This is a genomic window from Campylobacter sp. BCW_6467, from assembly GCF_001762855.1.
Lineage (GTDB): Bacteria > Campylobacterota > Campylobacteria > Campylobacterales > Campylobacteraceae > Campylobacter_D > Campylobacter_D jejuni.
Map to the genome: position 1 here is coordinate 56813 of NZ_MJXP01000020.1, position 51747 is coordinate 108559.

Here is a 51747-nt window from a genome sequence, read left to right on the forward strand (position 1 = left end):
TATGGTAGAAATCATTCAAAACATAAAAACTACAAATGATTTAAAAGAAAAACTTTATACCATGGTAAAAAAATGGCTTTTAGAACATATACTTTATGAAGATATGAAAGTAGAACAATGGAGAATAGGGGCTTTAAGCTCTGAAGATGGAGCTGATATAAGCTTTGAAGAAATAAAAGATGGAGATGAAGATGAAGCAGTTATTTATTTTTATACTTGTGATTGTATAGGACAAATGCATGATGTACCTTTTGGAATTCATAAAAAAATTCAGAGCGATAATGCCAAATTTAAGTGTAAAAAATGCAAAAATCCTATAAAATTTTTTAAAAAAGGATATTAATTTTAAAAATTAAATTATATAAGGATATTAAATGTTAGCTTTTTTTAAAGGTTTAGGCGTGGGTTTTTTATGTTTATTACTTTTTGTTGCGGGAGTAGTTTTTAATGTAGAATTTTTAGGCAAAAAAGACTCTAATCATGATTTATATTTTTCAAGAAATATAGAAGTAAGCAATACGCTAAAACCCGATATTTTATATGCGAATATTAATTTTTGGGCAAATGAAAATTTAAGTTCAAAAATCACATTAGATAATAGCGAAAAAGCCGAAATCGCAAATACTTTCAATCAAATTTTAGAACGCTCAAAAAAAGAAAATTTTTGTAGCGGAGGAAGTTTTTCTTTAGAACCTAATTTTTCCTATAAAGATGGTATACAAACTCCAAAAGGTCAAAGATTTGATGCGAATTTAGAATGTGAATTTAAAGAAAACCAACTTGCAGATTTTAACAAGCTTTTAAATGACATCAATTCTATCATAGCTAAAAATAATTTCATCAGCGTTTCAACACCAGCCATACAAACAAAATTTTCAAAAGATACACTAAACAACAACAAAGAAAATCTCTACAAAGAGCTTTTAAAAACATCATACGAATATGAAAAAACTTACTCTTTAGATCTTAATAAAACTTGTGTATTGAAAAATTTACAAGTAAATGCCAATGCCAATATCGCACCTAGAATGCTAAATGCAAAATCTGATAATATAGAACTTTCATCTCCAATTATCGGCGAAAAAGAACAAATTTTAAGTGCAAAAGCTTTATTTATTTGCAAATAACTTAAGGCAAAATAAACTCCTTTTAAGTTTATTTTGCTATACTTTTATCTTCAATTCTTTCAGAAATTTATGCGGGAATAGCTCAGGGGTAGAGCACAACCTTGCCAAGGTTGGGGTCGCGAGTTCGAATCTCGTTTCCCGCTCCATAATCACCCGCCCGGGTGGTGGAATTGGTAGACACAAGGGACTTAAAATCCCTCGGAATTTTTCTTCCGTGCCGGTTCAAGTCCGGCCTCGGGCACCACTTTTTCAACATTATCAGGGCGACATAGCCAAGCGGTAAGGCATGGGCCTGCAAAGCCTTGATCTCCGGTTCGAATCCGGATGTCGCCTCCAAAAAGGCAAAACTTTACTTTATCGGGAGATGGCTGAGTGGTCGAAAGCGGCGGTCTTGAAAACCGTTGAGGGTCACACCTCCAGGGGTTCGAATCCCTTTCTCCCGGCCACCAAAACTTTCTAGTTTATCAAGCTTATGTCATTCCTAAAATTATAAAGGATGCTACAGATGAAAAATAATTTCGGTCTTACTATTTTTGTTATATCCTAAAAAACTTAGAAAAACTATGGTTAATATAACTAAAAATAAGAAATACAAATGGAAAATTTAGAATTTATTATCTTAAAACAAAAATATAAAATTTTAAAAATATGTCAAATTTTAAAATACAAGGTAGCCAAATGAAAAAATTTTATATGAATTTAGCTTTAAATGAGGCTTGGAAATATCAGTTTTTAACCTATCCGAATCCGGCTGTAGGCTGTGTAATCTTAGATAAAAATGAAAAAATTTTAGCCATAAAAGCTCATGAAAAAGCTGGATTGGCTCATGCAGAACTTAATGCCATAGCTCATGCTTTTAAAAGTTTAAGACCTGAAATTTCATTGCCTAAAGAAGCAAACGCTTTACATGAGTTTATTTGCAAAAACCATCAAGGTGTATTTAAAGATAGTATAGCTTTTGTAACACTTGAACCTTGCTCTCATCAAGGAAAAACGCCTCCTTGCGCAAAACTCTTTAGCGAGCTAGGTTTTAAAAAAATTTTCATCAGCGTTAAAGATGAAAATAAAATCGCAAGTGGTGGGGCTGAATTTTTAAAAAAACAAGGCATAGAGGTTGAATTTGACATACTTAAAGAAGAAGGAAAAAAACTTTTAAAACCTTTTTTAAAATGGCAAAAAGGGCAATTTAAACTTTTTAAATTAGCCCTTTCTATGAATGGCTCACCTTTTGGCAAAATCGTAAGCAATGATCTAAGTCGCACTTATACACATAAAATTAGAGCGGTGATTGATTTGCTTGTAGTCGGTGGAGAAACCATAAGAAAAGATCACCCTATACTAGATGCTAGGCTTTGCAAAGCAAAAGCGCCTAATCTTTGTATCTTAAGCCGTCAAAATATAGATAATTTTGATAAAAATATCCCTTTATTTAAAGTTCCAAACCGCCAAATTTATACCCAAATTCCAAGTGAAGCTAAATTTTTAATGTATGAGGGTGGAGAAAATTTTCTCAAAATCTTTAAAGATGAAATAGATATGTTTTTGATTTTCCAAAGTTCAAGTTTAAATGATGAAAAAAATGTTACAATACCTTTAAATTTCAAGCCACTTTATAGGAATTTTTTAGGGAGTGATACTTATGGCATTTATGAACTTTAGTGGATTTTTTTATGCAAGAAATGATTTAAGATTATTTAAAATAGAAAAGAAAAATGAATTAAAATCCTTTTTTTACAAAGACTACACCTTATCAAGCTATAAAGATGCTTTAAATTTAAACAATGAAATCTTTTTTTATCAAAGTTTAAAAGAAGGCTTATTTAAAGAAAATGATGAAATTTTAGTTTCAAATTTGGGTAAAAAGATCATACTTTTTAGAAATTTCACTCAAAATTGCGATAATTTTAATGAAGCAAAATTAAAACAAATATTGCTTTTATTTTTTTTATTATTAGCGAGTGTATTTTTTGCAAGTTTGGCTATGATTAATGAATTTGGAGCCATAGATCTTGTTTTTTTAATGATTTGCTTATTGCTTTTAGTGATGGGAGTAATTAATCTTGGCTTGCTTTTTAAGCAAATTCGTATTCTTAAAAGTTTTTCCAAAGAAGAAATGAAAGAATTTTTAAGTCAAAGAATGAAAAAATACACTAAAGTGTAAAAACACTTTAGCATACTGTTTTTAAATTTGTAGCAAGACCACCTAAAGAAGTTTCTTTGTATTTATAATTCATATCTTTTCCTGTTTCATACATGGTTTCTATAACCTCATCAAGGCTTACCATAGGAGTAGATTTACGTGTCATTGCCATTCTAGCAGCACTTATAGCCTTAATAGCTCCAAAGGCATTTCTTTCTATGCAAGGAATTTGCACAAGCCCTGCAACTGGATCGCAAGTTAAACCTAGATGATGTTCCATTGCCATTTCAGCAGCGTTGCATGCTTTAAAAGCATTAGCCCCTAAAACTGTTGCCATAGCCGCAGCTGCCATCGAACTAGCACTACCAATTTCTGCTTGACAGCCTGCTTCTGCTCCGCTAATACTTGCATTTTTCTTATAAAAAGAACCTATAAGCATTGCTGTTAATAAAAACTCTATAGCCTTTTCATCGCTAAAACCTATAGTATGATTTTTAAGATAAAGCATAACAGCAGGGATAACAGCACATGCTCCATTTGTTGGCGCGGTTACAACTTTTGCTCCGCTAGCATTTTCTTCAGCAATCGCAATAGCATATAAAGAAATAAAATCTATAATGCCCATAGGATCAGCTGTCATCGCCACTCTTTCTTTAAGTCCTTTGGCTCTACGCTTTAAATGAAGTTTTCCAGGCAAATAATCTTCATTTGGATGCGTACCATTATAATACACTTCTTGCATTACTTCCCAAATTTCAAGACAATAAGCACGAATTTCCTCTTTAGTGTGAAATTGCAATTCATAACGATAAGAAAGCTCTGCTAAATCCCAATCTCTTTTATCGCAAAGCTCTAAAGCTTCTTTTGCATTGTTAAGCTCTATATCTAGTTTTTTCTTTTTATTTTGGTTGGAATTTTTACCTTTTTTTTCTAATTGTGCAGCTGTTAAAACAAAGCCTCCACCTACAGAATAATAAGTTTCTTCATCAACTAACCCACCTTTACAATCATAAGCTTTAATCTTCATACCATTCTCATGTAAAGGTAAAAAATCTTTGGAAAATATCAAATCTTTTTCATAATTAAAACAAAGTTTTTTCTCACCACAAAAATCAATTTGAGCATTTTCAATAGCATTTTTATTTACTTCATCTTGTATTGCTGCGCTTAAATTTTTAGCTTCTAGGCCATTTAACCCCCAAATTACAGCCTTATCACTCAAGTGTCCTTTACCTGTTAATGACAAAGAACCATAAAGAGTAACCTCAACTCTATCAATTTCATCAAGCTTTTTAGCAACTTTTTTACAAAATAAATTTCCGGCAAGCATAGGCCCTAAAGTATGAGAAGAAGAAGGACCGACACCTATTTTAAAAATGCTTAAATTACTCATTTTTTATCCTTAATTTATAAAAGATTGTGAATTGCAGCAGAAATTGCAACTATTCCCATTACCAAAATAAAAAGATCTAAAAATTTATTACGAAATCTTGCCAAAATATCAAAACGATAAATACAATAAAGCGGCATCAAGAAAAGCAAAATAGCCAAAACAGGACCACCAATAGCCTCAATAATTCCTATAACACTTGGATTTTTATACGCAACAAGCCAAGCGATAACAAAGGTAATGATCGCTGTTAAAGTTTGAGCGAATTTACCTTGAATTTTACCATTACTTGCTTTATATAAAATACCGTTTAAGCCTTCTTGAGAACCAAGATAATGTCCTAAGAAACTTTTACTAATGGCCACAAGTGCAACAATAGGCCCAACATAAGTCAGCAAAGAAACTTCAGGAAATTTATTTGCTATAAAGGTAAGAATATTGATATTTTGATCTTTTGCTGATGCAAAATCTTCTGGTGTAAAAGTTAAAGCGCAAGAAAAAACAAAAAACATTACAACAAAAACCATAAGAATAATTGCCAAAGAAATAATTTTTCTAGCGCGAGGTTCAGCATAATCACCATATTCTTTTTTACAATAACAAGCAAGTGAAGAAATAATAGGAGAGTGATTAAAACTAAATACCATCACAGGAATAACAAGCCATAAAGTAACCCAAAAATTACTTGTTGAAATTACGGAAAAATCAACATTTGTAAATAATGATGAATTCCATTGTGGAATTAAAAGCAATGAAAAAATAAATAAAAATATAATAAAAGGAAAAACAAGAAAACTCATTGCTTTTGTTACAACATTTTCACCAAGAATAGAAATCAAAACCAAAACTCCAACAATCAAAAAACTCACCCACCAACGAGCAGCATGAGTAAGATCTGCATTGAAATTAAACTGATTGATTAAGAACTCAAGCAAAGTTGTTGTAAGATTAGCACTATAAACCAATAAAATAGGTAAAATAGCAAAAAAATACAAAAGTGTAATTAAAAATCCACCGCCCTTGCCAAAATAACTTTCTGCAACAAAAGTAATATCATCTTTTGGATTAGAACTTGAAAGCACAAAGCGACATAAATTTCTATGAGCTAAGTAAGTCATAGGAAAAGCTAAAACAAGTATAACTAACAAAGGTATCAATCCACCAAGCCCAGCACTAATAGGTAACAAAAGTACACCGGCTCCAATAGCTGTTCCAAAAAGAGATAAAACCCACCTTGTATCGTGACTAGTCCATTTAGGAGTATTCATTATTCTTCCTTAAATTTAAGATTACATCTCTTTTATTTTAGCAAAATATTTATAAATAATTATTTTTTAAAAAAAATATTTTAAATCTTATGTAACATTTTGTAAATTTAATTTTATAAAAAAACAATCACTTGTATCAATAAAGTATTATTTTAAAACTAAATATATTTTGGGTTTTGCAATCAAAAAAGAAAAAATTTGGAAGACTATGCTTCCAAATTTTTGCATCAAATTTTCTAAGGGAGTTAAATTTTCAAAAATTAATCTAATTTTTGACCTAGGACATTTCCTTGCATATCCGTATAAACTTTCATGTTATTATTAAACTTAAATTTATAACCATTAATTTCTTTATCTATTTCAAGAATTTGAGCATTTGGTTGAGTTGCGCTTACTTTTTTCATAACACTAGGTAAAATAGTATGTGGTAAAGCCTTATATTTTCCATCAACTTCTTTCCAATCTCCATTGATCATAAAATCAATTTCAGTTCCATCATTTAAAATTACATCATAAGAATCTATATCTTTTTTCACCAAACCAATTTGAGCGGTTTTAAAATTTTTAGAAATAAATTCTTTGGCATTATTTGGAAGTTCGCTAGCAGGAACAACCATATCTTTAGCTAAAAGCACTGTAGCACCCAACAAAGCAAGTAAAGTTAATTTTGCTTTCATAGTTTCTCCTTTTTTGTCTTGGTTGGCGAAAGTTTAACTCAAAACTGTGAAGTGAATGTGAAACTTAAAAAATAATTTTCAAGCTTTCGTTCTCAACACTTATACCTTGACTTTTTATAAATTTTATTTCTTTTCCATCTTCAAATTTTAAAATATCTTTATCTTTTAGATTAATATCATAAGTTAAAATATGTAAAACAATATCATAAATACAAAAGAAAAGTTCTTTTTCTTCTATGTTTAAATCACAAACTTCAAGTTCTAATTTATCAAAATTTCTAAGCCCATAAGTATAAGCATTAACTCCATTTTCACTAGGATAAACACTAACATATATCCAATTATATACCGGTAAGCGATTATTATCTAACATTTTTGCATTTTCTATATAAAAACTGGGCTCTAGAACAACTGCACCTGTATAAAAACCTAAAGCATGTTTATTATCCAAACATAAAGCTGCAATTTTCGTAAACATTTTAGCTTGTTCTAATTTGCTTTGATCTTGACTTAGCACCGCTATAAGAAGGTGAGCTTTATGTTTTTTAGTTTGCTCTAAGGCATCTTTCCATATAAAATTAAAATTTGCATAGTATTCTGCTTCGTGATTAGGTATAGGATTTTTAATCAAATTTAGAGTAACCAACATATTTTCATGTGAAAAAATCACTCCCTCTTTGGTAAAATTTTCATCAGCTATTTTTATATTAAATTTATCTTCTAAAATGCTTTTTAACTCCGAAAAATTAAAATCAACTTCATCAAGAAGAACAAAAGAGGTAAAATTGTGATTTAAATCTATAGTCATATTAAACCCTATTAAATTTTTATAAATTATAACCTAATAAAAATAAAAACTATAAACAAGAATTTCTTAAAAATTATGATAATTGATATTAATTATAAATTTATTTTTTATATAGTATAATCTTTTAAAATTTAGTAAGTATATTTTTGGAGAAAAATGTGGCATTTCTAAAAGATTACATCGATTTAATTATCTTTTTAATTCTAGGAATTATGGCATTTATAGCTTTTTGGTGTGTTGTAGAAAGAATGCTATTTTTTAGAAAAATTAACTTTAAAAATTATGAGAATCAAGAGCAATTTGATGATGCGATTAGTGAAAATTTAACCACTATATATATCATCTATTCCAATGCCCCTTATATAGGACTTTTAGGCACTGTAATAGGCATCATGGTTACATTTTACGAAATGGGCTTAACGGGCAATATAGATGTCAAATCTATAGTTGTGGGACTTTCTTTAGCTCTTAAAGCTACAGCCTTAGGACTTTTGGTTGCTATTCCTGCTTTAATGGCTTATAATACCTTACTTAGAAAAGTTTCCCTCTTAAGTAATGCTTATAAGGCAAATAAAAATGCTTAAACTACCAAAAAATGAAGGTTTAAATATAGTTCCATTTATAGACATTATGCTTGTTTTGCTTGCTATAGTACTTAGTATTTCAACCTTTATTGCGCATGGAAAAATTCAAATCTCACTTCCTTCAAGTGAAAATGCTACCAATATAAGCAATAATGAAAAAAAACTTCTTATAACCATAGACGAAAAAAATACTTTTTATTTAAATGATAAATTAGCTGATTTAAATGAAGTTCAAAATGCTATTTTTTCACTTGATAAAAAAACCATAGTAGAACTAAAAAGCGATAAAAATGCTAAATTTGAAAGCTTTGTAAAAATTATAGATTTTTTAAAAGCCAAAGAACATGAAAATTTTCAAATTCTTACTGAGAAAAACAAATGAAAACTTTATTTTTAAATCATAAATACCAAGCTTCTTATATAACTTTTATAGTCTTTATACCTTTGCTTTTTGTCATTTTTCACTCAAATGACTTTTTTAAAATGGAAATTAAAAATGAAGATTCTTTTTCTTTAGCAATAAAACAGTTTACCCAAACTAATCCAACAAATGAGACTAAACCAACAGAATCCATTATAGAACCTATCAAACCAAAACCTCAGCCAAAAGTTATTAAAAAAACTCCTGAAAAAATGCAAAAAAAGATAAAAAAAACACCTTCACATCCAATACCAAATAAAATCCCAATAGCACCAACTCAAGAAGTTAAAACTTTTACAAAAACAACTGATACAAATGTCAAACCTAAAATCACCCAATTAACACAAGGAAAAGATAATCACCCTGTATTAAAAGAAATCCAAAAAGCTATACAACAAGCACAATTTTATCCAAGGCAAGCAAAAAAAATGCGTATGCAAGGAACTGTAAAAGTAGAATTTTTATGGAAAGAAAATAAAACTTTAACAGATTTAAAAATCATAGAAAGCTCAGGATATGATTTGTTAGATAAAAGTGCTTTAGAAAGCATAAAAAAAGCTTCTTTAAATTTTCCACACTATAACGGGGATTTAAGAATTACACTACCTATTATATATGATTTTAAAATCTTAAGAGGGTAAAATTATAATTTGCTACACTCTCTTATCTACAATTTGTGTTTCTTGATTTTCAATTTTATTTTGAAAATCTTTACTTAAATTCTGACTTAATTCTTGCAAAGATTTTTGCTTCAGTTTTTCAAATTCTTCAGGATTGCTAGCCTCAAGCTTTGCCTGCTCATCAGCACTTAAAGCACTTAAACCTTTTTCTTGGGCTTTTTGAAGTAAATCTTCGTCTTCTTTTTCTTTGATATTATTTTCCTTATCATCTTTTTTATTGATTTTTTGCGGATCTATGGTTTTCATAGCATTAGCTCCACCACCTGATGCTTCTTTAATGTCGCTTAAAATTTCTCTCATGCTAGGCTCTTTAACATCACTATCATCAACTTTACCATCTTTATTTACATCTTTATCAATAAAAAAATTTAATTTTTCTTCTATATTTGCATCATCAGATATTTTTTCATCGCTTGTTTTAAAGCCTAAATTTTGCATACTTTGTTGAAGGGTGCTTGTATTAAAATTTAATTTTACACTTTGTTGTTTATTATTTAAATTTGAATTTAAAGAACCAAAATTATCTTTTACACTTTCAAACCAATTTGAAACAAATTGGTTTGCTTCGCCATTAAGCCTTATACTACCATCATTTCTAGCAACATAATTCGTATAAGAACTGAAATTTTTTTGTAAACTACTATAATTTTCATCGCTTAAATTTAAAGCTATAAGTTCACCTTGCTTATTTTCAAAAACAACCTTAACACCATCGCTATTTAAACTCGAAAGATCTTGCACGGGAATTTTATCTTGATCTTCTTTTTTTAATACGCTAAGCTCTTTTTTATCAACATTATTAGTTAAAGAATGAGTTAAACTAGTAGAAGTATCGATTTTCATTATTTATCCTTTTTTACATTTTGCAAATAAACCTAAACGACACATTTTTCTCTCATGTGAATTTTTTAAAGAATTACACTTTTTAAGTTCTTGCTCGTAGTTAGCACAAGAATTTGCAAAAGCAAAAGAACTCAAAATGCTTAAAACCAAAATTATTTTTAACATTTTCCAATCCTTATTTTAAAGATTTTTTAGTTAAAATTATACCTTTTATAATCGACAAAATCTTAAAAAATTTTATAATCTCAGAAAGGAATCAATGAAAGCATTAGCTCTTTTTAGCGGTGGGCTTGATAGTATGCTTGCAATGAAACTCATCACTGCACAAGGCATAGAAGTTAAAGCTCTAAATATCAACATAGGTTTTGGAAGCACAAGTGATAAAAGCGAAATCATGAAAAAGCGTGCGGCAATGGTAGGTGCAGATTTTGAAATGATAGATGTAAGAAATTCCTATCTTCAAGAAGTGCTTTTTAATCCACAATATGGCTATGGCAAACATTTTAATCCTTGTATAGATTGTCATGCTTTTATGTTTAAAACTGCTCTTGCTATGTTAAAAGAAGAAAATGCAAGCTTTATCATCACAGGAGAAGTTTTAGGACAACGCCCTATGAGTCAAAGAAGTGATGCGATGGCAAAGGTTAAAAAACTTGCTCTTGATGAAGAAGATTTAATCTTACGTCCTATGTGTGCAAAAAACCTACCTCTAACCAAACCTGAAAGAGAAGGTTGGGTAGATAGAGAAAAACTCGAAGGTATTAGTGGAAGAAGTCGTAAAAGACAACTTGAACTTGCAGCTAAATTTGGCTTAGAAGACTTTGAAAGCCCAGGTGGAGGTTGTTTGCTAACTCTTGATAGTTTTGCTAAAAAAATTCGAGATTTCATAGAATTTGACAAAGATATGCAGGTTAATGACGCACAACTTTTAAAATATGGTCGTCATTTAAGATTACCCAATGGAGCTAAAATGATCATAGGTAGAAATGAACTTGAAAATACTCTTTTAAAAGGTTTAAAAACTCCTAAATATGAAGTAATAGAACTTGGAGATTTAATCGGAGCTTACTCTTTGGTAGATGAAAAAATTTCAGAAAAAGACTTAGAACTTGCCTTAAAAATAGCCCTTACCTATACTAAACACGAAGTAGGAAAAAGCCATGAACTTAAATTTAAAAATCAAGCTTATACAAGTATAGCTTTTGAAAATAAGGCTGATATTAATCAATTTTTTATTAGTTAAAGTATAAAGTATTTAGCAAAACAAGCGATATAGTATTTGAATCTTTTCAAAATATTGCAATCAAGCCCATGAAAATGGGCTTTTTTATTTTAATCCATAAGCATTTTTTAAATTGTTTAAATTCGCACTCGCATTCAAAAGCAAACAATCAGCCAAAACCAAACGCACCATAGCACTAGCTACAACACTTCCTCTAACACCTACACAAGGATCATGCCTACCTTTGAGTTCAAATTCCAAATTATTGCCAAATTTATCTATACTTTCTTGCTTGGCAAAAATAGAAGGAGTAGGTTTAAAATAAGTTTTTAAAATAAGATTTTCTCCATTTGAAATTCCTCCTAAAATTCCTCCACTATGATTGCTTAAAAACTTGCCATCTTTTAAAGCATCATTATTACACGATCCGCGCATTTTGCTTGCATTAATACCTTCGCCTATTTCAACTGCTTTAACAGCATTAATTCCCATTAAAGCATGAGCTAATTTAGAGTCTAACTTATCATAAAGAACTTCTCCAAGTCCCACAAGCATACCACTAACTTTTGTAAAAACAGCAGCGCCTACACTATCTTTTGAATTTCTAGCATTTAAAATTTCATTTTTAAAGTCACTTTCTAGTTTTGGATCAAGGCAAAAAATTTCACTTTTCTTAGCAAATTCAAAATCAAATTCTTCTTCTTTCAAATTTGATACAAAAGTTCCTATTCCAAAAACACCACTTTGAACACAAATGCCAAATTCACACAAAAGCATCGCTGCAACTGCACCACCAGCCACTCTAGCAACACTTTCTCTAGCGCTTGATCTACCTCCACCCCTATGATCTCTTATGCCATATTTATAAAAATAAGCAAAATCCGCATGAGCAGGACGAAATAGATCTTTTAAATTATCATAATCCTTAGAATGAGCATTTTCATTAAAAACTACTATAGCTATAGGATGACCCGTTGTATATCCTTCAAAAACTCCACTTAAAACCTGAGCTTTATCGCTTTCTTTTCTTGGTGTTGCAAATTTACTTCCGCCTTTGCGTTTATCAAGCTCATTTTGTAAAAATTCTTCATCAAATTTAACTCCAGCAGGCACTCCATCAATAATACATCCAACAGCCACACCATGAGACTCACCAAAACTTGTAAATTTCAATCTCGTACCAAAGGTATTCACTATAAAGCTCCTAATTTCTCAAGTGCAATTTTTGCTGCCATTTGTTGTGCTTCTTTTTTGCTTCCCGCAATAGCTCTTGCAAGTTCTTTACCATCAAGCATTAAAGCGATTTCAAATTGCTTTAAATGATCAGGACCAAAAGCACGCACTGTTTCATACTGCGGAGTTTGTCCGATTTTTCCTTGTGTAATCTCTTGTAATTTTGTTTTATAATCTTTTATAAGAATTTTTGCATCAATTTGAGGGAAATTTTTTTCTATAAGCCTTAAAGCAATAGTTTTTGCAAACTCAAACCCAGCTTCTAAATGTATAGCACCTATAATGGCTTCTAACGCATCTGAAAGTATAGAAGGCTTTTCTTTTCCTCCATTGTTTTCCTCAGCAACACTCATAAAAATAAAATCGCCCAAATTTAAACTATTTGCAATTTTTGCAAAAGACTTTTCATTCACTAAAGCCGCTCTAAGCTTAGATAAATCTCCTTCGGCATCTTTGGCGAATTTATGAAAAAGGTATTCACCCACAACTAAATCAAGCACGGCATCACCTAAAAATTCCAGGCGTTCGTTGTTGTAAGATTTTTTAAAACTTTTATGGGTTAAAGCATGTATAAGAAGATTTTTATCTTTAAATTCATAAGTTAAACTCTGCTCTAGTTTTTCAATGTTTTTCATCATTTTCCCTTGCAATTTTCAAAGCAGCTTCACGCGCCAATGTATCACATCTTTCATTTTCCAAATGTCCATTATGTGCTTTTACCCAAAAAGCCTTAATCTTATGAGATTTTGCCACTTTAATATATTCCTTCCATAAATCTATATTTTTTTTACCTTTAAAATCCTTTTTTATCCATCCTTCTAGCCATTCATTAATACTTTGAACCATTAGGTTAGAATCTGTAAAAAGCGAAATTTCACAAGGCTCTTTTAAAGCCTTCAAAGATTCAATAATTGCCATTAGCTCCATTCTATTGTTAGTGGTATTAGCCTCAGCTCCAAAACCTTCCTTTTGATACTCCTTATAACGCAAAATATAAGCCCATCCGCCAAAACCTGGATTATTAAGACATGAACCGTCTGTATAAATTTCAATGTGTTTCATTGTTTTTCACTTCATAAATAATTTTACAAGTATTAAACTCATAACAAACAGGACAGTGATAAAAAAATAAAGGCATAACATTTTTACACTCAGAACAACGATATGAAAATTCTAACCCCGCATTAAAAGAATTATCTTTTAAAATTTTTAACATTTTAAAATTAGAATTTTTAAAAACAAACTGATGCGTATCATCATGCTTTGAAATTTTACCCAAAGCATAAAAGAATTCTAAAAAATCTTGATTTTCTAAATTAAACGCTTCATTTTCTCTATAAAGCAAATCACAAATATCAAAAAAATTTTGCCCTAAAAACATATGATATTTTTCAAAAACTAAACGCCCTAACATAGGATTATCTTCTATTTTAAATTCTAAAAGTTTTTTCTTTTTTTCTTCATCAGTGATATTAAAAGTACAAAGTTCTAAAGCTTTGATAAAATCATACTCTTTTTGTACATCTTCATTAAGCTCAAAAAGACATTCTAAAAGTTCTAAATTTTCTTTATAAGAACGAAGTTTTAAATAAACAATTTTTAAAAGTTTTAAGGCTTGTATATTTCTTGGACGCAGTTTTAAAACTTGTAATAAAACTTCTTTTGCACGCTCTAAAAATCCTGCTTTAAAATAAACTTTTGCCAAAGAAAGGAAAATAAATTCTCTTTCTTGTTTATCTTTACATTTTTCAAGAGCAATCAAATAAATTTGAGTTGCTTTTTCAAATTCTCCGCTTTTAGTAAAAATTTCGGCCAAAAAACTTAAATTTCCAAAACTCAAGCTACTATTTCTTAACAACTCTTTATGAACGTTATTCATTTCAAATTTTTTTATAAATTTTTCAAGCTTTTGTTCTTCATCTTTGCTAGCAAATATTTTCCAAATATAATTTGCAACAGCTACAACAAATACTAAAATGGTTAAAATTATAAGCCCTACTAAAGGGTCTCTGTATTCTACAAAGAAAAAATCCATAGTCTCGCTCTAAAAATTTTATGCCAAATTATAGCCAAATCTTTGTATAATTTTAACAAGGTTTGTAAAATGATAACTAAAGAAAGTATAGAAAATTTATCCCAAAGACTTAATATTGTTGATATTATAGAAAATTATATTGAAGTAAAAAAACAAGGCTCTAGTTTTGTATGTATCTGTCCTTTTCATGCAGATAAAAACCCGTCTATGCATATCAATCCTACCAAAGGTTTTTATCATTGTTTTGCCTGCAAGGCTGGTGGAGATGCTTTTAAATTTGTAATGGATTATGAAAAATTAAGTTTTGCCGATGCAGTTGAAAAAGTTGCAAGCCTTAGTAATTTTACTTTGAGTTATACAAAAGAAAAACAAGAAAATAAAAAAGAGCTAAAGTCTATACTACCAAGCTTAAATGCGTATTTTAAAGATAATCTCAAACACCACAAAGAAGTTTTAACCTATCTTTACCAAAGAGCTTTAAATGACAAAGATATAGCCAAATTCGAATTAGGTTTTGCAGGAGCAAGTGAAGATAGTATAAGATTATTGCAAAATCAAAAAATTCCTTTAGAAGATGCTATGAGTGTTGGAGCTTTAAAAAAAGATGAAAATAATGAATTTTACGCAAGTTTTATATGGCGTATCACCTTTCCAATCTACGATCATAAAGACTTATTAGTAGGGTTTGGAGGGCGTACTTTAAATCCCAATGTACCGGCAAAGTATGTAAATTCACCCCAAAATATACTTTTTGATAAAAGTAGAATTTTTTATGCTTTTAACATCGCTAAAGAAAATATAGCCAAAAAAAAAGAAATAATAGTATGTGAAGGCTACATGGATGCAATAGCTTTTCACAAAGCAGGGTTTAACAATGCTGTAGCAGTTCTTGGAACAGCATTAACCGAACATCATCTACCCTTAATCCGCCGTTATGATGCAAAAGTGATTTTATGTTTTGACAATGATGAAGCAGGATTAAAAGCTGCGACACGATCTGCATTTTTATTAAGCACAAGCAAAATAGACGGTAAAGTGGCAATTTTGCAAGGCGGAAAAGATCCTGCTGAGCTCGTAGCAAAAAATGAAAGTACAAAACTTCATAATATACTCGATGAAGGAATAGAGCTTGGTGAATTTTATATCAGACGCTTAATATCCACTCATTCCATAATTTCTGCTCTTGATAAACAAAAAGCTTTAGAAACTATACAAAAATTCACCTTTAATCTTGAACCTTTAGTGGCAAATTCTTACACTAATCTAGTTTCAAATTTATTAAAAGTGGATGAAAAATTTATTGTCTTATCACAAAATTCAAAAAAAACCATACAAACCCCTTTAATTTCTCAAAATAAATACAATTTTCCTAAAGAAAAAATTCACATTGCAGAATTAGAACTTATAGCTTTTTTAAAACAGCATCCAGATATATGTAACGATTTTAAGCAAATTAGTGATAGCGTTTGTTTTAAGCATAAGATTTTATTGGATAAAATTTTAGAAAAAAAAGGTTATGAAGATAGTGATATTAGAGAATTTGAAAGTAAAAATATTCGAAAAAATTTAAACTATAGCGAATTCTTGTTAGGTATTTGCAAGGTTAATTTAGCTTTTTTAAACAATGTAAAAATTAAAAATTCTACACTCGCATTAAAAAAACAACTTTTTACGCTTATTGATAAAAATTTAAATCTTTTAATTAAAAATTTAAATACCGAAGAATTAAATAATTTTTTAAAAGAATATTTAAGCTTCTTAAAATATGAAAAAAACGAAGAAATTCTGCAACAATCATTTAGAAACTTAAATGGAATTTTTAGTAACAAAAACTTTACAGCTTATGATTTAGGATTTAGTATACAAAATAATGACGAACCTTTTTAATTTATTTAAATTTCAAGCCTTAATTTACCTTTTTTTAAACACAATCACGCTAAAGTATATAAAAATTTTTAAGGATAAATTATGATGCCTTTTAGCGATGAAGAGCTTATAAATCCTGTTAAAGCGAGTTTAGAAAAGAGCTTGCCTATGCTTGAACGTGATGGCGGAGGGCTTGAATTTTTAGGAATTAAAAATGGGATTGTTTATGTCCATTTAATAGGAGCTTGTAAAGGCTGTGCATCGAGTGGAACAACGCTAAAATACGGTCTTGAAAGGCAACTTAAGATTGATATTCATCCAGAAATCACTATAATCAATTTAAACGGCGGAGCAGACGAATTTGCAAAATTATAAAAAACTTGGAATTGAACATTTTTACAAGAAAGATTTTAAAACTGCAAAAATGTATTTTTCTATGGCTTATGAAAAACGCAAAAATAAACGCTTGCTAAATTTTATCTGCCTTTGTGATCTTGCTTTAAAATCTCCTAAAGAAGCTTCTTTACTTTTTGATTTTTATATAGAACATTACAAAATCTCTAGTATTGATAAAGACTTAGAAGAAATTTTAAGTACAATTGAATTTAAAAAACAAGAAAACAAACAAGAAAACGAATTTGAAGATGGGCATGCGTTAAATTATCAAGATTTTTTAAAAAGCGAAGAAGAACTTGGTTTTCAAAAAAGTTTTGAAAATATCATTAATAGCACTAAGTTAGTTATTGATAATCGTGATGATTTTTTAGATTTTTTGGAAAAATTACTTGATAATGGCTATAAAGATATGACTTTAAATTATATAGAAAATGTTATGCCTCATTTTTGGGCAAATGATAGATTTATCAAACTCCAAGAAAAACTCATAGGATTTAAAAGTGAAATTAAAACTTGAAAATTCATTCATTACAGATAATACCTTAGAGTGTGAAAAAGAATGCTTTTTTTTGCAAACCACACAAAATGCTAAATTTCACGCTCAAGCCTTAGAAAAAGGTGCAAAAATCATTGATGTAAATGAATGTAAAAAACTTTTAAAAATCGATGAAAAGATTCAAATCATAGGAATCACAGGAACCAATGGTAAAACCACAACCGCAGCAGCGATTTATTCTATCTTATTGGATTTAGGTTATAAATGCGGGCTTTGCGGGACAAGAGGAGCTTTTATCAACGATGAACAAATTGATGAAAAATCCTTAACCACCTCCCCTATTCTTAAAACCTTAGAGTACCTACAAATAGCCACTCAAAAAAAATGTGATTTTTTCATCATGGAAGTAAGCTCACACGCACTCGTTCAAAACCGTATCGAAGGCTTAAATTTTGCTGCTAAAATTTTTACCAATATCACTCAAGATCATTTAGATTTTCACGGTACTTTTGAAAATTACAAAGAAGCAAAAGAACTTTTTTTTACAGATGAGAGTTTAAAATTTATCAACAAAGATGCTTTGGCTATTAAATTTAATGTGCGTAACGCTTTTACTTACGGCATAGAAAATCCTGCTTTATATCAAATCAAAGCCTATTCTTTAGAAGAAGGCATTAGTGCTATTGTAACAAATAAAAATCAAACTTTTCACATAGACTCGCCCTTACTAGGACTTTTTAATCTTTACAATCTTCTAGTTGCTAGTGCTTGTGTGAATGAACTTGTAAAGCCTGATTTAAAAGATTTGGAAAAAGCTATCAGTGGATTTGGCGGAGTTTGTGGCAGGGTAGAACAAGTAGCAAAAGGTGTGATTGTGGATTTTGCTCATACGCCTGATGGCATTGAAAAAGTGCTTGACACTCTTAAAAATAAAAAACTCATCGTTGTTTTTGGAGCAGGTGGAGATAGAGATAAAACCAAACGCCCTTTAATGGGAAAAATCGTCGAACATTTTGCAAAAATTGCTATCATTACAAGTGATAATCCACGCAGCGAAGAACCAAAAACCATCATGGAAGAAATTTTATCAGGCTTTGCTAAAAAAGAAAAAGTTTTAACAATAGAAGATAGAAAAGAAGCCATAAAAAAAGCTTTAGAACTAAAAGAAAATGACGATTTAGTCGTTATTTTAGGCAAAGGTGATGAAACTACTCAAGAAATTAAAGGGATAAAATATCCTTTTAGTGATAAAGTAGTTGTTAATGAAATTTTAAAAAATCAAGGATAATCAATGTTTGAAAATATGGATTTTTCTAAAATGGGTGAACTTTTAAATCAAGTTCAAGAAAAAGCAAAAAATATAGAACTAGAACTTGCAAATCGTGAATTTAGCGCCAAAAGTGGAGCAGGACTTGTTAAAGTAAGCGCTAATGGAAAAGGCGAGATTATCGATGTTAGCATTGATGATTCTTTACTTGAAGATAAAGAGTCCTTGCAAATTTTACTTATTTCTGCGATTAATGATGTTTTAGCCATGGTTGCGCAAAATCGCTCAAGTATGGCGAATGATGTTTTAGGCGGTTTTGGAGGTATGAAATTATGAAAAAAATTTTAATTATTTGCATGCTTTTTACTTTGTCTTTTGGTATAGAAAGACCTAAATTTGAAGATTTTTTAGCAGGTTATGAAAGAAATAAGGCAAGCATGCTCAACTATGAAGGAATGCCAGCTTTTGCACTCAGTGAAAATTTACTTGCTGTGTTAAAACAGCCTAATACTAAGCTTAACAAATATGTAAAATATGATCCATTTTTAAATTTATATCTTGTAAGAACTGACTTTAGCCTAATCCCTACTCCTATGGGTGATGAAGAAAAACTTACTCGTAATGATTGGGTTGGAATTTGGGATCCTAATAAACCTTATATAGGGCATATTAAGTATTTAGCTCAAAATATTGATGAAAAAGATCAACTTGATTTTAATTCTAAAATAGGACTTTTAGGGACTCCATGCTGTGAAATGATGGGGATTGCTTTAAATAATAGCTCTTTTATAGGCAATCGCTATTTAAAACATTTTATGAAATATAACGATGTTTATTGGGGGGATATTGGCGTTGATTTTGTTGTTCGAGAAAATAAAATTTATGTTAACAATGTAAGAAAAAATCCACAATTTTTAATCAACGATCAAGTTATAAGTGTTGATGGCTTACCCGCCAATGATTTAAGAAAACTCAATGAAAAAATTCTTTTTGCAGATCGCGGAAGCACTCTTTATTTTCAAGTATTGCGTGATAATATGGATTTAAATATTTCTACTGAAGTTTTTGCAAAAGATTTGAGCAAATTTAACCTTCCTGATTCTAAACCAAAACCAAAAATTACAAATTTCACAAGCAATCTTGGTTTAACGGTTAATACTAGTCTTGTTGTAACCAAAATAGATCCAAAATCAAAAGCATCAAATGCAGGATTTATGGTAGGAGATAAAATTTTACGCGTTAATAATATTATTTTAAATAATTTTAAAGAATTACAAAATATTTTAAGTGCTGGTAATGACTTTAGCATCTTAATTGAACGCAAAAGTACTAAATTACCTTTATCAAATTTCAACAATGAACTAGGCGGAAATGCCAACTCAGGTGGCGATGGTAAATTTCAATTTTTCATAAGGCTTACTAAGTGAATTTAAAAGAACTTTTTATCCATCACTTAGAAAAAAATCTACCTAAAGTTGAAAGCTTTCATCCTTTTTTTAATGAAGCTTTAGCCCTTATGCTAAAAGCGGGAGGAAAGCATTTTCGCGCACAATTGCTTTTAAGCGTAGTACAAAGCAATAAACCTGAACTTTTAAATCAAGCTTTAGATGTGGCTTTAGCTTTGGAATTTATCCATACTTATTCACTCATACACGATGATTTACCTGCTATGGATAATGCGGACTTTAGACGAGGAATTCCAACCTTACACAAAAGCTACGATGAACCTACAGCCATCTTAGTGGGTGATGCTTTAAATACTGAAGCTTTTTTAGTTCTAAGTCATGCTCATTTAAAAGATGAAATCAAAATCAAACTCATCAAAACTCTTGCCTTTAATGCAGGGCTTAATGGAATGGTCATAGGACAAGCTATTGATTGTTTTTTTGAAGACAAAAGACTGAGTTTAAATGAACTTGAGTTTTTGCACACACATAAAACCGCAAGATTAATCGCTGCAGCTTTAAAAATGGGTTGTGAAATTTGCGAACTTAACAACGAAGAAAACAATCAAATTTACAAACTTGGTTTAAAACTAGGACTGATTTTTCAAATCAATGATGATATTATCGATGTAACTACAAGCCAAGAACAAAGTGGAAAGCCTACTAACAACGATACTCATAAAAATTCTTTTGTCAATTTGCTTGGACTTGAACAAGCCATAAAAACAAAAGAAAATCTTCTTAGTGAATGCGAACAAGACTTAGAAAAACTCAATGAAAAACTCGCGCAAATGATACAAAATTTAATAATTCAATACTTATAAAGGCAAAAAATGGACATTCAAATTTTACAAGAACAGGCAAATACTCTAAGATTTTTAAGTGCTGATATGGTGCAAAAAGCAAACTCAGGACACCCAGGTGCACCTTTGGGTTTGGCAGATATTTTAAGTGTTTTAAGTTATCATTTAAAACACAATCCTAAAAATCCCACTTGGCTAAACCGTGATAGACTTGTATTTTCAGGCGGACATGCAAGTACTTTGCTTTATAGTTTTTTACATTTAAGTGGCTATGATTTAAGCTTAGAAGATCTTAAAAATTTCCGCCAACTTCATTCTAAAACCCCTGGACACCCTGAAATTTCAACTCTTGGAGTAGAAATCGCTACAGGCCCTTTAGGACAAGGCGTTGCAAATGCTGTAGGCTTTGCTATGGCAGCAAAAAAAGCGCAAAATTTGCTAGGCAGTGATTTAATCGATCATAAAATTTATTGTCTTTGCGGAGATGGGGATTTACAAGAAGGCATTTCTTATGAAGCTTGTTCTTTAGCAGGACTTCACAGGCTTGATAATTTCATACTTATTTACGATAGCAACAATATCTCCATAGAAGGCGATGTAGGTTTAGCCTTTAACGAAAATGTAAAAATGCGTTTTGAAGCACAAGGATTTGAAGTTTTAAGTATAAATGGACACAATTACGAAGAAATCAATAAAGCCTTAGAACAAGCTAAAAAATCCACAAAACCTTGTCTTATCATCGCAAAAACAACTATAGCAAAGGGTGCAGGAGAGCTTGAAGGCAGTCATAAAAGCCATGGTGCACCTTTGGGCGAAGAAGTGATTAAAAAAGCCAAAGCACAAGCAGGTTTTGATCCAAATATCAGTTTTCATATCCCACAAGCAAGCAAAATCCGCTTTGAAAGTGCTGTAGAACTTGGGGATTTAGAAGAAGCAAAATGGAAAGATAAGCTTGAAAAAAGTGGTAAAAAAGAACTTTTAGAAAGGTTATTAAATCCTGATTTTAGCAAGATAGCTTATCCTGATTTTAAAGGAAAAGATCTTGCTACAAGAGATAGCAATGGTGAAATTTTAAATGTTTTAGCTAAAAATTTAGAAGGATTTTTAGGTGGAAGTGCGGATTTAGGCCCTTCAAATAAAACAGAACTTCACGGCATGGGAGACTTTGTAGAAGGTAAAAATATCCATTTTGGTATCAGAGAACACGCTATGGCAGCGATTAACAATGCTTTTGCAAGATATGGAATTTTCTTACCATTTTCGGCAACTTTTTTCATCTTTAGCGAGTACTTAAAACCTGCTGCAAGAATAGCGGCTCTAATGAAAATCAAACATTTTTTCATTTTCACACACGATAGCATAGGTGTGGGCGAAGATGGACCAACACACCAACCTATAGAACAACTTAGCACTTTTAGGGCTATGCCAAATTTTTTAACCTTTAGACCTGCTGATGGAGTGGAAAATGTCAAAGCTTGGCAAATAGCCCTAAATGCAGGTATTCCAAGTGCTTTTGTGCTTTCACGCCAAAAACTCAAAGCTCTAAATGAACCCGTTTTTGGAGATGTAAAAAACGGAGCATATTTACTTGAAGAAAGCAAAGATGCTAAATTTACACTTTTAGCGAGCGGAAGCGAAGTTTGGCTTTGTCTAGAAAGTGCAAACGAACTTGAAAAACAAGGTTTTGCTTGTAATGTTGTTTCCATGCCTTGTTTTGAACTTTTTGAAAAACAAGATAAAGCTTATCAAGAAAGATTGTTAAAAGGTGAAGTTATAGGTGTTGAAGCAGCACATTCTAATGAACTTTATAAATTTTGCCATAAAGTGTATGGCATAGAAAGTTTTGGAGAAAGTGGCAAAGACAAAGATGTGTTTGAACACTTTGGCTTTAGCGTTTCAAAGCTTGTAAATTTTATCCTTAGCAAATAAAATGAATACAAATTTCAAATTTCAAAATAACACTCTTTTTATCTTTGGAATTTGGGATAAAACAAGTATTTATAAGTTAAAAATAAAAGATTTTTTAGCTTTGATTCAAAGCAAGGAAGTGATTTTTGATTTTAAAGATCTAAAAGCAATCGATACCGCTGGAGTGAGATTTTTCCTTGCTTTGGAAAATGACCTTAAAGATAAAAATATTAAAATCACCAAAGAAGGCTTAAATTCACGCTTTCAAACCCTTTTTGAACTTTGTGAAAAAAACTACCAAAGACTAAGCAAAACAAAAAAATCACATAAAAATTTCAGTGAATACTTTATCGATCTTGGAAAATTAAGTTTAGAACTTTTAAAAATTTTAAGAAAATTCATCAATTTCACAGGAGCTTTTTTCACAAGTCTTTTTTTATGCCTTAAAAATCCTAAAAATTTTCGCTTTATTGCTTTTTTATATCATATAGAAAATTCTGCTTTTAAAGCCTTGCCTATAGTTATTTTAACTGCTCTTTTAGTAGGAGTGGTTTTAGCCTATCAGGCCGCTTATCAACTCGCACAATTTGGAGTCAATATTTTCATAGTGGATTTGATGGGAATTTCAGCCACTAGAGAACTTGCACCTTTAATCGCTGCCATAGTGATCGCAGGAAGAAGTGCAAGCTCTTATACCGCACAAATTGGAGTGATGAAAATCACTGATGAAATTGCAGCTATGAATACTATGGGTTTTCGTTCTTTTGAATTTATTATTATTCCACGTGTTATGGCTTTGGTAGTGGCTATGCCTTTAATCGTTGCCATTAGCGATGCAATCAGTATTATAGGTGGAATGATGGTTGCAAAATTAAATCTTGATATTTCTTTTGCCGAATTTTTAAGACGCTTTAGAGAAGCTGTAGATATAAAACATATCTTTATAGGACTTGTAAAAGCACCTATTTTTGGATTTTTAATAGGGCTTATTGCTTGTTTTCGTGGTTTTGAGGTAAAAAACACTACACAAAGCATAGGAATTTATACCACAAAAAGCGTTGTAAATGCTATTTTTTGGGTGATAGCTTTTGATGCTTTATTCTCTGTTATTCTAACTTCTGCAGGAATTTAAATGGTTATTAAAGCACAAAATATCATTACAAAATTTGGAGAAAAAATCGTCCATGATGGCGTAAGTTTTGAAATCAAAAAAAACGAAATTTTTGGTATTTTAGGAGGTAGTGGAAGTGGAAAATCCGTCCTTTTAAAACAAATGCTTATGCTTGAACATTTTGATGGTGGAGAATATGAAATTTTAGGCTATAAACTTAAAAATATCAACGAAGAAGATGCACTTGCTTTGCGTAAAAAATGGGGTGTGGTTTTTCAGTTTGCTGCACTTTTTAGCTTTTTTAATGTTTATGAAAATATAGCCATTCCTTTAAAAGAATACACTCATTTAGATGAAAATAGCATACAAGAACTGGTTTTAATGAAGCTAAAAATGGTAGGTTTAAACGAAAGTGTTTTAAAACAATTTCCAAGCGAACTTAGTGGTGGTATGCAAAAAAGAGTGGCAATTGCTAGAGCTTTAGCACTTGATAGTAAGTTACTTTTTTTAGATGAACCTACCTCAGGACTTGACCCTCATAGTAGTCGCGAATTTGACGATTTGGTTTTAGAATTAAAAAAAAGTTTTGATTTAAATATCATTTTGGTTACACATGATAAAGAAAGTATGAAAAATTTACTCGATCGCTTTATCATTTTAGAAAATAAAAAAGTTGGATTTTGCGGTACTTATGAAGAATTACGCCTGCAAAATGAACGACTTTTTAAAAGATTTATGGAGTAAAAGTGGAAAATAGAGCAAATTATTTTTTTGTAGGACTTTTTGTTTTTGGAGTGTTTTTTGCAAGTCTTGGTTTCATACTTTGGCTTGGTGGATACTCTAAAGAAGAAAGTTTTAAGTATTATGAAATTCACACGCAAGAATCCGTTGCAGGACTTGGCATAAAAGCACCCGTAAGGCTTTTGGGCGTGGAAGTAGGTAGCGTAGAAGAAATCAGCATTTACAATCAAGATGAACTCGGCGTTAACATACGCATTAAGGTCAAAAACAATACCCCTATAAAAGAAGACACCTTTGCTACTTTGCAACTTCAAGGTATCACAGGACTTAAATTTGTCCAACTTCAAGGCGGAAGCAAAAATAGCAAAGATTTAGTATCTATACAGGGAAAACTTCCAGTCATTCCTTTTAAAGAAAGTTTTTTAGCAACCATAGACAGACAAAGTGAACATATTTTTTCTTTGGTTAAAACGGCCGATGATAAATCAAAAGAACTTTTAAGCGAAAAAAATCTTAAAAATCTAGAAATCTTTTTGCAAAATCTAGCAGAATTAAGTGCAAATTTAAATGCTAATTCTAAAAATTTAAGCCTTAATCTTTCAAACACAAGTTTAAAAATAGGAAAAATGGCTGATAATATAAGCCTTAGTGCGCAAAATTTCAACTCCAGTCTTAAAGACATAAAAGAAAGCACGATGATTTTAAAAAATTTCATAAAAAAAGCTGATGAAAAATTAAACACTTATGATGATATTAAAGCATCTTTGATGCAAAATTTAGAGCTTTTTAAACGAATTTTAATTGAAAGCAATATTCTAATAGAAAATTTACAAAACAGCCCTGCTGATTTGATTTTTAAAGAAACTAAACCTAAACTAGGACCAGGAGAAAAATAATGCTAAAGCAATTATTCTATATTTTGACTTTTATTTTTATATTATGCGGATGCTCTTTAAGACACGAAACCATCAACAAAAATGAAAATATCATATTAAAAGATGAAGGAATAGACTCAAATATTTTTTTTAAAAAAACCGGTAAAATTCTTAAAATTCGCAATGCAAATGCACCTTGGTATTTAAACTCGCGAGCTATTGTTTATATAGATAATGGTTTTAGCAACAAATACGCACATTATTTCTGGGGAGACTTACCAAGCAATCTTTATTCTTTTTTAATTTTATCAAAATTTGAACAAAGCAATATTTTTACAACCTTACTTTCTTCAACAAGCTCTTTAAATGCGGATTATGCCCTTGAAAGCAGGATTAACTCTTTTGAACAAATTCTTAACAACAATGAAAACTACGCTCAAATTTCTATAAGCGTAAATTTCATAAATCTTGAAAACAATCAAATAATAGCTCATAAAATTTTCAATACTAAAGAAAAAATAGAAAAAAAAGATATCCGCTCTACTTATAATGCTTTTCAAAAAGCCTTAAATAAAATTGGAAATGAGATTGTTTTTTGGGTAAATTCTAATTTATCCTAATTTAGGAACACTTTTTGCTTTTTAAATATTTAGCAATATTTTTGAAAGGTAAACAATGAAAAGTGATTTAGATATATTTAAAAAACACTTAGGCGAAATTCAAAGCGTGAATGAATTTAAAGCAAATCAAATTTGCTCTCAAATCAATGATGCAAATGATTTTATAGGAGCACTTCAAGTACTTGATATGTCTTTAAAAAAAATAGAAAAAAGCATTCTAGAAAGAATAGATGAAAATTCAGATGATATGCAAAAAAGAACTCTTGATGCCACAGCATCACAACTTATACAAAACTGCTCTTTCATGGGAACAGCCCTTTTTGGAAATATTTTCAATGTTTATGTTGGTAAAAAACTTTTTGAATTTGAAATTGCTAATCCACTTTTAATTCTTCAAACAAGTAATTACGAAGGTGTATTGGCCTATATACAAGATAAAAGAGATGAAATAAAAATCATTCTATCAGAGTTAGCAACTGCAATCACCATGGGCGAAACTATGGATAATGCTGGAATTTATAACTCTACAATGGATTTTAAAAATTTATTTAAATAAGAATAGTAATCATTTGTTCTCTTTAAGCGAATATAATATATTTTAGCTTAAAGAGATTTTCCAAACTCTAAAAGAGAGTTAGGCTACGAATAAAAAGGGGGAGGGAAATAGCCTAACCCAAACGAGATCTTAAAAGATCTCTTTAAACTAAAATAAATATTTAGATAATTTAACAATTTTTATTAAATTATCTAAACCATATTTATGTTTTAGTTTAATACGATGTGACACTTTATTCTAATAACACTTAATATATGATAAAAATATTATTTAGTAACTTAAATTATTAAAGAATATTACTACAATATTATTTAAAAAATTTTAAATTTTTAGGATTTTAAGAAAAAAATATTATTTTTATAATTTAATATCATATCATAGAAAGAATTTCAGCACGCCCATTAATCACAGCAACACAATGTTCATAATGAGCCGCATTAAGCCCATCAATACTTCCAGCATCCCATTTTCCATTATAATGTTTTGGTGTTCCATCTTTTTGGCATATCATAGGCTCTATGCAAAACACCATTCCATTTTTAATTTTAGGGCCACTTTTTGCACTCGCACCTTTTTCTAAATAGTTTAAAATTTCAGGCTCTCCATGGGGCTTTCGTCCTATACCATGTCCACAATATCCACGAAGCGGGACAAAACCTCTTGCATGGATAAATTCGCCTAAAGCAGCTGAAAGTTCCTTAAAACGCATTCCATCATGAATAATATCTATAGCATGATATAACGCGTCTTTAGCACAAGAGATTAAAGCTTTATCAGTGGATGAAACTTCTCCTATAGCAATAGTTCTTGCTGCATCCCCATAATACCCATCAATCAAACTTCCCACATCAAGACCTAAAATATCACCCTCTTTGATAATTTTATCATCTGGAATTCCATGGATACAAACTTGATTTAAAGATGTACAAATGGCACCTGGAAAACCATAAAGCCCCTTAAATGATGGCTTGGCACCAAGGCTTAAAATATAATCTTCTGCCATTTTATCAATTTGTTTTAAACTCATTCCTATTTTAATTTCATTCTCTAAAAAATTTAAAGTTTTTGCTACAATTTGATTTGCTATTCTTAATTTTTCTATTTCATCTGGTTTTTTCAATTCTATCATTTTATTTCCTTATAAATTTAGCCAAATTTTAGCAGTATTTTTTAAAGATTCAACATCGCTTGAAGCATAAAAATGCAATCTTGCTTTATGATTTTTCAAATCTATATTTTCTCTTTCTTTAAGAAATTCAACTATAGCATCTCCTGAATGAATTAATTTTGTTTTATCGCCAAAATACTTACTTAAAGAACGACCTAGTAAAGGGAAATGAGTACAAGCGAGTATCAAAGCATCTGGAGTTGTGATATTTTTAAAATAATACTCCATAGCACTTTGCAAAAAATCTCCTTCAAAAATACCTTCTTCAACCATAGGCACAAAAAGCCCTGTAGCTAAAGCATTTATATTTGTATATCCTTGAGATAATAAACGCTTTTGGTATTCTTCTGATTTAATGGTTGCTTTTGTTGCAATGACTAAAATTTCTTTATTTTTATCATGTAAAGCTTTTATCGTTGCTTCAACCCCTGCATCAATTACGCCATATACTGGAAAATGTGCTTTTGCTTTTAAAGCATCTAAAGCATAAGCACTAGCAGTATTACATGCAATGATAAGCATATCAATTTGAAATTGTTCAAAAAATTCCAATGCTTCAAGACAGAACTTGATAATAGTATCTTTATCTTTTACCCCGTAAGGAACTCTTGCGGTATCTCCATAATAGATAATTTCATCAAAAAGTCTAGCTTCATAAAGAGATTTTAAAACACTAAGCCCCCCTACTCCGCTATCAAATACACCTATTTTCACTTTAATACCTTCTTGCTCCTATATAACGAGCCTTCCAATAAGAACTATTTAACTCGACTTCTTTTACTCCACCTTTAGTAGATAAATGTATAAATTTTCCCTTGCTCGTATAAATACCAACATGCATACCATTTGGCCCTCTACCTGTCTTAAAAAATACCAAATCTCCTGTTTGCAATTTTGATTTAGAAACTTTTCTCCCAGAACCTAATTGAGTTTTTGTAGTGCGAGGTATGCGTATATTAAGCTGAGCTAATGCACTCTGCGTAAATCCTGAACAATCAGCACCTTTTTTAGTAGTTCCACCTAAAACATAAGGAGTTTTTTTCCATTCATTTGCTATAGTCTTAAGTTTTGTTTCTTTATTTGTATTATAAATCGGGCGAGTATAGTTTAAATTCTGATAAAAACTACATCCACTTATAAAGAATACAATCGCGATGATGAAAAAAATATGTCTCATCAGTCCCCTTAAGATCGAGTAGCAAAGAATTTAAGATAAATAAAACCCCAAATCCCAGAACAAAATGAAGCTATGAGAATAGCTAAATTATCTGCATAATTAAAAATATCACTGACTTCATACGCCAAACCATCGATAAACAAACTCATTGTAAAACCGATACCTGTAAGTATACAAACCCCATAAAGTTGTTTCAAATTTGAACCTTGGGGCAAGGCTGCAAATTTAAAGCGGATTGCCAAATAAGAAAACAAAAATACACCCACTTGTTTACCCACAAAAAGCCCCAAAAAAATACCTATACTTACACCTGAAAAAATTGCTCCCATATCGATATTGGATAAATTTACCCCAGCGTTAGCAAAAGCAAATAAAGGCAAGATAACAAAAGCGAGCCAAAATTTTAGACTTTCATAGATTTCTTCTAAAAATGCTTCTCCATTTTTAGTTTGCATCGGTATAAAAAATGCTGTTATGATTCCAGCTAAAGTTGCATGCACACCACTTTTTAAAACACTAATCCAAAGAATAACTGAGCAAATAAAATAAAAAGACTTTCTTGTTATTCCTAAAATATTTAAAACAAGCATTACCAAAATAGCAATTCCTGCAACGACAAAAGCAACTATTGATAATTTTGTCGTATAAAAAATAGCTATAATTAAAATAGCACCCACATCATCAAAAATAGCCAAAGAAAGTAAGAAAATTTTTAAACTTGATGGAATATGCTTACCACACATCATTAAAATCGCTAAGGCAAACGCTGTATCTGTAGCTGTAGGTATAGCCCAACCTTTTAAGGTATAAGCATCTCCTATATTCACCAAAGCAAACAACATTGCTGGTATGAGTATACCCCCTAAAGCAGCCATAAAAGGTAAAACAATATTTTTAGGATTTTTAAAATCCCCATGCAAAAATTCCTTCTTAAGCTCAAGCCCTATAGCAAAGAAAAATATAGATATAAGCCCATCATTTATCCAAAGCAAAAAAGGTTTATTAAGCTCAAATTCACCTACACTAAATCCGACTTTTAAATTTAGAAATTCTCGATAATGTTCGCTAAAAGATCCATTTTGCACAAGCAAAGCAAGCAAAGTACAAACTATAAGTAAAACACCACCAAAAGCCTCATTTAAAACTAAAGTTTTTAATTTATGTACTATATTATTCATTTAACAATCTTAAGATAAATAAAACCAACAATGGCACTTAAAAAACTAGCTATTAAAATAGCAAGTTTATCCGCATGTTCAAAAATATCACTATTTTTATAGGCCAAACCATCAATAAATAAGCTCATCGTAAAACCAATGCCTGTTAAAATACATATACCATAAAATTTTCCATATTTAATATTTTCAGGTAGTTTTGCAAGCTTAAGTTTGATAGCAATAAAACAAAAAGTAAAAACACCTAGTTGCTTTCCTAAAAATAATCCTAGAATAATTCCAAGGCTTACAGGTGAAAATACTGAACCAAGATGCATATCTCTGATATCAATCCCAGCATTAGCAAAAGCAAATAAAGGCAAGATAAAATAAACCACCCAAGGATTTAAATCCTTAAGAACTTCATGCAAATAAGGTTTTTTATTTTTTGTATCAAGCGGTATAAATAAAGAAATAATCACACCAGCCAAAGTCGCATGTACTCCACTTTTAAGCATAGCTATCCACAATACAACACCTACTAACACATACAAAGAAAGATGGGTGATGTGATAATAATTTAACAAAAGCAGAGCAAATATACAAAACAAACAAATAATAATCGCCAAAGCTGAAAGCTGATCTGTATAAAATAAAGCAATAATAACAATAGCGCCCAAATCATCAAAAATAGCTAAAGAAAGTAAAAAAAGCTTTAAACTTGTAGGAATTTTATTTCCTAAAAGCATCAAAATGCCTACTGCAAAAGCTATATCAGTTGCTGTAGGTATTGCCCAACCTTTCATAGCAAAATCATGGGAATAATTAATAGTAGCAAAAATTAAAGCAGGAGTAATCATACCCCCAAAAGCTCCAAATATAGGTAAAGACACAGCTCTTATATTTTTAAGCTGTCCGCGTAAAATTTCATATTTTAACTCAAGCCCTATACATAGAAAAAATATAGCTATCAAACCATCATTTATCCATAAATCCAACGACTTTGAAATTTGAAAATGATCAAATCCTACTGTAAAATTAGCATGAAAAAAATCTGTATAAATAACACTTAAAGAAGAATTTTTACATAATAAGGCTAAAAATGTAAAAAATATAAGCAAAATACCAGGGAAAGTTTCACTTAAAACCATCTTCTTTATCATTTGCATCCTTGCTCCTAAATAAATATTATAAAAATTTAATACGATAAATAAAATGGCAAAATTATAACGAAAAAATACTAAAGAAATAATTATTTAAAAAAACAAGCTCAAGATACCAACAAGTTCTTAAGCTTGTTCTTAAGATATTTAAGCGTAAATATCCAAACCACTAGAGCTAGAAACTTGTGGAGCGGAGGCTTGAGAGACACCTTCCATACCTTCGATGAGTTCATTCATCAATGCCTCGTTTGTGTCCATAGATTTTTTCAAAACTGAAGTATTAACAGCAGTCATTAAATTAGCATTACCCATAGAAACATCTGAAACCATATCATCCTCCTTTTAGATTGAGTCTTAAGACTTTATTTAAATCGGATGATATTTTTAAAACTTAATATTTTTTACTAAACTTTTTAAAATTTTTCAAGGAAACCAATATCTGAAATTAAAAATCATAAATTTTTTAAGATAAAATCCTATTTTAAAAATTTTTACACTATGAAACAATAAGCAAAATATAAATGGTTGGTACTTTTAAAAGTGAATTAAATGGATAAAAATTTATTTCAATAAATTTAAGTTTTATCTTATTTTATACGATTTATAATATAATCAAAAATTACAACTTAAGAAAAAAATGAAAAAAATATCTTAAGTTTAGTAAACATTGTAAACTAAGAGGTTAATGAAATGATACTGGTAACACCTTGTGGCGTTATGGATACCACAAATTTTGGCAAAAGTGAAGTAAATAGGCAAACTATAGATTTTTCTTTAAAATCTCAAGAAAAAAAAGAGAAAGTAGAAGCTGAAGCTGAGAAAGAAGAAGTAAATAAAGACAATAGCGATTCTACAAACACAGATACCAACAAAAAAGATAAACTTTTGGATATATCTGCTTAGTCTAAAATATACTATAGCTATATCTCCTTAAAGAATACGCAATAAATGATTTTTTGATTTTTATTAAGCTTTTAAAACACTAAAAAATGAAAAATTAAAAATACAAAAACAATATCCCAAAGTGCATAGCTTAGAAGAAAGCCTTGCGATACTTAAAAACAACCCATATTAAATCACAAAAATAAGATATATTTAAAAATTTATTAAAATATATCTTAAATATAATTAATAAAAAATATTATCGATACAAAAGCTTATTTTTTAGTTCTATTTAAGATTTTTAATATTATACTAGCCATTATTTATTTTGATAATAAATATTATTTTTATCAAAAACCAAGGGTAATGATAATGAAAATTTTTAAAATTATATTTTTAATTGTAAGTATTTTTTTATCAAGCTCAGCTTTTGCTAGAGTAGATGATTATATTAATGAAGCAAATCTTATCAAAGATATGCTAAAACAAAGCATAGAAACTTACAAAAAGGGTGATAATCTAGGTGCTAAAAAGCTTAGCGAAGATGCGTATTTTCAACATTTTGAAAATATGGAAGGCCCTATAGGAAGAAACATAGGAAGAAAAGCCATCACCATGGAGCGTAAATTTGTAAATTTGCGTCGCATGTATAAAGATGAAGCTCCTTTAACACAAATTAATGCTTTAATTGATAGTCTTTATTATGATCTTGATGAAGTAGCCCCAATCTTACAAAATGGATATCGTTTAAAAGCAGAAGCAAGCGATACAAACTATGATAAGGCTAAAGCTGAAAAATCAAGCCTAGAAGCCAATGCCAAACGCGAAGCTGATGCAGAAGCTTTAATCGCACAAATGATGGGCGTGGATAAAAAAGATTTAGCACAAAGCTCTTTAACCACCCAAGTTCCTACACCTACAAACAACGATGCGAGCAAACTTACAGATGATAATGCAAGCGCTGATTTACAAGCTGCTGCTGCAATGGACGCAAGATTGCAATTTATACTAGATAATATCTCTACCAAATTTTCACAGGCAGCTAATGCTTTTAAAGAAAAAAACTACCAAGCTAGTAAAGATTTTTTAAATGATGCCTTATTTAGTGATTATCGCAATACCAAAGTAGAAATTTTAGTAAATAAATTTACCAAAGCAGGAAACGATCAAAAAATTCAACAAGCCATACGCACCCTTATACGCCAAATCAACGATGCAAAAATAGATGAAAAAGACTTAAGAAATGGCTTAGATAACATAGAAGAACAAATTTTTGATGTTTTCTTACAAATTCCAAATTCAGAACTTTCAAGTTTGCAAATTTCAGGCTTTAATGATGAAACAAAAGGCAAAGATTATGCCAAAGTTTCTAATGATATCAAACTTGCCTTAGATGGAATTTTGAAACATTATGATGGCTTTAGCGCTTCTATAGTAGATGATTTGCAAGGAATTTATCTAGATACTTTTGAAGCAAGCGGTATGGAAAATAAAATCGGTGCTGTAGATAGCGGCTTAAAACTTAAAATAGAAAGTTTATTTTCCAAAGGCGTAGCACTGATTAAAGCAAGTGCAGATAAAAAAGAGCTTGAAGCTACTTTTAATGACTTAGAACAACTCATAGCAAACAGTGTAGATAAAATTCAAGATTCCACCCCTTATTCGTTGTTTATATGGGCTTTAGGCATTATTTTGCGTGAAGGCTTGGAAGCTTTGATTATCGTTGTAGCCATTGTTTCTTATCTTGTGCAAAGTGGCAACAAAAATCGTCTAAATATCGCCTATAGTGCTCTTTTTACAGGAGTGATTTTAAGTTTTATTACCGCTTTTGGAGTTTCTTGGCTATTCAAAGAAAATGCAGGACAAAGTAGAGAGCTTATAGAGGGTATTACCATGCTTATAGCCGTATTACTACTCTTTTATGTGGGCTTTTGGCTACTTTCAAACGCACAAAATAAAAAATGGACAAGCTTTATCAAACAAGGTGCTATAGATGCTATATCAAACAATAGTGCAAAAACCCTTTGGATCACCGTATTTTTAGCTGTTTATAGAGAAGGTGCAGAAACTGTGCTTTTTTATCAAGCCTTGCTTTTTGATGCTAAAACAAGCACTGATTTTAGTGCTGTTTTTGGTGGGCTTGGACTTGGAATTTTAATACTTATTGTTTTATATTTTCTTTTAAAAGCAGGAGCCATTCGCATACCTGTAAAACAATTTTTCTATATCACTTCTTACATTATTTTTTACATGGTTTTTGTTTTTACAGGCAAAGGCATAGCTGAACTCATAGAAGGAAAAGTCATCATTCCTAGTCTTATACCTATGAATTTTGAACCGATTTTATGGCTTGGAATTTATCCTTACTATGAAACCTTAATCCCTCAATTTATAGTTTTGATCATGCTAATTATTGGCATTTTAATAACAAAACAAATTTCAAAAAAAGGAGTAGAATCATGATAAAAAAAGTTTTATCAGTAGTTGCTGCAGCTGCGGTTATTAGTACAAATTTATTTGCAGGCGAAGTGCCGATCGGCGATCCAAAAGAACTTAATGGCATGGAAATAGCCGCTGTTTATTTACAACCTATTGAAATGGAGCCAAGAGGTATTGATTTAGCTGCATCTTTAGCAGATATTCACCTAGAAGCTGACATTCACGCACTTAAAAACAATCCAAATGGTTTTCCAGAAGGTTTTTGGATGCCTTATTTAACTATAGCTTATGAACTTAAAAATACCGACACAGGTGCAATTAAACGTGGAACTTTGATGCCTATGGTGGCTGATGATGGTCCTCACTATGGTGCAAATATTGCTATGGAAAAAGATAAAAAAGGTGGCTTTGGCGTAGGAAATTATGAACTTACTTTTTATATCTCAAATCCAGAAAAACAAGGTTTTGGACGCCATGTTGATGAAGAAACAGGCGTGGGCAAGTGGTTTGAGCCTTTTAAAGTAGATTATAAATTCAAATACACAGGCACGCCAAAATAATTTTACGCTCGGATTTTCCGAGTGTTTAAATATTTTTATTTTTATTTGAAAAAATTAAAATAACAATGTTTAAAGAGTAAATTATGAGTATATATTTTGTGCATTTTCTTATCAGTGTTTTGCCACTAAGTATTTTAATAGCCTTTATCACTCCTGATAAAAAATATATTTTTAAAAGTTTTTTAGTAGTTTTTTTGGGCTTTTTATTTGGATATTTTGCTTTTTTTATCGCGGCACAATTTTTAAAAACCGAAAATTTAATCTTTAATTTTGATTTTGTTTTTATAGGTTTATTGCTAGTAAGCTTTATATTTTATTTTTGGAAAAAAATTGAAATTTTAAATTTTATTTTATTAGGAATTTTAAGTTTTTGCACCGCTTTGCATTATTATTTTTTAAGTCAAGATTTCCCTATTTTTACTAGCTCTTTAATCGATAGCGAAGGTATAAGCTCTTTAGGTTTTATTGCTTTAGCCTTGCTTGTTTGTATTTTGATTTTCTTCTTTTTAAAATGGCAAAAAAATTTTAATCAAAAAACAAGCTTTATGCTGTTTTTACTGCTTATCCTTATAGAAAGCGATAAAGCTCTAGCCAATATCTTGCTTACTTTAATGCGAAATTCCATCATAGAAACTCATGCTTTTTTGGTGAGTTTTGTAGGAAAAAGTAATTATTTTGGTGTTTTTGGAATTTATGTTTATTTAATTTTCATCACTTTTTTAGCATTCTTAAGCTTAAAAATTCGCAAAAAAAATATAAGCAAAAAACAAATTTTAGATATAAATTATCGCAAAAATGAAGCTAAAACAAGTCTTATTAATCGCTATTTTTCCAGTGTTTTTATCTCCTGTGTTATAAGTTTTTGCATTGTTTTATACTTTTTTATGGTAAGCTCTAAGCCTTTAACCATAGATGAGCCTAAAGAAATTTTACCCGATAAGAATGGCAAATTTATCTTTGATATAGCTCTTTTAAGGGATAACAAACTCCACCGCTTTGCTTATATCAGTGCTGAAGGCAAAGTGATAAGGTTTTTTCTTATCAACAAAAGAGAAGATAAGGATTCTCCTGTAGCTGTTTTTGATGCTTGTATGATTTGTGGAGATATGGGCTATATCAAAAAAGATGGACAACTCATTTGCATTTCTTGCAATGTGCGTATTTTCTTGCCTAGTGTAGGCAAAAGCGGGGGTTGCAATCCTATCCCACTCAAATACGAATACGATGGTAAAAAAATCACCATAGATGTTAAAGATGTAATAGCAGGATCTAATTATTTTAGTCAAATCAAAGAAATTGAAGTGCAAGATCCTGTATCAAAAACAAAGGTTATAAACACCCAAGCTCCTTTTTCTTATAGTTATAAAGGGATTACTTATTATTTTTCAAATCAAAACAACTATGAAGAATTTAAAAAAGATCCTACAAAATATGTAGAAGAAAACGAAGCCCAATTTTTAATCCAAAGGAGAAACGATGTTGGCTAAAATGATTTTTAACTCTATATTTAAAAACAAAATTCAAAAATTTTTAGCCTTTCTTACTTGTTTTTTAGCCACGCTTTTGCTCTCTACTATGCTAAATATTACCCTAAGTATAGGCGATGAAGTAACTAAACAACTCAAAAGCTATGGCTCTAATATCCTTGTTTTACCCAAAGGCTCAAGTCTTAGTATAGAAATAGGTAATGAACTTTATGAACCCTTAAAAAACAAAAACTATCTAGAAGAAAAAAATTTATATATGATTAAAGACATTTATTGGCGTAACAACATCACCGCACTTGCTCCTTTTTTAGAAGGTAAAATCACAATTGAAAACTCCCAGCAAAAAGCACTTATTTATGGCACTTATTTTCAAAAAGCCATAAAAATTAAAGATGATGATGATTTTATCACAGGTATAAAAAGTCTTTATCCTTATTTAGCAGTGCAAGGAGAATGGGCAAAAGATGATAGCAATGAAATCATGCTAGGTGAAGACTTTGCTAAAAACAATAAACTAAAACTAGGAGATACTATCAAACTCATAGGAGAAAACAATCAAAGCAAAGAAGCAAAAATTGTAGGCATTTTACTTCATGCCAATCCTAAAATGTCAAATAAAATCATCACTCCTTTAAATTTAGCTCAAGATTTACTCAACAAACAAGGGCTTTACTCAAGTGCAGAAGTAAGAGCTTTTACCATACCTGAATCAGCCCTTTCTGAAAAAGTGCGTCGCATGGGCGAAGAAAAATTAGATCAGTTAGAATATGACAAATGGTATTGCTCAGCTTATGTAGGCTCAATCGCTAGTCAAATTAGTGATGGCTTACCAGGTGCTGATGCAAAAGCTCTAAATGCTATAAGCGATGCTCAAAGCTTGGTGGTTAAAAAGATCCAATCCTTAATGGGCATTACTTGCATTATTTGTCTTATTGTTGCAAGTATTGCGATTTCAAGCCTGATGAGTTCTGAAATTCATCGTAGAAAAAAAGAAATAGGACTTTTAAAAGTGCTTGGTGCTAATACTTTTCAAATTTATCTCATCTTTGCTAGTGAAAATTTAATCGTAGCTTTATTTGCTGCTTTATTTGGATTTATTTTTGGCACAGCACTTTCTCAAATCATCAGCCTTAGCATTTTTGGATATTTTATTGATATAGCCTTTATAGCTTTACCTTTAAGCTTTATTTTTGCAGGACTTATTGCCTTGCTAGGTTGCTTGCTTCCTATCAAAAATATCACACAACTTTCAGCTGCAGGAGTGCTTTATGGTAGATAAGTTTTTCCTTAATGAGCTTTTTAAAAGCATTAGCTTTTCTTATCAAAGACTTTTTATAATAGTTTTAAGTGTTTTTATAGGAGCACTTACTTGCTCAGCTTTTTTAAATATTTATTTTGATATTGACACCAAACTTTCTAAAGAATTAAAAGCCTATGGAGCAAATGTAATGATAAGCCCTAAACAGGATGAAAATTTTATCTCCAATGCTGAGTATGAAAAAATAAAAGAAAATTTAAAGGCTAGAGCTCTAACTCCTTTTTTGTATGATTTTTTAAATTTAGGCAGTACAAGCGGAGTGGTTTTAGGCACTGATTTTAGGGCTTTAAAAATCACTAAACCTTTTTTAGAAGTTAAAGAAGGAAGCTTTTCTCTAAATGATTTTGATGAAAATTCAGCCTTTTTAGGGGTTAATTTAGCCAAGCAACTAGGCCTAAAAACAGGCAATGAACTTCAAATTTACAATCCAAACAACGGAAAAAGCATAAAACTTACCATAAAAGGCATACTTTCAAGCAATGATGAATTTGATAGCATTGTTTTAGCCCCTTTAAGCGTGGTGCAAAATTTAAGCGATAGAGCCGGTATTAACTATGCTAATGCTGTAGTTTATGGAAATTTTGATGAAGTTAAAGCCAAAACACAAGCAATCAACAATGAATTCATCGATGCAAAACCTATATCTTCAGTATCCTTAAGCGAAGGTTTAGTACTTGGAAAAATCAAAGCTTTAATGTTTTTAATCATACTTGTAGTATTGATCATAGTCACTACTAGCGTTAATACAACTTTAAGCTCTATTATATTTTCTCGCAAAAAAGAGATCGCACTGCGTTTAGCCTTGGGTGCGAAAAAAAGTGAAATTTTTAAACTTTTTGCTAGTGAATGCTTTATAGTAAGTTTTTTTGCTAGTTTAATCGGAGCTTTTTGTGGGATATTTTTAGCCAATGTCTTTGGTTATTTGATTTTTAATTCTAGTATTGATTTTAGATTTATAGCTGTTTTTATAGCCTTAATCATTTCTTTGATTTTTGCCTTTTTGGCTGCATTTTTTCCTATAAAAAGAGCATTAAAAATCAATGTGTGTGAAAATTTGAAAGGTGAATGATGAAAAAAGAACTTATTAAAATAAACAATTTAAATAAAGAATTTGGCAAAGTTAAAGCCTTAAACAATATCAACTTAAGCGTCTATGAAGGAGAATGGCTTGCCATCATGGGTCCATCAGGAAGTGGAAAATCAACGCTTTTAAACATACTATCACTCATGGATACTCCAAGCTCTGGAGAGTATATCTTAGATAATGAAAACCTAGAGCAAATGGATGAAGAGCAAAAAATCACCTTGCGTCGTGAAAAAATAGGGCTTGTCTTTCAACAATTTCATCTTATCCCCTATCTTAACGCCTTAGAAAATGTTATGCTCTCTCAGTATTATCACTCAAGTGTAGATGAAGAAGATGCCAAAATGGTTCTTGAAAAAGTAGGACTTTCACACAGACTCACTCATTTACCTAGCCAATTAAGTGGCGGGGAACAACAAAGAGTTTGTATAGCAAGAGCTTTGATCAACAACCCAGAGCTTTTGCTCGCAGATGAACCCACAGGAAATTTAGATGAAGCCAATGAACAAATCGTTCTTCAAACCTTGCAAAAATTAAAAAACGAAGGCAAAACCATAGTTTTAATCACACACAATCCTGATTTAGCCAAATTCGCAGATCGAACCCTTATCTTACAACATGGGGTGTTAAAATGAAAAAAAGTCTTTTAATCTTAAGCATTTTGTTTTTGCTCAATGCTTGTTCTTTTGAAAATTCAAAAGATACTGGAAAAGTTGGAGAAAAAAGCGCTGAAATTTCAGCTAAAGATACCTTAGGAAAAGCTGTAAAACTTGCTGATGATAATACAAGTTTAAAAGTCTTAGTCTTTTTTCAAAATGGCTGCCCTTCTTGCTTAAAAGAACTCCCTTCTTTAGATGAATTCATACAAAATCACCCCAATAAAATCAGTGTTTATGCTATAAATTCCATCGATAATGCCAATGTGGTTAAGGTTTTAGCCGAACAATTTGACTTTAAAAATGTAAAAGTTTTAAAAGACGATCTTAAAATCACCAATGATCGTTACGCTGTGTTTACAACCCCTACTACCATCATCATTAAAGATGGGATAATAAAAGATAGAATTTTAGGAGAAAAACCATGGGAATTTTTCGAATCCAAGCTTATTTCTTTGCTTTAATCATAGCTTTATTTTTTGTAGCTTGTGATAGTGGAGAAAATTTTAAAGCTTTAAATAGTGATAAAACTTATAATTTTGCCTACAATGGTTTTGAAAAAAGCCTAAAACTAAATGATAAAGCACAAAATTTTGCCTTAGTATTTTTCACAAAAAATTGTGGAGTTTGTAAAGAACAAATTCCTATTTTACAGAATTTGGCTAAAAATTATGATTTTAATATCTTTGTGGTTTTAGGCGATGCAAACGATGCAAACGATGCAAAAGCTTGGGCTAATGAAAAAGGTTTATCTAATTTAGCAATGTTTTATGAAAAAAGAGCAGCTAAATACCTTTCAAGTGCCATTAGGGAAATATATGGAGTACCTGTGCTTAGTTTTTTCAAAGAAGGAAAAATGGATGAAAAATTCATAGGCTTAACTCCTTATAGCATACTTGAAAAAGAAATCAAAAAAGTAAAAAGCTAAAATTTACTTTAAAGCTTTTTATCTCCTATAAAATATCCATAAAGCTCATAGCTTCCATCTTTTTTCATCAAAATTACAGGATATTTTTCACTATAACCTTGTTCCATTCCTGGGCTTCCTTGCGGCATGCCAGGAGCTGAAATTCCTATAATATCTTTAGGTTTGTTTTCAAGCAACCATGCTATAGCACTTTCAGGAACATGCCCTTCAATAGCATAGCCTTCGATCACACCCGTATGGCAACTTTGATACTCATCTTTTATACCCATTTTTTCTTTGATTTTAAGAAAATCATTGGTTTTATGAACACTAACCTCATAACCCTTAGCTTTCATATAATCAGCCCAAAGATCACAACAGCCACAAGTAGGACTTTCATAAACTTGTATTTCCTTAGCCTGCGTAAGAGTGAGTAAAAAAAGAATGGTTAAAATTGTTTTTTTCATAATTGCTATCCTAAGTAAAAAATATATAATAATACTTTTATAAAGTTAATACCATCACATTTTTAACACTAAAAATGAATTTACAAAAATTTAATCAAGAAAAAGATTTTTAATGGGTGCTGATTTTGTCTTTACGGCAAAGATATAAAAGATAAAACGATTTTAAAAAACTAGAATTTTTTAACTTAAAAAGCTTAAAATTTAGATATATTTTATACTATGTTTTTTATAGTCAAAACCTTTATGGTGTGAAAGCTCTAAAATAATAGAGCTTTCAAGTATTATTTGAAATTATAGAACTTATCAGCAGCTCCACCATCACAAGAAACCTTATCGCTTGATTTTGTATATTTACCCCCTTTAACACATTTAATATTCCATTCAACAGCCCAATTTGTTTTTCTATCTACAACTAAGAATTCATTATAATAAATAATCTTTCCTTTTGCTATTTCTTGTTTCATTACTTTTAAAGGACCCCTTTAATAACATCATATTCATGCGGATCATCTTTTTTGATACTTTCTATAGCATAAATCTCTAAGTTATCAGTGTTAAATTGACTTTTCATTTCTTCTTTAGCATCTTCTAAAGCTATTTTTGCATAGGCATCATCTCCTCCTGATACTTTAACTAAATTAGAATCATGTATAGTGATAACTCCTGCAAATGCTGACACATTTAAAGCTACTAAAGCTGCGAAAGCTAAACCTAATTTTTTCATTTTATCTAACAATCATAAGAAATTTTAAAATGAAATAAAAATTTATGAGAAATCAACTCTTGTTTGAAAATGATAAAAGTAAGTGGTGCGGATGAAAGGACTTGAACCTTCACGCATTGCTGCACCAGATCCTAAGTCTGGCGTGTCTGCCAATTTCACCACATCCGCTAAAGTGGTACGCCCAAGAGGATTCGAACCTCTGACCTACGGCTTAGAAGGCCGTTGCTCTATCCAGCTGAGCTATGAACGCATATAAAATCTTGGTGGTGCGCCCGATAGGAATCGAACCCATAACCTACAGATCCGAAGTCTGTTGCTCTATCCAGTTGAGCTACGAGCGCTTAGTGGGGTGAGTGATGGGAATTGAACCCACGACCCTCAGGACCACAATCTGATGCTCTAACCGACTGAGCTACACTCACCATTTTGTATAAATTTATAAAAAATGGTCGGGGTGAAAGGATTCGAACCTTCGGCCCCTTGGTCCCAAACCAAGTGCGCTAACCAGACTGCGCTACACCCCGAATAAATAAAAGGAAATATTTTATCACAAAATAATTTTAAAGTCAAGGATTTTCATCTCTTATTCTTAAAAAAACCGGAAAGCGAGGTAAGGAATTTTTGGTCAATCCATTAAATTTATAAGTCACAATACTACCAATTTTTGGAGGATTTTTTCTATCTTCATCTTTTAAACCACTGCCTATTTTAATGATTTGTCCATTAGGCATTTTACAAAGTAAGGCACCTACTTGATTTTCAAATTTACCCTTACCCTTGCGAAATCCTACCAACTCACATTCTGCATCATCATAGGGTTTTAATTTCATAGCATTTTTACTTCTGCCTTTTTCATAAGGACTTAAATTTTTGCGTATGACAATACCTTCACCTTGATTTTTTATAATGCTTTCGTAAAATTGATTTAAATTATTTTGATTTTCAACTGGAATTTGAGGAATAATTTTTATATAGGCACTAGGATATTTTTGCAAATACTCTTCTAAAACAGCCAAACGATTTTTAAGAGTACAAGTAGAAATTTGAAATTCTTCGCAAGCATTTGGCACATCAAAAATATTATAAGTTACTTCCTTCCATAAGGTCAAATTGCTATCGCCACTACGAATTAAAGCTGAAATTTCATCAAATTTATTTCTTGCTATCCAAAGCTCACCATCAATAACAAAAGGAGGGAAATTTTTTGTAAAAAAGTCAGGAGTTTTTATTTTGTAATTTTGGCGAGTTTTTAGATATTTCCCATCCCAAATTCCACGCACTCCATCAAGTTTTTCGCTCATCAAATAAGCATTAAAATCTTTAGAGTTAAAATCTTGCTTATCGAATTCGCTAAGAAGTAAAATTTCATTAGCAAAAACTAAACAAGCACAACATATTAAAAAAATAAATCTCATCAAAGCAGATTAATCATATATCCAGTTGCATCTTTTTGAATATTATAATTATAAGTTCCATCAAGATATATTACAAGTCGATAATATCCTTTATGAGATCCAAAGTCTATGCGTTTAAAAATAGAATTGCTAAGGCGTATGTTTTTTGTAGGGCTAATCATTTTAGATCTAAAATCTATAACGATTTTGCTTGGATTTCCTACTGAAAAATCTGTGATCATTTCATCACTAGTGTTAAGTTTTATTTTGTTTTTATAAACCGCGTAAGAAATAAAATCATAAATCTTTGCAACCTGTAAAGGTATTTCAACATTGGCTGTTGAGTTTGATTCTTGTTTAGAACTATTTTTTTCAGGTATAGTAACTGAAACATCAAGTACTTTTGAAGGATCAGGGCTTTTAAATCTTGATATAGTATAAGTATCGTGCCAATCAATACTTTTATTAACATCTAAATCGATCTTATCTTCACTTCCGTCTAAATTGATATAATTAAAAGTAATGCTTTTTAAAATTCTTGCACTAGAATTAAATTTAACTTCCTCTTTTTGAAATTCAGGTGGAGCAACCAAGGTTATATTTTGATCTGTCTTGAAAGGATTTTCATCAGCATATAAAAGAGAGGTAAAAATAAAAAATATTGCTAAAATTCTAGTTTTCATTTGGGTATAATCCTTTTAATTCAAAATAATCTTTTTGTGCTTTAGCGTTTTGTTCTTTGAGTAAAATAATCTTTTTATTAAGCTCTTCTTTGGTATTTTCTAAGCTTAATAAAGTATCCAAAGAATACTGCCCAAAAAACATATTGCCAAAATAAATCGCTCCAATTACAACAAGAAAAGCCCAAAAAATCATTTTTATAACATGGGTATAAAAACTTTTTTTTCTTGTGCTTTCGTCGTATTCTTTAAGTAAATCGCTCAGAGCTTTTCTCCTAAGTATTCATCACTTTCAAGTTCAATTTCAAGCAAGCGATTGTATTTTGCAGTTCTTTCGCCTCTTGCTAGGGCTCCTGTTTTGATTTGTCCTGTATTTAAAGCTACGGCAAAATCTGCTATAAAAGCATCTTCACTTTCGCCGCTTCTATGACTCATCACGCATTTATAGTTATTTCTTTGTGCTAAACGCACAGTTCTCATAGTTTGGGTAATAGTTCCGATTTGATTTGGTTTAATAAGCACAGCATTTGCCATTTTTTTGATGATGCCTTCTCTTAAAATATCTTCATTAGTTACAAACAAATCATCGCCTACAAGCTGAATTTTATTGCCCAATTTTTCAGTAAGCTTAATCCAACCTTCAAAGTCATTTTCAGCTAAGCCATCTTCGATACTGCAAATTGGATATTTTGCACAAAGTTCTACATAGCGTTCGATCAAATCCTCGCTTGAAAAAGCCTTGCCTTCCATGTGGTATTTACCATCTTTGAAAAATTCTGTACTTGCTACATCAAGAGCAATTTTTACACGATTTTCATAACCTGCTTTTTTGATACAAGTCATTAAAAGATCGATAGGTTCTGTGTTATTAGCTAAATTTGGAGCAAAACCGCCTTCATCACCTAAAGCTGTAGAATGTCCAGAATTTGCGAGTTCTTTTTTTAATATCGCATAAATTTCACAAACTGAACGCAAAGCTTCTTTAAAACTAGTAAAACCAAAAGGCATGATCATAAATTCTTGAAAATCTACATTGTTGTTTGCATGAGCACCGCCATTTATGATATTACACATTGGTACAGGTAAAATGCTCGCATTTGCACCACCTAAGTAGCGATACAAAGGCATTCCCAAAGCAGCTGCAGCCGCACGAGCTGTTGCCATAGATACGCCTAAAGTCGCATTTGCACCTAAATTTGAATAGTTCTTTGTTCCATCAAGCTCACGCAAAGTATCATCAAGTTGAGTTTGATTAAAAGCATCTAGCCCTAAAATTTCATCTGCAATGGTTTCATTGACATTTGCAACAGCTTTTAAAACGCCTTTTCCGCCAAATCTTTCATCATTATCACGCAATTCTAAAGCCTCTTTTGAACCTGTACTTGCACCACTTGGAACTATGGCCGCACCTACACTTCCATCGCTTAGCGTAACTTCGGCTTTTACAGTTGGATTTCCTCTGCTATCAAGAACTTCATAGGCTCTAACATCTTCAATTACTAACATTATTATTCTTCTCCTTCGTCATCTTCGCTACCGCTGAACATACCTTCTATTCCCATAGAATTTTGAATCGCTTTTGTGATTTCATCTGCAATTTCAGGGTTTTCTTTTAAGAAAGCTTTTGAGTTTTCTCTACCTTGTCCAAGTTTTTTATCTTTATAAGAGAACCACGCGCCACTTTTATCTACGATATCAAGTTTTACACCGTAATCAATCAACTCACCTTCACGGCTTAAACCCTCTCCAAACATCACATCAAATTCAGCTTGTCTGAATGGAGGAGCAACTTTATTTTTAACTACTTTTACTTTTACACGATTTCCTATAGGTTCTTCGTTTTGTTTTAAGGTTGCCACTTTTCTAACATCTAAACGCACAGAAGCATAAAATTTTAACGCATTTCCACCTGTTGTGGTTTCAGGAGTACCATAACCCATAGCACCGATTTTCATACGAATTTGGTTGATGAAAATTACTGTGGTATTCATTTTATGAACTATACCTGTAAGTTTTCTTAGAGCTTGAGACATAAGTCTTGCTTGAAGTCCTACATGTTGATCACCCATATCGCCTTCAATTTCTGCTTTTGGGGTAAGTGCTGCAACGCTATCTACTACGATAAGATCTACTGCACCACTTCTTGCTATAGTTTCTACAATTTCTAAGGCTTGCTCTCCAAAATCAGGTTGAGAAACATACAAATCATCTGTATTTACACCTAAATTTTTAGCATATTTTACATCAAGCGCATGTTCTGCATCGATAAAAGCACAAACTCCACCTGCTTTTTGGCATTCTGCGATAATGTGTAAAGTTAGAGTGGTTTTACCTGAACTTTCAGGCCCATAAATTTCTATAATTCTTCCTTTTGGAACACCGCCTATACCTAAAGCAAGATCAAGTCCAACTGAACCTGTGCCTATGCTATCGATTTGCTCAACTTCTTTATCCCCTAGTCTTAAGATAGTGCCTTTTCCAAAGGTTTTATCTAAACTTTTTAGGGCAGCGTCTAGGGATTTTCTTTTATTATCATCCATAACTTTCCTTAAAAATTCTAAATTTTTAGTTAGAATTCTAACAAAATAAAATTAAATAATGGTTTATTTTGCTAGAATTAAAGCAAAGATTTAAAGGAAGTATAGATGAAAAAAATTACTATTGCGCATTCTCCTGATGCTGATGATATTTTTATGTATATGGCTATTAAATTTGGGTGGATAGGGAATGATTTTGCTTATGAAAATACAGCTTTAGATATACAAACTTTAAATGAATTTGCTTTGAAAAATGAATTTGATGCTACGGCTATTTCTTTTGGGCTTTATCCTTTAATTGCTTCTGAATATGCGCTTTTACGCACAGCAGTGAGTTTTGGCGAAGGTTATGGGCCAAAACTCATCAAGAAAAAAGACACACATTTAAAAAGAAATTTTAAAGTCGCTTTGAGTGGAGCAAATACCACCAATGCTTTGATTTTTCGTATGAAATACCCTGAAGCTAGAATTATTTATAAGAATTTTTTAGACATTGAAAATGCAGTTTTAAGTGGTGAAGTAGATGCAGGAGTTTTAATCCATGAAAGCATTTTAGAATTTGATCAAAGTCTTTGTGTGGAAGCAGAACTTTGGGATATATGGTTTGAATTTGCTAAAGAAAATTTACCTTTGCCTTTAGGTGGAATGGCTTTGCGTCGCTCTTTGCCTTTAAGCGATGCGATTAAGATCGAAAAGGATTTAACCAATGCTGTAAAAATCGCCGATGCAAATCGTAAAATTTTAGCCCCTATGCTTATAGAAAGAAAACTTATCCGTGTTGATGAAGAAAAACTGGATGCTTATCTTAATCTATATGCCAATAAAAACTCCATTAGCATGAATCAAACTCAACTTTTAGCTGTAGATACGCTTTTTAAACTAGGATATGATTATAAATTTTATGATAAAATCATACATGTAAATGATTATCTTATCCCTAGCGAATACGAAGAAGCTAGAAATTCTTAAAAAGGATAAAAATGGATGAAAGTACCTTGGTTGCTCTTGGAGTGCAAACCTTTAAAATCACACTTTTACTTTCCTTGCCTATGCTTTTAGCAGGGCTTATTGCAGGGCTTGTAATCAGTATTTTTCAAGCAACTACACAGATTAACGAAATGACACTTTCTTTTGTTCCTAAAATCATCCTGGTTGTAGTTATTTTAATCTTTTTAATGCCTTGGATGACTACAACTATGATTGACTTTACCGAAAACATACTAAATCAAATTCCAACTTTTATCAAATGATCATTGATTTTAAAAAATACTCTTCTGTGCGTATAGGAAATGAATTTGAAGTTTTGGTTTTGGATCAAATTTGTGATTTTGATGGTTTTTTAATAGGCGGTGCAAATAACCTTTTAGTTAGCCCAAAACCTAAAAATATAGGAATTTTAGGAGATAGTTTTGATTTTATACAAATTTTAGATCAAAATAAAGATTTTATACATCTTCGCATAGGCTGCAAAACAAAATCAAGCAAAATGTATCGTTTTGCCAAAGAAAACAATCTTAAGGGTTTTGAGTATTTAAGCAAAATTCCTGGTACACTTGGCGGGCTTTTGAAAATGAATGCAGGACTTAAAGGAGAGTGTATCAGTCAAAATTTAATCAAAATTGCCACTTCTGAAGGTGAAATTCTAAGAGCAAATATAAATTTTGATTATCGTTTTTGTCCTTTAAATATGCCTTTTTTTTGGGCTGAATTTAAACTAAACTTTGGCTTTGATACCCTTAAAGATGAAGCTTTAAAAAATGCAAGAAGCAACCAACCTAGTGGACCAAGCTTTGGCTCTATCTTTAAAAATCCGAAAAACGACTTTGCAGGACGTTTAATCGAAGCTGTAGGACTTAAAGGATTTAGCAAGGGAGATGCTATGTTAAGCGACAAACACGCAAATTTTTTAATCAATAAAAAAAATGCAAGTTTTGAAGATGCGTTTTTTCTTATCGAATTAGCTAGAAAAAAAGTCTTTGAAGAATTTGGCATAAACTTAGAAAATGAAGTGATTATAATCTAAACACAGAAAACAATAAAAGTCTAAAAATTTACTCTTAATCTAACTTTAAATAAAACATAAATTCAAACAATATAGTTTTATTATAATAAGTATTTAATAATATTTTAAGTATAACTATTTTAATATTCTGTCGTTTTATTTTGTATTTTATATTATTTTTAAAAAATATAATATATAGAACAAATTATAAAGGGAGGAAATTCTTATGAAAAATATCACATTAACTAAAACACCTATAGGAGAGGGTAAAGAATCCTATTTAAATTCTAAAAAGATAGTTTTATCTTTGGCTGCTATTTCTTTCTTAGCTAGTTGTGCAAATGCTGCACCTACTCCTGAAATAAAAACTTATGATGAAATAAGTAAAAATACTAAAGCTAGTTCAGCAAGTGTTTATGCTCCTCAAGCTAGGATTAATACGACTGTAAGTAGTTCAATCAACAATCAAATCAACATTTCTGATTCAGGTGTGCATACCATAATAATTGAAGCAGGTGGAACTTTAGGTAGTATAGGTAATAACAATAAAATCATCTATGCCCATGCTAGTGGTAACAACACTCTTACTCTTGCTAATCTTACCAATAAAGGAACTATTAACGGTAAGGTGGCTGTAGAACATGATCGAGGTTTTACAGGAACCATCACTGTTAACACCTTTGAAAATACAGGTCAAGTTAATGGTCAAATTTATATGGGAGTTTGGGGAGGTCAGGGAACTCTCACTGTGGATCAGTTTGATAACAGTGGAACTATAGCTTCAAGCGATAAAGGAGTTTTTTTCGAAGGCGGTGCTAATAATAAATCCACGATTAATAATTTTAACAATACTGGAGTTATAACAACTTCAACAAATAAAGAAGCTGTTCGATTTAATCATACTGATGTTAAAACCATTACCAATAATGGAAACATTAAAAGCGAGGGACATAGAGGTATAAGCATAGATAATTCAAGTGTACAAACTCTTAATAATAGTGGCACTATTCAAACCAGCAATCAAGATGTAAATAACTGGGATACGCAAGCAATATATATTGGCTATTCTACAATCCAAACATTTATCAATAGCGGAACCTTAAAAGGTGATGGAAGAAAAGATCCAGGAGGACCTAATGGGGCTATGTTTGCTAGCTCTGGGGTAAATCTTTCTGGTTCTACTATAACAAATTTTGATAACTCAGGCATTCTTTCAGGAAGAGTAGGTATAAATATATCAAGTACCACTATAGATAATTTTAAAAACACTGGTACTATAGAAGGAACATCTGGAGCCAAACAATTATCAGGAGCAGTATTCATTCAAAGTTGGGGAACTTCAAGCTCCACTATTAAAAATTTTGAAAACACAGGCCTAATCAAAAATCAAAACGGCAATGCTATCTTCATAGGTGATGGCAACAAGATAGAAACCCTTACAAATAAAGGAACTATAGAAGCAGGCAACAATGGTATAACTTTTTATGCATTTGATACAAATAAAAAGCCCGTTAATATTGGTAAAATCACTATAGAAAAAGATGGTGTTATTAAAGCAGGCAATGATGCAATCCATATAGATGGAAGTAAAAATGGTATTGAGGGTGAAGGCATTGAAGTTAAAGAAGGGGGTAGATTAGAAGGTGGTAATGCAGGTATTTATATAGGCGGTGGTAAGCAAGTAAATACTAGCATCAATGTATCTGGAACTATCCAAGGTGGTAATGGGGGTATTATAAATACTGGAACCATTGGACAAAAAGATGCAGAAGTTCAAACTCACGGAATCACTATTGAAAATGAAGGTCTTATTGCTTCGGCAAAAGGAAGCGGTATTTTAAATACTGACAATGGAATTATTTATGGTAATATCTTCAATAAAAGTAATAATAATTTAAGTTTAAAAAATGATTCTGATGCGACTATTACAAGTGGTATTAAAAATAGTGGTAGTGGAACTATCTTTGTTAATAACCAAGGAACCATAAATAAAGATAATAGTGGTAATCATTTAACTAACAGCGGATCTGGTAGCATAGTCATAGAAGATTGGCTTGTTACTACAGATAAAGATACGGGTAAATTAGACACTATAGTTGTAGGTGGAAGTGGAAATGGAAATGTAAGTGCTGATAAAATTACTATAGATGAGGGTAATCTCGATCTAGGACAACTTGATAATATAAATGATATCATCTCAGGTGTTAATCAAAACAATATTGGCAATATAGGAACCAATGGAGGTGGAGAAATATCTTTAAGCTTTGATCCAATAACAGGAAAGCTTACTACAGATTTTAATCTTAATGCTTCCATATCAGGTGCAACCTTTAGATCTTTAATCTCTACTACTTCAAGAAGATCTACCTTTATAGACAATGTTATGGGTAATTCTATGCAAAGCTTTGCTTTAGCTTCTTCAAGTAAGTCTCAAAGCATTGCTATGTCTGAAAAGGGTAATTTATATGCAGATGCAAGTGATTATATAAAGAGTGATTTAAATAACGGAAGCCATGGTTCTAATAAAGAACATTCTTTATTCATCCTTCCTTATACTTCTTCACAGAATGTTGAACTTTCTTTAAATGAAGAAAGTAAAGGACACACTAAAGGAACCATTATAGGTTATTCTACTTTAAAAGACAGTGGAATATATGGTGTGTATGCAGGTTATGAAGATACAAAAATGGGTTCAACTTATTTTGATATTAATAATAGAACCTATTATGCAGGTTTAAAATACTTTAATACCTTATTTACTACAAGTAAAGGTCAAGAAGTTTATATCAAAGCTCAAGGTAAAGCTGCTTTGATTAAAAATGATTTAACTAAAAAAATAGGAAATAATGAAGCTAAAGCTGAACCTAATTCTTATGCTTATGGAGTCAATACAGCCTTAGGTATGAATTTTATTTCTAATAAAGATATATTCTCCCCTGAAATAGGTCTTGCTTATGAAGGAGGCTATACTGAAGCTTTTTCTATGAAAGACACTATAGGACAAGCAACAGTTAAAGGTGGAGAAAGAACCTATGCAAACTATTTAAATCTTTTCTCTACTAAAACAAGCTTTACTTGGTTTAGAGATTGGTTGCCTAATTTAAAAACTTCAGTAGAACTTGGAGCTAAGTTTAATATCAATCCTAAAGTAGAAGCTGAGGCTAGATTTGGAAATACAAAAGTAAGTGATGAGTTTGATTTACCAAGAGTACAAAAATTTGTAAGCACTTCTTTTATCGTTCCTGTTAATGAAGCTTTCTATTTTAGTTTAAACTATAATGGAATGTTTGATAAAGATGGCAATACCCATACAGGATTTGCTCAGTTTAATTATCTTTGGTAATCTTATAAAAGATCCTACTTAGTTTAATTAGTTTACTCTCCTAGCTTGTTAAAATTTCATCCTGATAATTTTAAAATTATTAGGATGGATGTT

The 51747-nt window shown here is 30.9% G+C and carries 56 protein-coding genes, 9 tRNA genes and 1 pseudogene (1 of these 66 running past the window's edge); 38 read left to right on the top strand and 28 right to left on the bottom strand.

What is annotated here, in order from left to right; translation table 11 throughout:
* From AJ888_RS02415 to AJ888_RS02450, 8 genes are all read left to right on the top strand, one after another.
* Window positions 1-343, top strand: partial view of a bacteriohemerythrin gene (locus AJ888_RS02415; RefSeq protein ID WP_002862264.1) — the 3' portion only. It extends 257 nt beyond the left edge of the window; 343 of the gene's 600 nt are visible here — the last part of the coding sequence; its start codon lies off the left edge, out of view; the stop codon is at window positions 341-343.
* A gap of 31 nt (window positions 344-374) precedes the next feature.
* Entirely contained in the window at window positions 375-1127 is a 753-nt protein-coding gene (locus AJ888_RS02420; protein ID WP_002862265.1) for a hypothetical protein, read from the top strand.
* Between the two features lie 71 nt (window positions 1128-1198).
* Window positions 1199-1273: transfer RNA gene (locus AJ888_RS02425), tRNA-Gly, on the top strand.
* Between the two features lie 9 nt (window positions 1274-1282).
* Window positions 1283-1371: transfer RNA gene (locus AJ888_RS02430), tRNA-Leu, on the top strand.
* A gap of 18 nt (window positions 1372-1389) precedes the next feature.
* Window positions 1390-1463: transfer RNA gene (locus tag AJ888_RS02435), tRNA-Cys, on the top strand.
* A gap of 22 nt (window positions 1464-1485) precedes the next feature.
* Window positions 1486-1573: transfer RNA gene (locus tag AJ888_RS02440), tRNA-Ser, on the top strand.
* A gap of 202 nt (window positions 1574-1775) precedes the next feature.
* Window positions 1776-2786, top strand: a complete 1011-nt coding sequence (gene ribD / locus AJ888_RS02445) for a bifunctional diaminohydroxyphosphoribosylaminopyrimidine deaminase/5-amino-6-(5-phosphoribosylamino)uracil reductase RibD (RefSeq protein ID WP_079396332.1) — start codon at window positions 1776-1778, stop codon at window positions 2784-2786.
* Window positions 2767-3288 carry a hypothetical protein gene (locus tag AJ888_RS02450; RefSeq protein ID WP_002862267.1) on the top strand — a complete coding sequence of 174 codons (522 nt, stop codon included), beginning with the start codon at window positions 2767-2769 and terminating at the stop codon, window positions 3286-3288. Before ribD ends, AJ888_RS02450 begins: the two co-directional genes overlap by 20 nt.
* Window positions 3289-3295: 7 nt before the next feature.
* Here AJ888_RS02450 and AJ888_RS02455 read toward each other — a convergent pair whose 3' ends face one another.
* From AJ888_RS02455 to AJ888_RS02470, 4 genes are all read right to left on the bottom strand, one after another.
* Window positions 3296-4660 (bottom strand): L-serine ammonia-lyase, encoded by a 1365-nt coding sequence (locus AJ888_RS02455; protein ID WP_002855898.1) that lies wholly within the window; start codon window positions 4658-4660, stop codon window positions 3296-3298.
* Between the two features lie 14 nt (window positions 4661-4674).
* Window positions 4675-5925, bottom strand: coding sequence for an aromatic amino acid transport family protein (locus AJ888_RS02460; protein ID WP_002862268.1), 1251 nt, complete (start codon window positions 5923-5925; stop codon window positions 4675-4677).
* A 260-nt stretch (window positions 5926-6185) separates the two neighbouring features.
* Window positions 6186-6602, bottom strand: coding sequence for a PepSY-like domain-containing protein (locus tag AJ888_RS02465; RefSeq protein ID WP_002856602.1), 417 nt, complete (start codon window positions 6600-6602; stop codon window positions 6186-6188).
* Between the two features lie 64 nt (window positions 6603-6666).
* The gene (locus AJ888_RS02470; protein ID WP_002862269.1) at window positions 6667-7410 is read right to left on the bottom strand and encodes a DUF4261 domain-containing protein; all 744 of its coding nucleotides are present in this window, start codon (window positions 7408-7410) and stop codon (window positions 6667-6669) included.
* A gap of 158 nt (window positions 7411-7568) precedes the next feature.
* On the opposite strand from AJ888_RS02470, the gene exbB reads away from it, so the two are divergent.
* Genes exbB through AJ888_RS02485 form a run of 3 tightly spaced genes read left to right on the top strand, consistent with a single transcriptional unit; the run spans window position 7569 to window position 9056 of the window.
* A complete protein-coding gene (gene exbB / locus AJ888_RS02475) occupies window positions 7569-7994 on the top strand; it encodes a TonB-system energizer ExbB (protein ID WP_002862270.1) in 426 nt (141 codons plus the stop codon).
* Complete coding sequence (gene exbD / locus AJ888_RS02480) at window positions 7987-8376, top strand: TonB system transport protein ExbD (protein WP_002851470.1); 390 nt, start codon at window positions 7987-7989, stop codon at window positions 8374-8376. The genes exbB and exbD overlap by 8 nt, the downstream gene beginning before the upstream one ends.
* Window positions 8373-9056 (top strand): energy transducer TonB, encoded by a 684-nt coding sequence (locus tag AJ888_RS02485; protein ID WP_002862271.1) that lies wholly within the window; start codon window positions 8373-8375, stop codon window positions 9054-9056. Before exbD ends, AJ888_RS02485 begins: the two co-directional genes overlap by 4 nt.
* A gap of 12 nt (window positions 9057-9068) precedes the next feature.
* Here AJ888_RS02485 and AJ888_RS02490 read toward each other — a convergent pair whose 3' ends face one another.
* Both AJ888_RS02490 and AJ888_RS02495 read right to left on the bottom strand, forming a co-directional pair.
* On the bottom strand, window positions 9069-9938 hold the full coding sequence (locus AJ888_RS02490; RefSeq protein WP_002862272.1) for a hypothetical protein: 870 nt from the start codon (window positions 9936-9938) through the stop codon (window positions 9069-9071).
* 3 nt (window positions 9939-9941) lie between these two features.
* Window positions 9942-10103, bottom strand: coding sequence for a hypothetical protein (locus tag AJ888_RS02495; RefSeq protein WP_002778908.1), 162 nt, complete (start codon window positions 10101-10103; stop codon window positions 9942-9944).
* A gap of 94 nt (window positions 10104-10197) precedes the next feature.
* On the opposite strand from AJ888_RS02495, the gene AJ888_RS02500 reads away from it, so the two are divergent.
* Window positions 10198-11181, top strand: coding sequence for an MnmA/TRMU family protein (locus tag AJ888_RS02500; RefSeq protein ID WP_002862273.1), 984 nt, complete (start codon window positions 10198-10200; stop codon window positions 11179-11181).
* 84 nt (window positions 11182-11265) lie between these two features.
* Here AJ888_RS02500 and aroC read toward each other — a convergent pair whose 3' ends face one another.
* The 4 genes from aroC to AJ888_RS02520 are packed head-to-tail and all read right to left on the bottom strand — an operon-like array spanning window position 11266 to window position 14428.
* A complete protein-coding gene (gene aroC, locus AJ888_RS02505; RefSeq protein WP_002862274.1) occupies window positions 11266-12354 on the bottom strand; it encodes a chorismate synthase in 1089 nt (362 codons plus the stop codon).
* On the bottom strand, window positions 12354-13028 hold the full coding sequence (gene rnc / locus AJ888_RS02510; protein ID WP_002862275.1) for a ribonuclease III: 675 nt from the start codon (window positions 13026-13028) through the stop codon (window positions 12354-12356). The genes aroC and rnc overlap by 1 nt, the downstream gene beginning before the upstream one ends.
* Window positions 13015-13455: a ribonuclease HI gene (gene rnhA / locus AJ888_RS02515; RefSeq protein ID WP_002851277.1), complete on the bottom strand. Its 441-nt coding sequence runs from the start codon at window positions 13453-13455 to the stop codon at window positions 13015-13017. The genes rnc and rnhA overlap by 14 nt, the downstream gene beginning before the upstream one ends.
* Window positions 13442-14428, bottom strand: a complete 987-nt coding sequence (locus tag AJ888_RS02520) for a CDC27 family protein (RefSeq protein WP_002862276.1) — start codon at window positions 14426-14428, stop codon at window positions 13442-13444. The genes rnhA and AJ888_RS02520 overlap by 14 nt, the downstream gene beginning before the upstream one ends.
* Before the next feature lie 69 nt (window positions 14429-14497).
* Here AJ888_RS02520 and dnaG point away from each other — a divergent pair, with 69 nt between their 5' ends.
* The 13 genes from dnaG to AJ888_RS02585 all read left to right on the top strand — a co-directional run bounded on the left by dnaG (window position 14498) and on the right by AJ888_RS02585 (window position 26512).
* Window positions 14498-16315: a DNA primase gene (gene dnaG / locus AJ888_RS02525; protein ID WP_002862277.1), complete on the top strand. Its 1818-nt coding sequence runs from the start codon at window positions 14498-14500 to the stop codon at window positions 16313-16315.
* Window positions 16316-16396: 81 nt separating this feature from the next.
* Complete coding sequence (locus tag AJ888_RS02530; RefSeq protein ID WP_002858971.1) at window positions 16397-16669, top strand: NifU family protein; 273 nt, start codon at window positions 16397-16399, stop codon at window positions 16667-16669.
* Window positions 16656-17207 carry a hypothetical protein gene (locus tag AJ888_RS02535; RefSeq protein ID WP_002855727.1) on the top strand — a complete coding sequence of 184 codons (552 nt, stop codon included), beginning with the start codon at window positions 16656-16658 and terminating at the stop codon, window positions 17205-17207. The genes AJ888_RS02530 and AJ888_RS02535 overlap by 14 nt, the downstream gene beginning before the upstream one ends.
* Window positions 17191-18474 (top strand): UDP-N-acetylmuramoyl-L-alanyl-D-glutamate--2,6-diaminopimelate ligase, encoded by a 1284-nt coding sequence (locus AJ888_RS02540; RefSeq protein WP_002862278.1) that lies wholly within the window; start codon window positions 17191-17193, stop codon window positions 18472-18474. Before AJ888_RS02535 ends, AJ888_RS02540 begins: the two co-directional genes overlap by 17 nt.
* A 3-nt stretch (window positions 18475-18477) precedes the next feature.
* The gene (locus AJ888_RS02545) at window positions 18478-18789 is read left to right on the top strand and encodes a YbaB/EbfC family nucleoid-associated protein (RefSeq protein WP_002851172.1); all 312 of its coding nucleotides are present in this window, start codon (window positions 18478-18480) and stop codon (window positions 18787-18789) included.
* Window positions 18786-19880, top strand: a complete 1095-nt coding sequence (locus AJ888_RS02550; protein ID WP_002862279.1) for a PDZ domain-containing protein — start codon at window positions 18786-18788, stop codon at window positions 19878-19880. Before AJ888_RS02545 ends, AJ888_RS02550 begins: the two co-directional genes overlap by 4 nt.
* On the top strand, window positions 19877-20722 hold the full coding sequence (locus AJ888_RS02555; protein ID WP_002862280.1) for a polyprenyl synthetase family protein: 846 nt from the start codon (window positions 19877-19879) through the stop codon (window positions 20720-20722). Before AJ888_RS02550 ends, AJ888_RS02555 begins: the two co-directional genes overlap by 4 nt.
* Before the next feature lie 9 nt (window positions 20723-20731).
* Window positions 20732-22630, top strand: a complete 1899-nt coding sequence (gene tkt / locus AJ888_RS02560) for a transketolase (RefSeq protein WP_002862281.1) — start codon at window positions 20732-20734, stop codon at window positions 22628-22630.
* 1 nt (window position 22631) lies between these two features.
* Window positions 22632-23741 carry an ABC transporter permease gene (locus AJ888_RS02565; protein ID WP_070296113.1) on the top strand — a complete coding sequence of 370 codons (1110 nt, stop codon included), beginning with the start codon at window positions 22632-22634 and terminating at the stop codon, window positions 23739-23741.
* Complete coding sequence (locus AJ888_RS02570) at window positions 23742-24464, top strand: ABC transporter ATP-binding protein (RefSeq protein WP_002862283.1); 723 nt, start codon at window positions 23742-23744, stop codon at window positions 24462-24464. It begins immediately after the preceding gene.
* A gap of 2 nt (window positions 24465-24466) precedes the next feature.
* Window positions 24467-25357 carry an MlaD family protein gene (locus tag AJ888_RS02575; protein WP_002862284.1) on the top strand — a complete coding sequence of 297 codons (891 nt, stop codon included), beginning with the start codon at window positions 24467-24469 and terminating at the stop codon, window positions 25355-25357.
* Window positions 25357-25956 (top strand): ABC-type transport auxiliary lipoprotein family protein, encoded by a 600-nt coding sequence (locus tag AJ888_RS02580; protein ID WP_002862285.1) that lies wholly within the window; start codon window positions 25357-25359, stop codon window positions 25954-25956. Before AJ888_RS02575 ends, AJ888_RS02580 begins: the two co-directional genes overlap by 1 nt.
* A 55-nt stretch (window positions 25957-26011) precedes the next feature.
* A complete protein-coding gene (locus tag AJ888_RS02585; protein ID WP_002871263.1) occupies window positions 26012-26512 on the top strand; it encodes a flagellar FLiS export co-chaperone in 501 nt (166 codons plus the stop codon).
* 370 nt (window positions 26513-26882) lie between these two features.
* Here the strand turns inward: AJ888_RS02585 and map are convergent, their stop codons facing one another.
* The 6 genes from map to AJ888_RS02615 form a co-directional block, all read right to left on the bottom strand.
* Window positions 26883-27641, bottom strand: coding sequence for a type I methionyl aminopeptidase (gene map, locus AJ888_RS02590; protein ID WP_070296114.1), 759 nt, complete (start codon window positions 27639-27641; stop codon window positions 26883-26885).
* 9 nt (window positions 27642-27650) lie between these two features.
* Complete coding sequence (murI, locus tag AJ888_RS02595; protein WP_002871264.1) at window positions 27651-28394, bottom strand: glutamate racemase; 744 nt, start codon at window positions 28392-28394, stop codon at window positions 27651-27653.
* A 1-nt stretch (window position 28395) separates the two neighbouring features.
* Entirely contained in the window at window positions 28396-28857 is a 462-nt protein-coding gene (locus AJ888_RS02600) for a C40 family peptidase (RefSeq protein WP_002871265.1), read from the bottom strand.
* A gap of 8 nt (window positions 28858-28865) precedes the next feature.
* A complete protein-coding gene (gene nhaA, locus AJ888_RS02605; protein ID WP_032603390.1) occupies window positions 28866-30035 on the bottom strand; it encodes a Na+/H+ antiporter NhaA in 1170 nt (389 codons plus the stop codon).
* Window positions 30032-31180, bottom strand: a complete 1149-nt coding sequence (gene nhaA / locus AJ888_RS02610; protein ID WP_032603391.1) for a Na+/H+ antiporter NhaA — start codon at window positions 31178-31180, stop codon at window positions 30032-30034. Before nhaA (AJ888_RS02610) ends, nhaA (AJ888_RS02605) begins: the two co-directional genes overlap by 4 nt.
* Before the next feature lie 141 nt (window positions 31181-31321).
* On the bottom strand, window positions 31322-31504 hold the full coding sequence (locus AJ888_RS02615) for a YjfB family protein (protein WP_002856010.1): 183 nt from the start codon (window positions 31502-31504) through the stop codon (window positions 31322-31324).
* Window positions 31505-31864: 360 nt separating this feature from the next.
* Here AJ888_RS02615 and AJ888_RS02620 point away from each other — a divergent pair, with 360 nt between their 5' ends.
* The 9 genes from AJ888_RS02620 (at window position 31865) to AJ888_RS02660 (ending at window position 40528) form a co-directional block, all read left to right on the top strand.
* Window positions 31865-32077, top strand: a complete 213-nt coding sequence (locus tag AJ888_RS02620; protein WP_002862290.1) for a hypothetical protein — start codon at window positions 31865-31867, stop codon at window positions 32075-32077.
* A 351-nt stretch (window positions 32078-32428) separates the two neighbouring features.
* Window positions 32429-34519 carry an FTR1 family protein gene (locus AJ888_RS02625; RefSeq protein ID WP_070283770.1) on the top strand — a complete coding sequence of 697 codons (2091 nt, stop codon included), beginning with the start codon at window positions 32429-32431 and terminating at the stop codon, window positions 34517-34519.
* Window positions 34516-35055, top strand: a complete 540-nt coding sequence (locus AJ888_RS02630) for an iron transporter (protein ID WP_002778842.1) — start codon at window positions 34516-34518, stop codon at window positions 35053-35055. The genes AJ888_RS02625 and AJ888_RS02630 overlap by 4 nt, the downstream gene beginning before the upstream one ends.
* Window positions 35056-35138: 83 nt before the next feature.
* A complete protein-coding gene (locus tag AJ888_RS02635; RefSeq protein WP_070296115.1) occupies window positions 35139-36542 on the top strand; it encodes a Fe-S-containing protein in 1404 nt (467 codons plus the stop codon).
* Window positions 36532-37821 (top strand): ABC transporter permease, encoded by a 1290-nt coding sequence (locus tag AJ888_RS02640; protein ID WP_070248862.1) that lies wholly within the window; start codon window positions 36532-36534, stop codon window positions 37819-37821. The genes AJ888_RS02635 and AJ888_RS02640 overlap by 11 nt, the downstream gene beginning before the upstream one ends.
* Entirely contained in the window at window positions 37811-38929 is a 1119-nt protein-coding gene (locus tag AJ888_RS02645; protein WP_002862294.1) for an ABC transporter permease, read from the top strand. Before AJ888_RS02640 ends, AJ888_RS02645 begins: the two co-directional genes overlap by 11 nt.
* Entirely contained in the window at window positions 38926-39579 is a 654-nt protein-coding gene (locus tag AJ888_RS02650) for an ABC transporter ATP-binding protein (RefSeq protein ID WP_002860103.1), read from the top strand. The genes AJ888_RS02645 and AJ888_RS02650 overlap by 4 nt, the downstream gene beginning before the upstream one ends.
* Window positions 39576-40064, top strand: a complete 489-nt coding sequence (locus AJ888_RS02655) for a peroxiredoxin family protein (RefSeq protein WP_002862295.1) — start codon at window positions 39576-39578, stop codon at window positions 40062-40064. Before AJ888_RS02650 ends, AJ888_RS02655 begins: the two co-directional genes overlap by 4 nt.
* Window positions 40025-40528 carry a TlpA family protein disulfide reductase gene (locus AJ888_RS02660; protein ID WP_002862296.1) on the top strand — a complete coding sequence of 168 codons (504 nt, stop codon included), beginning with the start codon at window positions 40025-40027 and terminating at the stop codon, window positions 40526-40528. The genes AJ888_RS02655 and AJ888_RS02660 overlap by 40 nt, the downstream gene beginning before the upstream one ends.
* 8 nt (window positions 40529-40536) lie before the next feature.
* On the opposite strand, the gene AJ888_RS02665 is transcribed toward AJ888_RS02660, so the two are convergent.
* The 12 genes and pseudogenes from AJ888_RS02665 to recA all read right to left on the bottom strand — a co-directional run bounded on the left by AJ888_RS02665 (window position 40537) and on the right by recA (window position 46312).
* Entirely contained in the window at window positions 40537-40974 is a 438-nt protein-coding gene (locus AJ888_RS02665) for a DUF411 domain-containing protein (RefSeq protein WP_002862297.1), read from the bottom strand.
* Window positions 40975-41255: 281 nt separating this feature from the next.
* Window positions 41256-41698 (bottom strand): annotated as a pseudogene (locus AJ888_RS09605) (hypothetical protein).
* A gap of 83 nt (window positions 41699-41781) precedes the next feature.
* Window positions 41782-41866 (bottom strand) — tRNA-Leu (locus AJ888_RS02680).
* A 5-nt stretch (window positions 41867-41871) separates the two neighbouring features.
* Window positions 41872-41948 (bottom strand) — tRNA-Arg (locus AJ888_RS02685).
* A gap of 14 nt (window positions 41949-41962) precedes the next feature.
* A tRNA-Arg gene (locus AJ888_RS02690) sits at window positions 41963-42039 on the bottom strand.
* Between the two features lie 4 nt (window positions 42040-42043).
* Window positions 42044-42120 (bottom strand) — tRNA-His (locus tag AJ888_RS02695).
* A 24-nt stretch (window positions 42121-42144) separates the two neighbouring features.
* Window positions 42145-42222 (bottom strand) — tRNA-Pro (locus AJ888_RS02700).
* Window positions 42223-42264: 42 nt separating this feature from the next.
* A complete protein-coding gene (locus AJ888_RS02705) occupies window positions 42265-43113 on the bottom strand; it encodes a DNA ligase (protein ID WP_002862300.1) in 849 nt (282 codons plus the stop codon).
* Window positions 43113-43775: a glycoprotein CgpA gene (cgpA, locus tag AJ888_RS02710; protein ID WP_002851387.1), complete on the bottom strand. Its 663-nt coding sequence runs from the start codon at window positions 43773-43775 to the stop codon at window positions 43113-43115. The genes AJ888_RS02705 and cgpA overlap by 1 nt, the downstream gene beginning before the upstream one ends.
* A complete protein-coding gene (locus tag AJ888_RS02715; protein WP_002839177.1) occupies window positions 43765-43968 on the bottom strand; it encodes a hypothetical protein in 204 nt (67 codons plus the stop codon). The genes cgpA and AJ888_RS02715 overlap by 11 nt, the downstream gene beginning before the upstream one ends.
* Before the next feature lie 65 nt (window positions 43969-44033).
* A complete protein-coding gene (eno, locus tag AJ888_RS02720; RefSeq protein WP_002862301.1) occupies window positions 44034-45278 on the bottom strand; it encodes a phosphopyruvate hydratase in 1245 nt (414 codons plus the stop codon).
* A gap of 2 nt (window positions 45279-45280) precedes the next feature.
* Window positions 45281-46312: a recombinase RecA gene (gene recA, locus AJ888_RS02725; protein ID WP_002862302.1), complete on the bottom strand. Its 1032-nt coding sequence runs from the start codon at window positions 46310-46312 to the stop codon at window positions 45281-45283.
* 105 nt (window positions 46313-46417) lie between these two features.
* On the opposite strand from recA, the gene AJ888_RS02730 reads away from it, so the two are divergent.
* From AJ888_RS02730 to AJ888_RS02745, 4 genes are all read left to right on the top strand, one after another.
* Window positions 46418-47278 carry a menaquinone biosynthesis family protein gene (locus tag AJ888_RS02730; protein ID WP_002862303.1) on the top strand — a complete coding sequence of 287 codons (861 nt, stop codon included), beginning with the start codon at window positions 46418-46420 and terminating at the stop codon, window positions 47276-47278.
* A gap of 11 nt (window positions 47279-47289) precedes the next feature.
* Complete coding sequence (gene fliQ, locus AJ888_RS02735; protein WP_002851290.1) at window positions 47290-47559, top strand: flagellar biosynthesis protein FliQ; 270 nt, start codon at window positions 47290-47292, stop codon at window positions 47557-47559.
* Window positions 47556-48332 carry a UDP-N-acetylmuramate dehydrogenase gene (locus AJ888_RS02740; protein WP_070296116.1) on the top strand — a complete coding sequence of 259 codons (777 nt, stop codon included), beginning with the start codon at window positions 47556-47558 and terminating at the stop codon, window positions 48330-48332. Before fliQ ends, AJ888_RS02740 begins: the two co-directional genes overlap by 4 nt.
* Before the next feature lie 205 nt (window positions 48333-48537).
* A complete protein-coding gene (locus tag AJ888_RS02745; RefSeq protein ID WP_070296117.1) occupies window positions 48538-51654 on the top strand; it encodes an autotransporter outer membrane beta-barrel domain-containing protein in 3117 nt (1038 codons plus the stop codon).
* The last annotated feature ends 93 nt before the right edge of the window (window positions 51655-51747 follow it).

Excerpts from the sequence above, each read along its gene's own strand:
- AJ888_RS02600 (WP_002871265.1), bottom strand. The coding sequence starts at position 28,857 with ATGAGACATATTTTTTTCATCATCGCGATTGTATTCTTTATAAGTGGA.
- nhaA (WP_032603390.1), bottom strand. The coding sequence starts at position 30,035 with ATGAATAATATAGTACATAAATTAAAAACTTTAGTTTTAAATGAGGCT.
- AJ888_RS02490 (WP_002862272.1), bottom strand. The coding sequence starts at position 9,938 with ATGAAAATCGATACTTCTACTAGTTTAACTCATTCTTTAACTAATAAT.
- AJ888_RS02580 (WP_002862285.1), top strand. The coding sequence starts at position 25,357 with ATGCTAAAGCAATTATTCTATATTTTGACTTTTATTTTTATATTATGC.
- rnc (WP_002862275.1), bottom strand. The coding sequence starts at position 13,028 with ATGAAAAACATTGAAAAACTAGAGCAGAGTTTAACTTATGAATTTAAA.
- AJ888_RS02660 (WP_002862296.1), top strand. The coding sequence starts at position 40,025 with ATGGGAATTTTTCGAATCCAAGCTTATTTCTTTGCTTTAATCATAGCT.
- AJ888_RS02630 (WP_002778842.1), top strand. The coding sequence starts at position 34,516 with ATGATAAAAAAAGTTTTATCAGTAGTTGCTGCAGCTGCGGTTATTAGT.
- AJ888_RS02615 (WP_002856010.1), bottom strand. The coding sequence starts at position 31,504 with ATGGTTTCAGATGTTTCTATGGGTAATGCTAATTTAATGACTGCTGTT.
- eno (WP_002862301.1), bottom strand. The coding sequence starts at position 45,278 with ATGTTAGTAATTGAAGATGTTAGAGCCTATGAAGTTCTTGATAGCAGA.
- nhaA (WP_032603391.1), bottom strand. The coding sequence starts at position 31,180 with ATGCAAATGATAAAGAAGATGGTTTTAAGTGAAACTTTCCCTGGTATT.
- AJ888_RS02705 (WP_002862300.1), bottom strand. The coding sequence starts at position 43,113 with ATGAGATTTATTTTTTTAATATGTTGTGCTTGTTTAGTTTTTGCTAAT.
- map (WP_070296114.1), bottom strand. The coding sequence starts at position 27,641 with ATGATAGAATTGAAAAAACCAGATGAAATAGAAAAATTAAGAATAGCA.
- AJ888_RS02715 (WP_002839177.1), bottom strand. The coding sequence starts at position 43,968 with ATGATTTTTTGGGCTTTTCTTGTTGTAATTGGAGCGATTTATTTTGGC.
- AJ888_RS02730 (WP_002862303.1), top strand. The coding sequence starts at position 46,418 with ATGAAAAAAATTACTATTGCGCATTCTCCTGATGCTGATGATATTTTT.
- AJ888_RS02585 (WP_002871263.1), top strand. The coding sequence starts at position 26,012 with ATGAAAAGTGATTTAGATATATTTAAAAAACACTTAGGCGAAATTCAA.
- AJ888_RS02455 (WP_002855898.1), bottom strand. The coding sequence starts at position 4,660 with ATGAGTAATTTAAGCATTTTTAAAATAGGTGTCGGTCCTTCTTCTTCT.
- AJ888_RS02620 (WP_002862290.1), top strand. The coding sequence starts at position 31,865 with ATGATACTGGTAACACCTTGTGGCGTTATGGATACCACAAATTTTGGC.
- AJ888_RS02530 (WP_002858971.1), top strand. The coding sequence starts at position 16,397 with ATGATGCCTTTTAGCGATGAAGAGCTTATAAATCCTGTTAAAGCGAGT.
- AJ888_RS02645 (WP_002862294.1), top strand. The coding sequence starts at position 37,811 with ATGGTAGATAAGTTTTTCCTTAATGAGCTTTTTAAAAGCATTAGCTTT.
- rnhA (WP_002851277.1), bottom strand. The coding sequence starts at position 13,455 with ATGAAACACATTGAAATTTATACAGACGGTTCATGTCTTAATAATCCA.
- AJ888_RS02740 (WP_070296116.1), top strand. The coding sequence starts at position 47,556 with ATGATCATTGATTTTAAAAAATACTCTTCTGTGCGTATAGGAAATGAA.
- AJ888_RS02460 (WP_002862268.1), bottom strand. The coding sequence starts at position 5,925 with ATGAATACTCCTAAATGGACTAGTCACGATACAAGGTGGGTTTTATCT.
- AJ888_RS02465 (WP_002856602.1), bottom strand. The coding sequence starts at position 6,602 with ATGAAAGCAAAATTAACTTTACTTGCTTTGTTGGGTGCTACAGTGCTT.
- ribD (WP_079396332.1), top strand. The coding sequence starts at position 1,776 with ATGTCAAATTTTAAAATACAAGGTAGCCAAATGAAAAAATTTTATATG.
- AJ888_RS02745 (WP_070296117.1), top strand. The coding sequence starts at position 48,538 with ATGAAAAATATCACATTAACTAAAACACCTATAGGAGAGGGTAAAGAA.
- AJ888_RS02485 (WP_002862271.1), top strand. The coding sequence starts at position 8,373 with ATGAAAACTTTATTTTTAAATCATAAATACCAAGCTTCTTATATAACT.
- tkt (WP_002862281.1), top strand. The coding sequence starts at position 20,732 with ATGGACATTCAAATTTTACAAGAACAGGCAAATACTCTAAGATTTTTA.
- exbD (WP_002851470.1), top strand. The coding sequence starts at position 7,987 with ATGCTTAAACTACCAAAAAATGAAGGTTTAAATATAGTTCCATTTATA.
- AJ888_RS02570 (WP_002862283.1), top strand. The coding sequence starts at position 23,742 with ATGGTTATTAAAGCACAAAATATCATTACAAAATTTGGAGAAAAAATC.
- AJ888_RS02495 (WP_002778908.1), bottom strand. The coding sequence starts at position 10,103 with ATGTTAAAAATAATTTTGGTTTTAAGCATTTTGAGTTCTTTTGCTTTT.
- AJ888_RS02500 (WP_002862273.1), top strand. The coding sequence starts at position 10,198 with ATGAAAGCATTAGCTCTTTTTAGCGGTGGGCTTGATAGTATGCTTGCA.
- AJ888_RS02470 (WP_002862269.1), bottom strand. The coding sequence starts at position 7,410 with ATGACTATAGATTTAAATCACAATTTTACCTCTTTTGTTCTTCTTGAT.
- dnaG (WP_002862277.1), top strand. The coding sequence starts at position 14,498 with ATGATAACTAAAGAAAGTATAGAAAATTTATCCCAAAGACTTAATATT.
- AJ888_RS02545 (WP_002851172.1), top strand. The coding sequence starts at position 18,478 with ATGTTTGAAAATATGGATTTTTCTAAAATGGGTGAACTTTTAAATCAA.
- AJ888_RS02650 (WP_002860103.1), top strand. The coding sequence starts at position 38,926 with ATGATGAAAAAAGAACTTATTAAAATAAACAATTTAAATAAAGAATTT.
- AJ888_RS02565 (WP_070296113.1), top strand. The coding sequence starts at position 22,632 with ATGAATACAAATTTCAAATTTCAAAATAACACTCTTTTTATCTTTGGA.
- AJ888_RS02450 (WP_002862267.1), top strand. The coding sequence starts at position 2,767 with ATGGCATTTATGAACTTTAGTGGATTTTTTTATGCAAGAAATGATTTA.
- AJ888_RS02635 (WP_070296115.1), top strand. The coding sequence starts at position 35,139 with ATGAGTATATATTTTGTGCATTTTCTTATCAGTGTTTTGCCACTAAGT.
- AJ888_RS02420 (WP_002862265.1), top strand. The coding sequence starts at position 375 with ATGTTAGCTTTTTTTAAAGGTTTAGGCGTGGGTTTTTTATGTTTATTA.
- AJ888_RS02550 (WP_002862279.1), top strand. The coding sequence starts at position 18,786 with ATGAAAAAAATTTTAATTATTTGCATGCTTTTTACTTTGTCTTTTGGT.
- AJ888_RS02640 (WP_070248862.1), top strand. The coding sequence starts at position 36,532 with ATGTTGGCTAAAATGATTTTTAACTCTATATTTAAAAACAAAATTCAA.
- AJ888_RS02625 (WP_070283770.1), top strand. The coding sequence starts at position 32,429 with ATGAAAATTTTTAAAATTATATTTTTAATTGTAAGTATTTTTTTATCA.
- AJ888_RS02520 (WP_002862276.1), bottom strand. The coding sequence starts at position 14,428 with ATGGATTTTTTCTTTGTAGAATACAGAGACCCTTTAGTAGGGCTTATA.
- AJ888_RS02665 (WP_002862297.1), bottom strand. The coding sequence starts at position 40,974 with ATGAAAAAAACAATTTTAACCATTCTTTTTTTACTCACTCTTACGCAG.
- recA (WP_002862302.1), bottom strand. The coding sequence starts at position 46,312 with ATGGATGATAATAAAAGAAAATCCCTAGACGCTGCCCTAAAAAGTTTA.
- cgpA (WP_002851387.1), bottom strand. The coding sequence starts at position 43,775 with ATGAAAACTAGAATTTTAGCAATATTTTTTATTTTTACCTCTCTTTTA.
- AJ888_RS02655 (WP_002862295.1), top strand. The coding sequence starts at position 39,576 with ATGAAAAAAAGTCTTTTAATCTTAAGCATTTTGTTTTTGCTCAATGCT.
- fliQ (WP_002851290.1), top strand. The coding sequence starts at position 47,290 with ATGGATGAAAGTACCTTGGTTGCTCTTGGAGTGCAAACCTTTAAAATC.